Origin of the sequence: Asanoa sp. NPDC049573 (assembly GCF_040676615.1) — a bacterium.
GTDB lineage: Bacteria > Actinomycetota > Actinomycetes > Mycobacteriales > Micromonosporaceae > Asanoa.
Genome location: NZ_JBFAPI010000029.1, coordinates 1 through 57,460, shown reverse-complemented (window position 1 = coordinate 57,460; position 57,460 = coordinate 1). Strand labels below are relative to the sequence as shown.

Below are 57,460 nucleotides of genomic sequence, written 5' to 3'. Positions count from 1 at the left end.
CGCGACCACGTCGCCGACCGGGCCGGGAAAGATCCGGAGCCCGTCGGCGCGCTCCGGGCCGCAGACGTAGCAGGTCGGGAACGGGTGGTCGGTGAAACCGGCGTAGCCCTGTGCGGCCTCGACGGCCGACGTGAACGCGACCGGCGGTGCGCCGACCTCGAACGGGTCGACCGGGCGGACCGTCGCGACGACGGCGCCGGCCGGGTCGAGCACCCGGTCGCCGTCGGCGGCCAGCGGCACGTCGAGCGGCGGCGGCTTGACCAGCGTGACCTCCGGGACGCCGCGGTCGACCAGTGACGCGAAGGTGCCGGCCGAATACCCGCCGTTGCCCGTGCCGGGCGGGCCGTTGAAGCGACCCGCGATCATCATCGAAAGCCCGTCCACGCTGCACACCCTTCCACATGGGGGCCCCGCGTCCGGCGTTCACGCAATCGACATCCCTGCACCTGTTGTGCGACACGCGTGTGGTAGCCGGCACACTTACACAGAACGCATGGACCTCCTGACCAGGACCGGCGGCTACACCCTGCTGATCGCAGACGACGCGCAGCAGGTCGCCGCCGCACAACGGCTGCGCTACCAGGTGTTCGCCGGGGAGCTGGGTGCGACCCTGCACACGACCGTGCCGGGCCACGACGTCGACGAGTTCGACGAGTTCTGTGACCACCTGATCGTCCGCGACGACAAGTCCGGCGAGATCGTCGGCACCTACCGGATGCTGCTGCCCGGGCGCGCACCACGTCGCTACGCCGAGACCGAGTTCGACCTCACCGCGCTGGACCCGCTGCGGGACCTGCTGGTGGAGACCGGCCGCTCGTGCGTCGCGCCCGAGCACCGCTCCGGCGCCGTGATCAACCTGATGTGGGCCGGCATCGCCCGCTACCTGCATCTGCACAACAAGCGCTGGCTCGGCGGCTGCGCCTCGATCGAGCTGGAAGACGGCGGCAAGACCGCCGCCGCGGTCTGGGAACGGGCCCGGGAGAAGCATCTCTCGCCGCCCCGGATGCGGGTCCGTCCGCTGCACCCGTGGCAGCTCCAGCCGGCTGAGCCGTCGACCACGTCGGCCCTGCCTCCGCTGCTCCGCGGCTACCTGCGGCTCGGCGCCTGGGTCTGCGGCCCGCCGGCCTACGACCCGGACTTCGACGTCGCCGACCTCTACGTGCTGCTCTCGACGGACCGGATCGACCCGCGCTATCGCCGGCACTTCCTCGGCGAGGACCAGTGAGCCTGTGGCGGCCGCAGAACGACTGCGGCACCGACTGCCTGCTCACCGGTGCCGAGCCCACCGAGGCGCCGAAGGCGGTGCAGGTCCTCCGGTTCGTGCGGCTGATGGGCGCGCTGCTCGTCGGCGGGCTGCTCGTGCCGGTCCTGCCGCTGCTGGGCGCCCGCGGCCGGGACCGGGCCGGGCGGGCCTGGGCCCGGCTGACCCTGGCCGCGCTCGGCGTGCGGGTGCGGCTGCGCGGCCGGCCCCCGAAGAGCCGCGCGCTGGTCGTGGCCAACCACGTCTCCTGGCTCGATATCGTCGCGCTGCAGGCGGTGGCGCCGGGCCCGATGCTGGCCAAGGTCGAGGTGCGCCGCTGGCCGCTGTTCGGCGCGCTGGCGGCGTCCGGTGGGACGATCTTCGTCGACCGGTCCCGCCCGAAGACGCTGCCCGGCACGGTGGCCGACGTGGCCGACGCGCTGCGTTCCGGCGCCGTGGTCACGGTCTTCCCCGAGGGCACGACCGGCTGCGGCTCGTCGGTCGGCACGTTCCGCCCGGCGATGTTCCAGTCGGCGATCGACGCGGGTGCCCGGGTCGTGCCGGTGGTGCTCAACTACGGCGGCCCGGCGGCCTCGTTCGTCGGCGACGAGACACTCTGGAACTCCGTACGCCGGGTGCTCGCCATGCCCCGCCTGGTCGCGTCGGTGACGGTCGCGCCGGCGCTGCACCCGGAGCCCGGAGCCTCCCGCCGGGCGCTGGCCCGGGTCGCGCAGGCCGCGGTCGGCATGCCCGTGTTGACGCCGGTGACGCCGCTCGCCCAGGCCGAGCCCCAGCCGGTGCCGCTGGCCCTCGCGGCCTAGCCACGATCCCGAGGGCGCTGGCATATCGCGATGTATCGCGTTATGCTCAAGCGGCTTCGGGAGGTGAGCCGTGTCCAATCGCTGGACTGTCGAGGAGCCGCGTCAGATCGTGCTCGACGCGCCCATCGATCGGGTCGACGTCAACCTCGTCTCCGGCCGGGTCAACCTGGTCGGCGGTGACGACGGTCCGGCCCGGGTCGACATCAACCGCGCCGGGCGCACCCCGGTGATCGTCGAGGTCGTCGACCGTACCCTCGTGATCCGGCACAACCGGCTACCCAGGTTCCCCGGCGTGCTCTGGTGGCTCGGTCAGCTCCGTCGCCGGTTCCGGGTCGACGTCTCGATCGGCGTGCCCCGCTCGACCGCCGCCTACCTGCGGCTGGTCGACGGCGCCGTGGTCGCCGCCGGCCTGCGCGCCGACACCGAGGTCGACCTGACCTCCGGCCGGATCACCCTGATGGGCCTCGGCGGGCGCACCCGCGCCAAGGTCGTCTCCGGGCCGGTCGAGGCGCTCGGCGTCGACGGTGACCTGAGCCTCAAGACCGTCTCCGGCGAGCTGGTCCTGGCCGACAGCGCCGCCGACCGGGTCGAGATGACCACCGTCTCCGGCTCGGTCACGTGTGATCTTGACAATGCCCATCACCGCGAGCTGCGGCTGCACACCACCTCCGGCAGCGTCACGGTGCGGGTCCGGCAGGACGCCGACCTGGCCGTCGACCTGCACACCCAGTCGGGGCAGATCACCACCGCCTTCCACGGGCTCGGCGCGGAGAAGCACGGCGCTTCGCAGCACCGGCGCGGGGTTCTCGGGCTGGGAACCGGCAAACTCTGGGCGACGACCGTTTCCGGCAGCATCGCCCTGCTGGCCCGGCCGGTCGACGACGACGAGGAGACGCCGGAATGACGGCCGTGTTCAGCCACGGGCGGTTGCGCCTTTACCTGCTCAAGCTGCTCGACGACGGGCCGAAACACGGCTACGAGCTGATCCGGCTGCTGGCCGACCGGTTCCACGGCACCTACTCGCCGAGCGCCGGCACGATCTATCCGCGGCTGGCCCGGATGGAGACCGAGGGCCTGGTCACGCACACCGCGGCGGGTGGCCGGAAGACCTACTCGATCACCGACGACGGGCGGGCCGAGCTGCGGCAGCGGGCCGGCGAGCTGGCCGAGCTCGAACACGACATCAACGCCTCGGTCGCCGACCTCGCCGACGAGATCCAGGCGGAGGTACGCGGTGCCACCCGCGACCTCAAGCGCGAGCTGCGCGAGGCCGCCCGGCAGACCCGGCGGGGAAGCTGGCTGGTCGACGTCCAGCTCGGTCGGCCGGCCGCCGCCGACCCGGCCGACGACTTCGACCGGCGGCTGGTGGCGTTCGCCGACGAGGTGCGTGCGATCGTCCGCCGTGGGCGGTTCAGCGACGACCAGCTGCGCACCGCGTCGCGCCTGCTCGACGGGGTGCTCGACGGGCTGCGCCGGATGCAGCGCTGACTTCGCACATCGCGCACAGCCGACTTTCAGCTTCAGTCCAGCGGCGACACAGCGTACGGGTAAATGATGGGTGTCATGGCCGCTCCACAGACCGAAGCGAGACTGCTCGTCGTCGAAGACGACCCCAACATCCTCGAGCTGCTCTCCGCCAGCTTGAAGTTCGCGGGCTTCGACGTGAGCACTGCGACCAGTGGCAGCTCCGCGGTCAGCGCGGCCAAGGACCGCCGGCCCGATCTGGTCGTGCTCGACGTGATGCTGCCCGACCTCGACGGCTTCGAGGTGATAAGGCTGATGCGCGAGGGCGGCACCCGCACGCCCGTGGTGTTCCTGACCGCCCGCGACGCCACCGACGACAAGATCCGGGGTCTGACCCTCGGCGGCGACGACTACGTCACCAAGCCGTTCAGCCTCGAAGAGCTGACCGCCCGCATCCGGGCCGTGCTGCGCCGCACCACGGCCGGCGACCAGAGCGCCTCCCGGCTCACCTTCGCCGACCTCGAGCTCGACGAGGAGACCCACGAGGTCTACCGCGCCGGCCAGCGGGTCCAGCTTTCCCCCACCGAGTTCAAGCTGCTGCGCTACCTGATGCTCAACGCCAATCGGGTGCTGTCCAAGGCGCAGATCCTCGACCACGTGTGGAACTACGACTTCCGCGGCGACGACAACATCGTGGAGAGCTACATCTCCTACCTGCGTCGCAAGATCGATAACGGACAGCCGCGGCTGATCCACACCCTGCGTGGCGTCGGATACGTGCTCCGCAAGCCAACGGGTTCCTAGGAGCGCAGCCGTTCATGCTGGCTCCCCTGCGCGGCACTCCGCTGCGCGTCAAGCTCGTCGCCGCCGTGCTGGCGCTGGTGACGGCCGCCCTGCTCGTCATCGGCGCGGCCAGCACCTTCTTCCTGCGCAACTATCTGCTCGACCAGGTCGACGGCAACCTGCGCAGCCTCAACAACAACGTGCAGGCGCTGCTGCGCGACAACATCCAGTTCGCCGTCGGCGACAACGCCTTCGCGGTCGCGTCGACCCCGGCCCAGCCCACCCTCAACGACCTGAGCAGCCGGCCGACCAGCCAGCTCTTCACGCCGGACGGGCCCGACCTGCCGCAGAACTACACGGGCCTGCAGCAGCAGTTGCAGAAGCACCACAACGACCCCTACACGATCAAGGCGATCGGCAGCCAGACCCGCTGGCGGGTGCTGATGGTGCAGCCGCAGGACAGCAACGCGATCGTCGCCGTCGGCTTCAACCTCTCCGACGTCGACCACACCGTCAAACAGCTGCTCTGGATCGACGGCCTGGCCGGCGGCACGGTGCTGATCGTGCTCGCGACGCTGGGCGCCGCGATAGTCCGCAGCAACCTGAAACCGCTGCGCCAGATCGAGCGCACCACGGTGGCGATCGCGGCGGGTGACCTGAGCCAGCGCGTGCCCGACCCGGAGCCGGGCGTCGACGAGCCGAAGACCGAACTCGGCCGCCTCTCCCGGGCGCTCAACGCGATGCTCACCCAGATCGAGACCGCCTTCGCCGCCCGGGCCGAGTCCGAGACGGCGGCCCGCGACGCGGCCTTCGCCGCACAGGCGTCGGAGGCCCGGGCCCTGCGGTCCGAGGAGCGGATGCGGCAGTTCGTCGCCGACGCCTCGCACGAGTTGCGTACGCCGTTGACCACCATCCGCGGCTTCGCCGAGCTCTACCGGCAGGGCGCCGCCGGCCCGCCGGAAGACACCGCACGCTTGGTCCGTCGGATCGAAGACGAGGCCGCCAGGATGGGCCTCCTGGTGGAGGACCTGTTGCTGCTCGCCCGCCTCGACCGGGAGCGACCACTGTCGCTGTCCCCGGTCGAGCTGCGGGTGCTGGCCAGCGAGGCGGTGCAGGCGGCCGGCGCGATGGCGCCGCAGCGGCAGATCGGGATCGACGTGGCACCCCGGGCCGGTGCGCTGGTGGTGCGGGGCGACGACGCCCGGCTCCGCCAGGTGCTCGGCAACCTGCTGACCAACGCGATCATCCATACGCCGCCCGACGCCGAGATCAGCGTCCGGCTCCGGTCCGACGGCAGCTACGCGATCGTCGAGGTGGTCGACACCGGCCAGGGCCTCTCGCCGGACCAGGCCGAACGCGTCTTCGAACGGTTCTACCGGGCCGACGCGGCGCGCCGCCGAGACCGGGAGGCCACCAGCACCGGGCTCGGGCTCGCGATCGTCGCGGCCCTGGTCCGCGCGCACGGCGGCAACGTCGAGGTCGACAGCGTGCCCGGGCAGGGCTCGACCTTCCGGGTACGGCTACCGCTGGCCACCGGCGACGACGACCACGACGAACACGGCGGTCCCGAGGACCAGGGTGGCCCCGACGGCGCCGATCACCACGGTGGTCCCGAGAGCCACAACGGCAACGGCGCGGATCCGGGCCGGCACTCTCAGACAACACTCAGCCCGGCCCCAGGCCCGTCGCAGAGCGGTGGGGAAAGGTAAATGTCATGACCGAGCACGAAAGCGACCCCCGGCGATCCGACCCCGAGTGGAGCGCCGAGCCGGCAGCCGAGTCCGACGCGACCGCGCCGGCGCGTCCGGAGGGCGCCGAGCAGCCGACCGCGTACCAGCCGGCGGCGGAGCGGCCACCGGCGTATCAGCCGGCGGCGGAGCGGCCACCGGCGTACCAGCCGGCCGGGGAGCCCACGGCGTATCAGCCGGCCGCCGAGCGGCCGACCGAGCAGCAGCCCACCGTCCCCCAGCCGGTCAGCGGCACGCCCGTCACCGGCCAGCCGCACAGCCCGTGGCAGCCGCCGGCGCCGCACTACCCGCAGCCTGGCCAGGGCTACCCGCAGGCGGGATACCCCAACTACAGCTACCCCGCGGGCCAGCAGCCGGGCTACGGCCAGGCCGGCTACCCGGCGGCGCACGGGTCCCAGCAGCCGCACGGCACACCGATCCCGTGGGTCGGCCCCGGCGGTCCCGCCGGCCCGGGCGGCCCGCCGCCCGGCCAGCCCTGGCAGCAGGCGCCCGGCCCGCACCGGCCCAACCGGGTCGGCCGCTGGATCGCGGCGGTCGCCGTGGCGCTCGTGCTGCTGCTCGGCGCCGGCCTGGTCGGCGGCGTCATCGGCGCCGCCATCAACGGCAACGACACCGACAACTCCGCGGCCCGCGCGGCGGCGGCTCCGGTGATCAACCGGTCGTCGCTCGCCGAGATCGCGCAGAAGGTCGAGCCGAGCGTCGTCTCCATCACCACCAGCAGCGGCGAGGGCTCCGGTGTAGTGCTCACCAGCGACGGCTACGTGCTGACCAACAACCACGTCGTGGCCAGCGCCACCGGCGACACCGTCACCGTCGTCTTCGACAACGGCAAGCGGACCACCGCCAACATCGTCGGCACCGACCCGAAGACCGACCTGGCCGTGGTCAAGGCCAGCGGCGTCTCCGGCCTGCCCACGGTCAAGTTCGGTGACAGCGCGGCGGTGCAGGTCGGCGACACCGTGCTCGCTCTGGGCAGCCCGCTGGGCCTGCAGGGCTCGGTGACCGCCGGCATCATCAGCGCGAAGGACCGCACGATCCGCACCCAGTCCGAAGACGAGCAGCAGAGCCCGTTCCCGAGCCAGCAGCAACAGCAGACGGTCAACTCGCTGTCCGGCCTGCTGCAGACCGACGCGCCGATCAACCCCGGCAACTCGGGCGGCGCGCTGGTCAACACCAACGGCGAGGTGATCGGCATCAACACCGCGATCGCCACCTCGGGCCAGGGCAACGGCAGCATCGGCGTCGGCTTCGCGATCCCGAGCGCCAAGGCCGAGCAGGTCTCCCAGGCGCTCCGCAACGGCGACAAGATCTCGCACCCGGCGCTCGGCGTCTCGGTGACCGAGAACGAGAACGGCGGCGGTGCCCTGGTCAGCGGCGTGACCGCCAACAGCCCGGCCGCCAAGGCGGGCCTACAGCAGGGCGACATCGTCACCAACTTCGGCGGCGAGGCGATCAACAGCTCCGACGATCTGGTGTCGGCCGTGCAGTCGCACAAGGTCGGTGACCAGGTGCAGTTGACCTACACCCGGAACGGCGCGGAAAAGACCGCAACCGTGACGCTCGCTGAAGCGTCTTAACTCCTAGATACGCGCACACCAAGGACTCGCGAGCCGCGTGACCCGCGGAGACGGTCCTCCTCCCAAATGGTGGCGGGTGGCACGGCCCTCGGGGGTTGGTCGTGCTGCCCGCCACCGCCCATGTCCGCCCTCGGTGACCGGCTGGTGACCGCGGGCGGACGTTCCCTGTGCGTCGCTGTCGGGTTACGGACGCGAGGTCGATTCCGATCTATGACCGGCCTACTGTGCTCCCTCGGTGGTTAAGGGGGAGGGTGGCGGGGTTGTGACGGTCGTCGAGACCCGGGTGAGTGTGTGGGAGGCGCTGGCCGGGCGGGCGCCCGGGCAGCCGGTCGGTCCCCACGACCCCGGCATGTGGGCGGCCGTCGTCGAGCGGCTCAACCCGGCGCGGGCCCGGCCCGTGCTGCGCGCCGGCATCGAGCAGGCCGAGTTGGTCTCGGTGCGCGGTGTGCCCTACGTGATGCTCCGCTCGCCCGACGACCGCGGCGCCGCCTGCTACCTGCGGCTCACGCCGGAAGAGTGGCAGCTCGCGACCCTGATGGACGGCACGCGCACGGTGGCCCGCCTGGTCGCCGAGTTCGCCCGCATCGGCGGCCGGCTGGCACCCGACCAGGTCACCCGGGTCGTCGCCGACCTGGCCGCCAACCGGATGCTCGCCGAGTTGCCGGTCGACGCGTTCCGCCCGCTGGCCAAGGTGCACCGCCGGCCGTGGCCGGTGCGGCTGGGCCGGTCGCTGCTGGCGTTCGCCCAGGGCCGGCGCACGGTGGTCGCCGACATCGACCCGCTGGTCGGCTTCCTCTACCGGGCCGGTGGCCGGTTGTTCTTCCACCCGGTGGCCGTGGCGCTGCTGGCCACCGTGGCGCTGGTCGGCCTGGGCGCCTTCGGCTGGACCTGGTGGCACGGCGAAGAGTCGATCTTCCTGACCGGCGGTTCCTACGCGACCGGCGCGGCTGTCCTGCTCGGGCTCAACGTGCTGGCGCTGGCCTGTCACGAGTTCGGCCACGCCCTGGCCACCAAGCACGCCGGCCGGCGGGTGCCGGCGGCCGGCTTCCTCGTCTACTTCGGCATCCCGTCGGTCTTCGTCGACACCACCGACGTCTGGATGGCCGGCCGCCGCGCGCGGATGACCACCACCGCCGCCGGCCCGGCCACCGGGCTCGTGCTGGCCGGCACCGCCTCGCTGGTCGGGCTGCTGGTGCCGGAGGCCGCGCCGTGGATGTTCAAGCTGGCCTTCGCCTGGTACCTGAACGCGCTGTTCAACCTCAACCCGTTCCTCGCGCTCGACGGCTACTACCTGCTGATGGACTGGCTGGAGATCCCCAACCTGCGCGCCCGGGGTCTCACGTTCGTGGTCAGCCGGTTGCGCCGCCGACCCCCGCGCTGGTCGGAACTCGACCGGGAGGGGCGCCTGGTCGCGCTCTACGGCACGGTCGCGGTGCTCTGGCTGGCGATCGCGGTCAACCTGGGCTGGCGGATCTGGACCGACCGGGTCGCCGGGCTGACGATCGGCCTGTGGCGGTCCGGCTGGCCCGCCCGGATCCTGCTGTTCGTGGTCGTCTGCGCGCTCGCCGCGCCGCTGGTCTACCTCGCGTTCGGCTTCGCCGCCGGCCGCATCCGGGCGCTGCAGCGCCGGATCGAGTCGCGCCGCCGCGACCTCGACGCACCGCGGCGGCTCGACGCACTGCGGTCCTCGGCGCTCGGCCGGCTGCCCGGTGCGGCGCTGGCCGACCTGGCCGCCGTCGCCACCTGGGTCCGGCCGCGCACCGGCCAGCAACTCGTCTTCGCCGGCGCCGCACAGCGCGCGGTCTACGTCGTGGTCGACGGTGCGGTCGAGGCCCGCCGCCCCGACGACCCGTCCGGCCTGGTCCGCCAGCGTCTCGGCGCCGGTGGCGTGGTCGGGCTGGCCAGCGCGCTGAGCGGGGCACCGGCCGCGCTGGGCTGGCACACCGCCGGCACCACGCTGCTGTCCATCCCGCCGTCGGCCGTCTCCCGGGCGATCGGCCCGATCCCCGGCCCGCCGCCGGGCGAGTGGGACGAGGCCGACCGGCTCTTCGGCGAGGCGCCCGCGCTGCAGGCCCTCAGCCCCGAAGACCGGATGGGCCTGGTCTCCGCCGCCCGCCCCGCCCTGCTCGCACCCGGCGACCCGGTCACCCTCAGCGGCCCCACCGACGCGGTCGTCATCGAGGCCGGCACCGTGACGTTGCCCGACGGCACGGAGTTGCGCCGCGGCACGCTGATCGGCCCGATCGGCGACGGGCCCGGCGGCACCGTGGCGGTCGCCCGCACACCCACCCGGCTCTGGTCGGTGCCGGCGTTGCCGGGCACGCCGCTGCTGCTCGGCGCCGATCCCGCCGCGCTGGCGCGGGCCTCCGCGGCCGGCGCCGGCCCGCGGATCGGCGTGCACCCGGTGACCGGCTATCCGCCGCTGGCCGCGCCGCCCGGGCCGCCGCCGGTGATCGACGAAAACGTCGACGGCCGGTTCGAGCGCCGGCTCTGGTGGCTGGTCTCGCTGCTCCTGCTGCTGGCGCTGCTGCTCACCGCCACCAACTTCATCCCCGGGCCGGCGTGGGCGGAGATGCCCGCCGACCGGGCGCTGCTCGCGACCACCCGCGGCACCGCCGACGTCGACGTCAACGGGCGACCGCTGAAGCTCACCTCGGGTGGCAAGGTCTACGTGACCGAGGGCGACCGGGTGCGGTTGCGCGACCGGTCGCGGGCGACGCTGACCTTCCGGGGCGGCGCGGTCACCGTGCTCTGCGCCGGCAGCGGGCTCGACGTCGGTCCGCTGTGGAGCGAGGGCGACCGGCGCACGGTGCCACACGGCGAGCTGCGGCTCTCCACCGGGCGCGTGCTGGTCGACACCGCGAGCACCCGGAGCACCTTCCGGCCGCTGGCCCTGCTGCTCGACGCGAGCGGCGCGAAGCTGACCAACGACGGCGCGGCCTGGTACCAGGCCAGCACCGGCGGCGGCAGCACCGTCTCCACCGGTCGGGTGCGGGTCGACGACCAGCTACAGCCGGCCACCGACGCGGCGCTCGACTGCGGCGACGGTCGCGAGGTGCCGCGCCCGGCCGGGCCGACCGAGGAGCCGACGCCGAGCGACGAGCCGACCCCGTCGGAACTGCCGTCACCGACCGCGACGCCGACGCCGAGCCCCACGCCGCCGGTCGACGACAACGGCGGTGACAACGGTGGCGGCAACGGCAACGGCGGCAACCCGCCGCCGGGTGGGAACCCGCCGGGCGGCAACCCGCCCCCGGCCACCCGGCCGCCGGTGACCCGGCCGCCGACGACGAGCCCGCCCACGTCACCGCCGCCCGACCCGAACGACCCGCCGGCGGTGACCGGACTGTCCGCGGACCCTGACTCGATCACCCGGCAGTGCCGGTCGAGCGGCAGCACCAACATCAGCTTCCAGGTCGTCGACGACGATCTGGCTTCGGTGAACGCCTCATGGAATATCCCGAAGCTCGGCGAGAGCGGCGGTGTTGACCTTGGCAACGAAGGGTCGTTCTACGGCGGCCAAGTGACCGTTCCCTACACCGGCGACAACGCGCAGGGTGGCGTCGAGGTCGTGATCACTGTGCAGGCTGTCGATGAGATCAAGCAGGCCACCACGCGATCGATCTCGGTTCCGCTCGAACCCTGCACGCAAATTATCGGCTAAGGAGATTTGGTGCTCTGCTGGTTTTGTCAGAAGTCGGCGCGGGGGTCGTGCCGGTTCTGTGGGCGCGGGGTGTGCGAAGACCACGCCCGGTTCGGCCCGTTCCTGCTGGAGGTGCACCGCTCGGAGACGCGCGGCCGTGCCGAGGGCCTGGTCGTGGAGGACGCGGTGCAATGTGGCACCTGCCGGCCACGCCCACAGCCGGTGCCGATGCCGGAGCTCGACTGACGGGGCTACGGTAGGAGCGCGTCGATGGGAGGCCGGGCGATGAGTGACTTCGACGAGGTGCTGGAACGACTGGTCGTCGACCCTGGGTTCGCCAGCGCCCTCGCGTCCGACCCGCGGCTCGCCCTGGCCAGCTATTCGTTGAGCGACGACGAGCTCTCCATCCTGCACACCCAGGTCGGCGGCGCCGGTTCGACCGAGCACGGCGTCGAGACGCGGGCCAACCAGTCGAGCACGTTCGGCCTGCTGGGCTCGTTCGGCGGGCTGCTCGCCGACGGCATCGGCGGCTCGTCGGGCATCGGGCACGCGGCGACCAGCGGGCTCGGCGCCGCCGGCCACGGCGGCCTCGGCTCGGCCGGGCACGACGCGGCCAGCTTCGGGCCCTACGCGCAGGCCGAGGGCACCCACGGCGGGATGGGCGGGCTGGCCGGCTTCGGCGACGAGATCGGGCAGGGGCTCTCCGACACGGCGCCGGCCGGCACCGCGGGCATGGGCCACGCGCCGATCGCGGTCGACGGCTTCGGCGCGGCGCCCGGTGGCCACGCGGGCCTCGGCGCGGCGCCAGCCGACCACACGGCGCTGGGCGGCCACGCGGGCCTCGGCGCAGCGCCTGCCGACCACACGGCGCTGGGCGGCCACGCGGGCCTCGGCGCGGCGCCCGGCGACCATGTTGGCCTCGGCGCGGCACCGCCCGAGGCGGTCAGCTCCGGGCCGCCGGAGGGCTATCACACCCGGGTCGACGTCGACGGCGACGGCGACTGGGACAAGCACGTGCTGCTCGGCCGCGACGACGGTGGCGTCGACATCCTGGTCGACAACAACCACGACGGCCGGATCGACTTCGTCGGCCACGACACCGACGCCGACGGCCTGGTCGACTCGGCCGACTACGACAAGAACAACGACGGCTTCTTCGAGAAGACGATGTATGACGACAACGGTGACGGCTGGATGGACCGCACCGTGCCGCATCACCCCTGAGCGGCCCCGCTGCGCAGGTAGGTGAGCACCGCGACGACCCGGCGGTTGCGGTCGTCGTCGGGCGGCAGGTGGAGCTTGGCCAGGATGTTGCCGACGTGCTTGCCGACCGCGGCCTCGGAGACCACCAGCAGGCGGGCGATGGCCGCGTTGGAGTGGCCCTCGGCGACCAGCTGCAACACCTCCCGCTCCCGGTTGGACAGCTGGGCCAGCGGGTCGCGCCGGCGGCGTACGAGTTGGGCGACGACCTGTGGGTCGACCACCGTGCCACCCGCGGCGACCTGGCGCAGCGCGGCCACGAAGTCTTCGATGTCGACCACCCGGTCCTTGAGCAGATAGCCGACGCCCCGGCCGGCACCCGAGTCGAGCAACTCGGCGGCATAGCTCTGCTGGACATACTGGCTGAGCGCCACCACGGCGAGCCCGGGATGGCGGCGCCGCAGCTCGACCGCCGCCCGCAGCCCCTCGTCGGTGAACCCGGGCGGCATCCGGATGTCGGTGACCACCAGGTCGGGCACGTCGGCGTCGACGGCGGCGACCAGCGCCGGCGCGTCGCCGACGGCGGCCGTCACGGTGAAGTCGAAGCGGTTGAGGATGCTGGTCAGGCCCTCGCGCAGCAGGGTGCCGTCTTCGGCCAGCACGACCCGGGTCACCGCCACGGCAACTCCGCCCGCAGCAGCGTCGGCCCGCCGGCCGGGCTGGACAGCCGGGTCGTGCCGCCGACCGCCGCGACCCGGTCGGCGAGGCCGGTCAACCCGCTGCCCCGAGCGGGGTCGGCGCCGCCCCGGCCGTTGTCGGCGACCTCGACGACCAGCGTGCGGCCGGCGCGCTCGGCGGACACCTGTACCGCGGTCGCGTCGCTGTGTTTGCCCACATTGCCCAGAGCCTCCGCGACGACGAAGTAGGCCGTCGACTCGACATGCTCCGGCGGCCGCTCCGGCAGATCGATCGCCACGGTCACCGGCACCGTCGACCGGTCGGCCAGTTCGCCCACCGCCGCGGCCAGTCCACTGTCGGTGAGCACCTGCGGATGGATGCCGCGGATCAGCTCGCGCAGTTCTCCCATGAGCTGCTTGGCCTGGTCGTGCGCGACCGCGACGTTCCGCGCGGCGGGGCTGTCGGCCGGCAGGTCGAGCTGGGCGACACCGAGCTGCAGGGTCAGGCTGACCAACCGCTGCTGCGCGCCGTCGTGCAGGTCGCGCTCGATCCGGCGGCGCTCGGCACTGAACCCGTCGACCAGCCGGGCCCGCGAGCTGACCACCTCGGCGAGCCGGCTGCGGGCCTGCTCGTCGGCGTCGCCGAGCAGCGCCCGGGCCAGCGCACCGTGCGCGCCGGCGACCGCGGCCAGCAGATAGGGCACGGCCGGGAGCAGGACCAGACCGAGCAGCGCGTACGGCAGTGCCTCGCTCGGCGTGTCGATCGGGGCCCGGCCCATCGTGATCGGGTCGCCGGCGCGCACCACGAACGGGCTGGAGACCAGCGCGACGATGATCAGCAGTGCGACGGCGGTGCCGAAGTAGACCAGCGGGACCAGCGAACTGAGGGCGAAACCGTAGACCACGGCACGCCAGGTGGCGGCGTCGGTGTAGCGGTCGACCAGCCAGCGCCACCACATTCCGGGCACGGGCGGCGGCAGCCCGGGCAGCGGCCGGTCGTCGACCAGGCGGAGCCGGAACCGTTCGACGGCGGCCAGGACGACGGCGCTGACCGGCGCCACCGTGGCCAGCAGGAAGGTGCCGGCGCAGACCAGCACCGCGAACTGCGCCCCGGACTGGTCGAAGCCATGCCGGACCAGCCGGTCCCCGGCGACCACCCAGGGCAGGGCGACGGTGCCGAAGACCATCGTCGCGACGAAACCGATCGGAGCGGTGGTCAGCAGGTAGCCCAGTGCTCTCCAGGGCCACGCCGTACGCAGGAAAGTGGGTCTGGCCAGGGCACGCAACGCGTTCATGGCGACGACGCTAGTGACCGGCGGGTGCCCGTCCCATACCGCTGCGGATAGTCCTTGGGTATTGCTGGGCATACCCGACCGACTTTGCTCTGGCGTCGATGGTCATCGACGTTCCACCATTGCGGGCAAGGGAGGTGTTCGCGGTGGTGGCCATCGCCACGGATTCGCTGACCAAGGTGTTCGACGACGGCACCGTGGCGGTCGACCAGGTCAGTTTGGCGGCCGGCGCGGGGGAGTTCCTCGTGCTGCTCGGGCCGACCGGCTGCGGCAAGTCGACGATCCTGCGGCTGGTCGCGGGCCTGGAGGCGCCGACGTCCGGGCACGTGCTGATCGACGGCCAGGTGGTCGACCACCTGCCCTCCCGCGAGCGGCGGCTGGCGATGGTCTTCCAGGACTACGCGCTCTATCCACACCTGACGGTCGCGCAGAACATCGGCTTCCCGCTGCGGGTGCGGCACGAGACGGCGACCGACGTGTCGGCCCGGGTCAACGAGGTCGCCGACCAGCTCGGCATCACCCCGCTGCTGCGCAAGCTGCCGGGCGCGCTGTCGGGCGGCGAGCGCCAACGGGTGGCGATGGCGCGGGCGATCGTACGCCAGCCGCTCGGGTTCCTCCTCGACGAGCCGCTGTCCAACCTGGACGCTGGTCTGCGCGCCGAGCTGCGCTCCGACGTCGCCGCGCTGGCCCGCCGGCTCGGGGTGACCACCCTCTACGTCACACACGACCAGTCCGAGGCGATGACCATGGCCGACCGGGTCGCCGTGCTCCGCCGCGGCGTGCTGCAGCAGGTCGGGCCGCCGGAGCAGGTCTACAACGACCCGGCCACGCTGTTCGTCGCCGCGTTCCTCGGCACGCCACGGACCAGCCTGCTGGAGGGCGCCGTCTACGCCGACGGCGACCGGGTGGTGATCGACCTCGGTTCGCAGGTGATCGAGCTGCCGGGCGACCATCCGGTGCGGGCCCGGCACACCGACCGGGTCAGCCTCGCGCTGCGCGCCGACGCGCTCACGCCGGCGCCGCCCGGGCACACCGGCCCGGCCCTGTCCGGCGTCGTGCGGCTGGTCGAGCACCTCGGGCACGAGGCGCTGGTGCACGTCGACACCGGTGCGCTGCCCACCTCGACCGAGCGGTCCCGCCTGGAGGTGCCCGACGCGCCGACGCTGGCGCGGATGCGGCCGGCCGCACGACCGCCGACGGCCCGCACCGAATACGGCTTCTATCCGGTGTACGACCCGGAGCTGCCCGGCGAGCCCCCGGCGGTGGGCGAGGTGGTGGTGCGGGTGCCGGCGGTCGGGCTGCCCGCGCGGGATTCGACGCTCACGCTGGCCGTCGACGTCGAGCGGCTGCTGCTCTTCGATCGCACGGGTGCGCGGATCCGGCTGTCAGCCGGGTAGGCCGGCCAGGGCCAGATCGAGGCGTTCGGCGTACGGGCGGCTGATCGCGCCCTCGCCCGCGCGCACGGCGACCTTCTCGCGCAGCATCGCGACCTGGTCTTCGCGGGCCTGGGTCCGGTGCAGCTCGCGGACCAGGTTGCGCAGGTCGACCGCGGTGTCGCGGCGGATGGCACCGGCCTGCTGGCCCTCGTCGATGACGCCTTCGAGGTGGCTCATCGCCTCGCCCAACGACCCGGCGGGGGTGGTCGGCTCTGCTCGTGGCTCTTGCTGCGGCGCGGTCGGCGCGGTCGGCGCGGTCGACGCGGTCGGCGCGGTCGGCCCGGTTGGCGCGGCGGTGGTCGGTGCGGGCTGGGCGGTGCTGCGCGGTTTGTCGTCGCGAAGCAGCGGGACCAGTGCCGCCGTGCCGAGAGTGAGCAACGCGGCGATCGCGGCGGCGATCAGGATCGCCTGCCGTCCGGCGCGGCGCCGCGCCGGCGACGGTTCGGCTGCCGCCGCATGTCCGGCTGCCGCCGCATGTCCGGCTGCCGCCGCATGTCCGGCTGCCGCCGCATGTCCGGCTGCCGCCGCATGTCCGGCTGCCGCCGTAGGCCCGGCTGCCGCCGTAGGCCCGGCCGCCGCCGCAGGCTCGGCTGGCGGCGCTGGCCCGGCTGACGGCGCTGGCTCGGCCTGGGGCCCGGGTTGGGCGAGCGGCCCCGATTGGACCCGGGGCGCGGGTTCGGCGGGCGGCGCGGGTTGGGCCGGTGGCGCAGGTTGGGTTGGGGGCGTGGGTTGGGCTGGGGGCGTGGGTTGGGCCGGTGGCGCAGGTTGGGTTGGGGGCGTGGGTTGGGCTGGGGGCGTGGGTTGAGCTGGTTGCGGGGGTGTCTCGGTCGCGGCGCGCAGGGTTGCCGCCGCGGCGTATGCGGTTGGTCGGGCGGCCGGGTCGCGGGCCAGGCAGCGCAGGCAGAGGTCGGCCACGGCGGGCGGCAGGCCCGGCACCTCGGGCGGCGCCGGCACGACGCCGGCCCGCAGCGCCCGGGTCAGGTCTTCCCAGGTGTCGGCGGGCACCGGGACGCGCCCGGTCAGCGTCTCGTGCAGCAGCACGCCGAGCGCGTAGCTGTCGGTCGCGGGCTGCGCGGGCGTGCCGTCGAGCCGCTCCGGCGCTACGTAGGCCGGCGTGCCGAACGTCTCCCCGTCGGCGTCTTCGTCGGGCGCGCCGATCCGGGTCGCGATGCCAAAGTCGAGCACCTTCGCGCCGGTCGCGGTCATCATGATGTTGGCCGGCGTCACGTCGCGGTGCACGATGCCGAGCCGGTGCGCGGCGGCCAGCGCCTCGGCGACCTGGGCACACACCTCGACGGCGGTGCGCCAGGGCAGCGGGCCCTCGGTCAGCCGGGCCTCCAGCTCCTCCCCGGTGAGCAGTTCCATCACCACGAACGCGGTGACCGTCCCGTCCGGCGCGACCGTCTCGGCGTAGTCGTGCACCGTCGCCACGTGGGGGTGGACCAGTTGCGCGGCCGCCCGGGCCTCGTCGCGGACCATGTCGCGGAACCGGGGGTCGGCGGCCAGCGAGGCGGCGAGCACCTTCACGGCGACGGTGCGGTCGAGCACCTCGTCGCGGGCCCGCCAGATGACCGACATGCCGCCGGCCCCGACCCGGTCGATCAGCCGGTAGCGGCGGGCGAGGAGGGCGCCCGGAGTGAGCGTGGACATGGGTGCACCTGCCGGCGGTGGGGGATCGATTCAATCTCGGCGATGCCTGTGAGCTTGTCAACCGGGAGCGCCACCGGTCGCCATGCCAGGATGGACCCCGTGGGTGGCGGTCGGGTGGCGTTCGTGCTGGGTGGCGGCGGTGTGCTGGGCGCCGTCGAGGTCGGCATGCTGCGCGCGCTGTTCCGCGCCGACATCAAGCCCGACCTCGTGATCGGCACCTCGATCGGCGCAGTCAACGGCGCGCTGGTCGCGGCCGACCCGACCGAGGCGGTGACCGACCGGCTGGTCCGGCTGTGGGCCAGCCCGGAGGCGAGCGAGGTCTACGGCGACTCGGTCGCCCGGCAGTTGCGGCGCTTCGCGGCCCGCACCCACCTGCACTCGCCCCGCCCGCTGCGCCGGCTGCTGGAGCGCGAACTGGGTGAGAACACCACGTTCGAGGAGCTGAAGATCCCGTTCCGGTGCTGTGCGGCGAGCATCGAGCGGGCCGCCGAGCACTGGTTCTCCACCGGGCCGGTGGTCGACGCCGTGCTGGCCAGCGCTAGCGTGCCGGGCCTGCTGCCGCCGGCGGAGATCGGCGAGGAGCACTACGTCGACGGCGGGATCGTGAACTCGATCCCGATCGGCGAGGCGGTCAGCAGTGGCGCACGGCACATCTTCGTGCTCCAGGTCGGCCGGATCGAGCGCCCGCTGACACCGCCGCGCCGGCCGTGGGAGGTCGCCCAGGTCGCATTCGAGATCGCCCGCCGGCACCGCTTCGCGCGCGAACTGGCGGCGCTGCCCGACGATGTAACCGTGCACGTGCTGCCCACCGGGGGCCTGGAGCCCCGCGACGACACACCCTGGGCCTACCGCGACATGGCCGCGGTCGGCCGCCGGATCAGCCGCGCCTACACGGCCTCGCGGCGCTATCTCGCTCAGCACCCCCGCGCCGGCCGGGACGGCGACTGATGGGCCCGCCGCCCCGCTGGCTCCGGCGGATCGTGCTGGCGCCCCTGGTCATCGCGTTGGCGCTGGTGCTGCTGACCACGCTGCCGGTCTGGCTGTTGCTCGCCGCCGCCGCGTCGCCGCTGGTCCCGGGCCGGTTGCGGCCGCTGCGGGTGATCTGGCTCGGCACCGTCTACGTGGTCTGGGACGCGGTCGCCCTGGTCACCATGTTCGCGCTGTGGGTCGCGTCCGGCTTCGGATGGAAGGTGCGGGCGCCGGCGTTCCAGCGGGCCCACTACGTGCTGACCGGCGCGTTCCTGCGATTCCTGTTCGCGCAGGCCCGGTGGACGTTGAAGCTGCGGCTCGACATCTCCGGCAGCGACCCCGACACCGCGCTGCCCGGCCGGCCCGAGTTGGTGGTCTGCCGGCACGCCGGGCCGGGTGACTCGTTCGTGCTCGTACACGCGCTGGTCAATTGGTTTGATCGGGAGCCGCGGATCGTCCTCAAAGACACGTTGCAGTGGGACCCGGCGGTCGACGTGATGCTCAACCGGCTGCCCAACCGGTTCATCGCACCGCAGCGCGACCCGGAGGGCCTGGAGAAACTGGTCGGCAACCTGGCGATCGGCCTCGACGAGAACGACGCGTTCGTGATCTTCCCGGAGGGCGGCAACTTCACGCCGCGCCGCCGGCTGCGGGCGATCGAGTTGCTCCGCGCCCGTGGCCTGCACCGGATGGCGGCCAAGGCGGAGAAGATGCGCAACGTGCTGGCGCCACGGCCCGGCGGGCTGCTGGCCGCGCTCGACGCCGCACCCGACGCCGGAGTGATCTTCGTGGCGCACACCGGGCTCGACCGCATGCTCACCGTGGGCGACGTCTGGCGCGAGTTGCCGATGGACAAGCGGATCACCATGCGGTTCTGGTCGGTGCCGCCGGAAGAGGTGCCGCTCGGGCGCGAGCAGCGGATCGAGTGGCTCTACGACTGGTGGGCCAGGATCGACGCGTGGATCGAGGAGAACCGGCCGCTGATCGTCGCGCCTGAACACCACCTGACCGCTTCCTGAGTACGCGGACTCTATCGCGCCCGCCGGAACCCGGCCAGGATTCCGAGCGTGAGCTATCCCTGCCCGTTCTGCCAGGCGCCCGCGTCGCTGGAAACCGGCTGTCCCACCTGTGGCCGGGCACCCGACCCCGACGCCGACGAGGTGGTTCGCCTCAATGCCGAGATCGCCGAACTGTCGGTGTCGGCGGAGCGGGCCCGCCAGGTGTACGCCGACCTGTCGGCTCAGTTGGCCGCCGCGCACCGGCGACGCGAGGAGGCCGCCGCCCGGGTCCGGGCGACGGCGTTCCTGGGTTTGCGCCCGGCCCCGGTTCCCGTCGTGGCGGCCCCCGCCGTTCCCGCGCCGATCGGGGAGACCACACCGCGTACTGCCCAGAACGTGCTGTTCGTCCTGGGTGGACTGCTGGTCGGCGCGGCCGCGATCGTGTTCACCGGGGTGGCGTGGGCGACCTACGGCGTGGCCGCGCGGGCGGTGATCCTCGCGGTGGTCACCGCGCTGGTGCTCGCCGTGCCGCCGGTGACCGCGCGGCGCGGGCTGCGCTCGACCGCGGAGACGTTCGCGGCCATCGGCATGCTGCTGGTGGTGCTCGACGGCTATGCGGCCTGGTACGCGAACCTGTTCGGCATCGGTGCCATCGACGGCGCCGGTTACGCGGCGCTGGTCTGCGCGTTCACGGCGGCGGTCGGCGCTGCGTACGGGCGGCTGACCCGGCTCGGTGCGCCGGCGCTGGCCGCGCTGGTGGCGGCTCAACCCGTCCTACCCCTGATCGCGCAGTGGCTCGACGCGTCGGCGTTCGGCTGGTCGGCGGCGTTCGCCGGCACCGCGGCGGCCAACCTGGCGGTCGTGCGGTTCTTCGCCGGCCCGGCCCGGGTGATCGGCTGGATCGGTTTCGGGTGCGCGTTGATCGCGTCGGGCGTTTTCGCGCTCGCCGTGCTGGTCTTCGACACGGACACGCCGACGCTGCTGACCGGCGTACCGGTGTTGCTGGTGGCCGTGCTCCTGGCGGCGGCCGGCCCGCTCGGCCGGGTGGGCTGGCTACGCGCTGTCGGTGCGGCCACCGTGCCACCGGCGCTGGCGATCGTGATCCTGCGCCCGGTGGCGCAGTCGCACGGGTCCGTCCTGCTGATCGTTGCTGCCGCGACGGTGCTGGTGATCGCGCTGGCCGCGCTGCGCCTGCCGGTGGGCCGCCCTGGCGCGTTGCTGACGGCCGCGGTCTTCGTGTTGCTGTCCGGGGTGGCGGCGCTGACGGTCGCCGCCTCCACGATGGTCGACTCGATGCCGCCGTTCACTGCCAGCACCGAGCCGGCGGCGCTGCCCTCGGATTGGCAGCTTCCCGCCGCATTGGTGCTGGGCACGGCGGCGCTCGCGTCGCTGGTCCCGCGGGGGTTGCGAAACCCGGTGCTTACCGCCGGCGCCGCGCTGGTGGTACTGGCCCTGCCGACCTGGCTGCCACTGCCGTGGTGGGCGGTGTCCACGATGGACCTGGTGGCGGCGGCCGTCGTGCTGCTGGCGCTGCGCCCCGCCGCGGAGATCCACGTCGTGGCCGGGGTGCTGACCGCGCACGCCGTCGTGGTCGGCCTGGCCCGCCCATGGTCGACGGCCATGGTGTTCGGCGCGGTGAGCGTGCTCGGTTTGGCTGCGGCGGTCCGGTCGCGGCGCGGTGCGGCCCAGTGGTGCGCGCTCGGCCTGGCGGCGTTCCCGGCGGCGATGGCGGCGACCGTCTACGCGGCCGGCGCCGGTGGGCCCTGGCCCGCCCGTGCGGCCCTCGCGGCCGTCGCGGTGCCGCTGGGCGCGATCTTCCTGTTCGGCCGGCTGGCGCGTTTCGCCGGCTACGCGTCGGCAGCGGCGTTCGCGCTCGCGCTGTCGGCGCTGGTGGCGGGCGCCTGGCCAGACCTGGCCGACCTGGGCGAGCCGGCCGGCGTCTACGCCTCGGCGGCGCTGCTCGTCGTCGCGGTTGCAGCGCTCGGCGTGCGCGGCCCCGCGCGGGTGGCCACCCGGATCGCGGCCTGGCCGCTCATCGGCATCGCGGTGGTCGCGACGGCGCCGACCCTGGTGTCGCTCCTGTCCAAGCCCTACGCGTGGTGGGGACACGGCTGGTCGGGCGCGCCGTCCGGGGTCGGCCTGACCCCGTCGGGCCCCCTCGACCTGACCGCCGGCCCAGCGGCGACCCTCCTGATCCTGGCGGCGGTGAGCGCCACCTTCGTCGTGCGCACCGCACCGCTGGTGGGCGCGCCGATCCCGACCGACGGCGCGACCAACCCTGACCCGGGCGCGGGGCCGGTTGTCGGACCGGCATCCGACGGCGGCCCTGCGCCCGTCGAACCCCCGACCGCCCCCGCCGGCCCGGCGCCCGCCGGTGGTGCGGCGCCCGCTGGTGGTGCGGCCTCTGCCGGTGGTCCGGCGCGTGACGGTGGCTTTGCGCCAATCGACGGCCAGGGGGCCGGGCCCGGCGCCGGCGACGCCCCGGAGACCGCGGGCGCCGACGAACCGGAGCAAGCGGCGAGCGATCAGGCCACGCCGCCAGCGGGAGCCGCAGGCCGGCCGCTCGCCCTCGTGCTGCGGGATCCGGTGGCGCGCGGCATGGCGCTGGTCGTGGCCGGATTCCTGGCCGTCTGCGGTGTCCTGGCCGCCCTCGCGGTCGCCGGCGCTCGCTGGCCCACGGTCCCGGCGGCGGCACTCGCCGCGGGCATCGCGTTCGGCATCGCCGCCGCGGTCCGCCCGGCGCGCGCCGGCGCGGTCCTTCCCGCCCTCCTCTTGGCCGGCTCGGGCCTGTCCGGCCTGCTGCCCACCGAACCCGCCACCCTCGCGGCCTTCGGCGCCCTGATCGCGGCCGGCGCGGCAGCCGGCGCCGCCGGAACGACGACGGCAGCCCGCGTCACCGGCTGGCTGACGACGATCGGTGCCGGCGCCGGGTTCGCCGTCGCGGCGGTCGCCGCCGCCGACCTGCCACTGCGCCGCGCCGCCTTCCCGGTGCTCGCGGTCGGCGTGCTGGCCCTGGCCCTCGGCTACCTGTTGCGCCGACGCCGCCCGGGCCTGGAGGCGCAGGCCGTGGACGCCGTCGGCCACGTCGCGGTGCTCCCGGCCCTGCTGCTGGCCTGGAACGGCGACCTGCGGACGGCGGCCGCGGTCGCCACCGTCTGGGGCGCGGTGCTGGCCGTCCGCGCCGTGCTGCCGGGCGAGGCGGCTCGGCGGCCGTTGGCCCTGGCCGCGGCGGCCAGCGAACTGCTGGCCTGGTGGCTGCTGCTCGCCGCGAACGACGTCGCCCTCCGGGAGGCCTACACCCTCCCGGCGGCGGCGCTGGCCATCGTCGCCGGCTACGTCGCCCTGCACCGCAACGCCCGCCTCGGCAGTTGGGTCGCCCTCGGCCCCGGCCTGGCCGCGGCCCTGCTGCCCAGCCTCGCCTCGATCCTGGTCGAGGGCGGCCAACCCGTCCGCCGGCTGCTGCTCGGCGCCGCCGCGGTCGCGATCGTGCTGGTCGGCACCCACCGCCGGTGGCGCGCGCCGGTCGTCGCCGGCGGGACCACCCTGATCCTGCTGATCATCCACGAGCTGGCGGTGTGGGACCTGCTGCCGCGGTGGGCCTATCTCGCCGCGGGCGGGCTCGCGTTGATCGCGGTCGCGATCACCTACGAAAGGCGGCTGCGCGATCTGCGTCGCGTTCGCGGCGCGTTGGCCCGGATGACCTGATCGGGCCGAGGGGGGTAGGGCTGGCACCACCATGGGTTCGGGGGACCATGGGCTTCTGGCCGGGTCGCCGGGCCGGAACGCTGGTGTCATGACAGTGATCGCCCAGGAACGGGCCCAGGAACGCCGCGGGAGCGACTTCGCCCAGCTCGCCCGCGAGATCGCCGCAGCGGGCCTGATGCGGCGGCGACCCGGCCGGTACGTGCTGACCGTGGGCCTTGTCGGCCTGTTCTTCGCCGCCACCTGGGCCGCCTTCGTCGTCGTCGGCAACTCGTGGTGGACGCTCGCCGTGGCGGCCGTGCTGGCCGTGGCGACCACCCAGGTGGCCTTCCTGGGGCACGACGCCGGTCACCGGCAGATGTTCCGCAGCCGCCGGCCCAGCGACATCGCCGGCCTGACCTTCGGCAACCTGGCCACCGGGCTCAGCTTCGGCTGGTGGATCGACAAGCACGCCCGGCACCACGCCAACCCCAACCACGAAGACCACGACCCCGACATCGGCGAGGGCGCGCTGGTCTGGACCGAGAAGCAGGCCGCGAAGCGTACCGGCTTCGGTCGCTGGGCCGCCCGGCACCAGGCCTGGCTGTTCTTCCCGCTGCTCACCCTCGAGGGCCTCAACCTGCACGTGGCGAGCTTCCGGGCGCTGTTCAGCGTGCCGATGCGGCACCGCCGGGCCGAGGCCGCACTGATGCTGCTGCACACGGCCGGCTATCTCGCCCTGGTCTTCTCCGTGCTCCCGGTGGGCAAGGCGTTCGCTTTCATGGCCATCCACCAGGCGCTCTGGGGCGTCTACATGGGCCTCTCGTTCGCGCCCAACCACAAGGGCATGCCGATCCTGACCGCGGAAGACGAACTCGACTTCCTGCGCAAGCAGGTGCTCACCTCGCGTGACGTGCTCGGCGGCCGCTGGGTCGACGTCGCGCTCGGCGGGCTCAACTTCCAGGTCGAGCACCACCTGTTCCCGAGCATGCCGCGACACAACCTGCGCCAGGCCGCGCCGATCGTCCGCGCCTACTGCGCCGAGCAGGGCGTGCCCTACGTGTGGACCGGGCTGGTCGACTCCTACCGGCAGGCGCTGCGCCACATGGACAGCGTCGCCGACTGACCGGAACAGCCCGTATCCCCGCCGGAGCGGGGGCGCCGACGGGGGTACGGGAGGGGGAGAGCAATGCCTACTTGGCGCCGAGGGCCTGGAGCAGCGACTCCGGGGCCTCGACCACGTCGGCGGCCGGCGGTGTGTCGACCGCTACCGTGGCGCCGAAGTCCGAGTAGGTGGTTTTCATCGTGCCGAGCTGGGGGTCGATCGAGCTGAGGTCGATCGCCAGCTCGGTCAGCCGGCCCTGGTCGTCGACCGCGGCGGTGAACGGGACCTTGTTGCCCTTGCCGCCCAGCACGTCGACCGAGACGCCACTGCCGGCGACCTTGGTCAGGTCGATCGTCCCCTTGTAGGTGCCGTTGCCGGCGTCGGTGACGTCGGCCATCCGCTCGACGAACTTGCCGGCACCGGCCGCGTCGCCGTCGGGCAGCGCGTCGAACGTGGTGCCGGCCAGCCGCGCACCGTCGATGTGCAGCCACTTGCCCGCCTCGACACCGGGGACGCCGGTTGCCTGCAGCCAGGCGTCCTCGCCGATCGATCGCAGGTCGACGGTCGACGAGGTGCCGATCTTCACGCTCATGGTGGCCTTGTCGGCCCGCGGGTCGAGGTTGCCGGTGCTGCGCACCGTCGCCGACTCCAGCGTGACCTTCACCGTGTCGTCGTTGAGCTTCTGCGCGGCGGCGGTCAGCTTCGCCGTGGCCGCGCTGGGAGGCGAGGCGTCGGAGGCGCCCGCCGATGGGGTGGATGACACGATCGGCGCGGCGGTGTTGCCGCAACCGGCGAGTCCGATGCAGAGCGCGGCGAACACGCCGAGCCCGGTGGTCGCTAGTCGTATCCGCATGCGGGCAAAGGTGCCCGGTCCACCCCAACGGCAAACGTCGATCAGCCGCCGGTGAGCAACTTGACCACGTCGTCGGGTGCGGGGACCGTGTCGCCGGCCGGCGGCGGCTCGACCGTGACGGCCGTGCCGAAGTCGGAGTAGGTGGCCGTGGTCTTGCCCGCGCTCGGCTCGGCCGGGCTGACGTCGATCGTCGTGCTGGTCAGCCGGCCCTGGTCGTCGACCGTCGCGGTGAACGGCAGCGCCTTGAACTTCTCACCGAGCGAGGCCGCGGCCGCCTTGTTGGTGCTGGTCTTGGTCAGGTCGATGGTGCCGCTGAACTTGCCCGGACCGTCCTTCTTGATGTCGGAGATCGCGTCGAGGATCCGCTGCGTGCCGGCCGGGTCGCTCTCCGGGAACACGTCGAACGAGGAACCGGCGAGCCGGTCACCAGCGATCTTGAGCCACTTGCCGGCCTCGACGCCCGGCATGCCGTCGGCCTGCAGGTAGACGTCGGTGCCGATGGTGCGAACCTGGATCTTCAGCTCGCGCCCGGCGGCGGCCACTGTCATCGTCATCTCGCCGAGCTTGCGCTGCGGGTCGAGGCTGCCGGTGCTGTGGCTGCCGGCCGACTCCAGCTTCATCTTCATCGTCGTGTCGTTGAGCTTGCGCGCCGCGGCGGCCAACTCGTCGGTGGGGTCGGCCGGAGCGGCCGAGGTGGCGGCCGGGGCGCTGCCCGTCGAACCGCTCGGAGAGTCGCCGTCGGCACCGCACCCGGCGACGGTCAGTGACAGGGCGGACAGCACAGCAAGCCCCGTGAACAATTGTCGTATCCGCATGCGTAACAGTTAACCGGCGCAGTCAAATTGGCGGCGGACGCGCGGTGAGACCTCGCGTCACCACCCTCGGTGACCTGCCAACAACCGCCGTTGCGCGGGTGCGGGCGGAGGGTAGGGTCTCTGGCGTGGCAGAGGTGTTGGGCGCCGATGACCTGCAGGCGGCGCTGGCCGGGCTCGACGGCTGGGCGGGTGACCCGTCGGGGATCAGCCGCGGCGCCGAGCTGGCCAGCTTCCCGGGCGCGATCGCGGTGGTCGACCGCGTCGCGGAGGTGGCCGAGGAACTCGACCACCATCCCGACATCGACATCCGCTGGCGGCGCCTGCGGTTCACGCTGAGCACGCATTCCGCCGGCGGCGTCACGGCCAAAGACCTCGAGCTGGCCCGCCGCATCGACACGATCGTGCGGGAGGCGGCATGAGGTTCGAGATCAGCCGCGTACTCGATGCGATCGAAAGCCGGCTCTGCCTCGACCCGGCGCTGGCCCGGGCGGTCATCGACCTGGGCGAGGTGAGCCGCTTCGTCGACCTCGACGGCGGCCGCCCGGCGACCCTGCTGCGCCTCGGCATCGCGGTCGACGCCCTCGGCCGCCAGGTCGAAGAGGAGAACGTCCCGGTCTACGTGATCGCGCCGCGCGCGCTGATCTCCGACGCCGACCTGACCTCCAACGAACGCATGGTGGTGCGCCGCTGGGCCGACGACGGCCGCATCGAGGTGCTCCGCGAGCCCGGCGACCGCATCCTGGAGGTCGCCGAGCTGCTCGGCCTGCCGGTGCTGAGCCGCAACCGCTTCGACGGCGCCCGGCAACGCTACGGCTGGCTGGCCCAGCCCGGCCGGCTGCTCGCCCCGGTCACCGGCCCCGGCGGCCCGACGCTGATCGCCCGCGTCGGCGGCGGCGCCCACCCCGACACCGGCGACCCGTCACCGGCCGGCATGAAGCTGCTGTCCCGGCTGTGGCGCTGCCCCGAGCCGGGCTGCTCGTCCTACGGCGCCAAGCCGGCCGGTCGCCCCGGCGGCCAGCCGCCACCGACCCTGCGCACCGGCGCACCCACCTGCCCCCGCCACGAGCAGCGTCTGGGCGACGGCGGCCCCCGCCCACGGGTCGAGGTCCTCTCGGCGCGCGTCGGCGGCGTGGTGCGGCAACGCTTCGTGGTCGCCGCCGACCACCCGGTCACCGTTGGCCGGGCACCCGACCGTGGCGTGATGCTCGGCCAGTGGCTGACTGACGAGGCCCGCCGTTGGATCAGCCGCAACCACGTCCGCTTCGAGCTGCGTGGCCCCGACCTGATCGTGCAGGACCTCAGCACCAACGGCACCGGCCTGCGGCCCGGCGGCTCGATCGACGAGGAAAACCGCATGACACTCAAATCGACCAGCCGTTCGCTGCAACTGGGCGACGTGGTCGAGCTCTACCCGGGCGTCCAGGTCGCTCGCTCGCGCACCTGGACCACCGGCGGCGTCACCAACCCGGGCTCGGTCATGGCCGAAGCCCCGACGATGTCGATGCGAGCCCTCGACAGATAAGAGCCCATGCGGTCCCGGGTCCGCCGGGGGCGCGACCGTCGCTCCCGCCGGAGACCGGGCCGGGCCCCAGGGGGCCCGGCCCTGCCAGATCCGCGGTCCACAAGCCAAGCCCGCCCGCGCCACCCGGCCGACCACGCCGCTTCGCTCCTTGCTTCGCACCCTTACGGGAAGCGCCCCCGCGCGGGCGGCGCTTCCTACAGGGGTGCAGAGCAAAGGGCCGCCCGGTGCGGGGCCGGGACCTGGTCCGCTACTTGAGGATGGCCTTCAGGGCGGCGACCGCGACGTCGATGTCGTCCTTGTCGATGATCAGCGGTGGCGCCAGGCGCAAGGTCGAGCCGTGGGTGTCCTTGGCCAGTATTCCGCGCTCCGCCAGGCGTTCGCAGGCCTCGCGACCCGTCATCAGCGCCGGGTCGACGTCGATCCCCGCCCACAGGCCGCGGCCACGGACGGCCAGCAGGCCCTGCCCGACCAGGTTCTGCAGCCCGGCGTGCAGGTAGGCGCCCTGCTCCTTCGCCGCCGCCTGGTAGGTGCCGGTCTTCAGGAGCTTGACCACCTCGATGGCCACGGCGCAGGCGAGCGGGTTGCCGCCGAACGTCGAGCCGTGCTGGCCAGGCTTGATCACGCCGAGCACGTCGCTGTCGGCCGCGATCGCCGAGACCGGGACGATGCCGCCGCCCAGGGCCTTGCCCAGGATGTAGACGTCGGGCACGACCGACTCGTGGTCGCAGGCGAACGTGTCGCCGGTGCGGCCCAGGCCGGACTGGATCTCGTCGGCGACGAACAGCACGTCGCGCTCGGTGCACAGGGCCCGCACGCCCGGCAGGTAGCCGTCCGGCGGGACCACGACGCCCTGCTCGCCCTGGATCGGCTCGATCATCACCGCGACGGTCGTCTCGTCGATCGCGGCGGCCATCGCGGCCAGGTCGCCGTAAGGGACGATGCGGAAACCGGGTGTGTAGGGACCGAAGTCGTCGTGCGCGTCCGGGTCGGTGGAGAACGAGATGATCGTCGTCGTACGCCCGTGGAAGTTGCCGTCGGCGACCACGATCGTGGCCTGGTCGGCCGGCACGCCCTTGACCCGGTAGCCCCACTTGCGCGAGATCTTGATGGCGGTCTCGACCGCCTCCGCGCCGGTGTTCATCGGCAGGACCTGGTCCTTGCCGCACAGGTCGGCCAGGCTTGAGCAGAACTCGGCGAACTGGTCGTGCACGAAGGCCCGGCTGGTCAGCGTGACCCGGTCGAGCTGGGCGTGCGCGGCCGCGGTCAGCGCCGGGTGCCGGTGCCCGAAGTTGAGCGCCGAGTAGCCGGCCAGGAAGTCAAGGTAGCGGCGACCGTCGATGTCGGTGACCCAGGAACCCTCGCCGGTCGCGATCACGACCGGGATCGGGTGGTAGTTGTGTGCCGTGTGGCGTTCCGCGTCGCGGATCGCGGCGGGCGTGCGCAGCACGTCGTCGAGAATCATGAGTCGGCTCCTCCGCCCGGGCGCAGTTCGAGCGTGCAGCACTTGGGCCCGCCGCCCGCCTTGCGTAGTTCAGACATGTCTACACCGATTGTGCGATAACCCCGCTCGCGCAGCGCCGCACCGAGACCGGCGGCCTGCGTCGGCAGCACCACGGTCGTGCCGTCGCTGACCGCGTTGAGCCCGAGCACCTCGGCGTCGGCGATGGTCGCCAGCACCGCGTCGGGGAACAGCCGGCGCAGCACCGCCTGCGAGCCCGGCGAGAACGCCTCGGGCAGGTAGGCCACCTTGGCCGGGCCGACGCCGTCCGAACCCGACAGCACGCACAGCGCGGTGTCGAGGTGGTAGAACCGCGGGTCGACCAGTTGCAGCGTGATCACCGGCCGGCCGAGCACCTCCTGGGCCCGGGCGTGCGCGGCGTGCGTGGTGCGGAACCCGGTGCCGGCGAGCACGACGTCGCCGGCGAGCATCAGGTCGCCCTCGCCCTCGTTGACGAACTTCGCCTCGTGTACGGCGTAGCCGGCGCGCTCGAACCAGGACCGGTAGGCCGGACCCTCGTCGGCCCGCTCGGGGTCACGGAACTGGACGGCGAGCACGGTGCCGTCGACCACGGTCGCGCCGTTGGCGGCGAACACCATGTCGGGCAAACCGGGCAACGGGTCGATTTCCTCGACAGTGTGGCCGAGGTCGGTGAAGACCTGCCGCAACCGGGTCCACTGCTCGATCGCCAGCGCCGTGTCGTACGGCGCGGTCGGGTCCATCCAGGGGTTGATCTTGTAGTTCACGGCGAAGTACGTCGGCCGACACATGAGGTATCGCCGCCCGCCGACCGAGTCCATCGTCATGCGGCAACGCTATGTGCGCAGGTCGGACCCGGGCCATGGGAAACGATTGCGTCCTGCGGAAGATCGTTGCGTCATTGCTGTGCGGCACCGTTGATTCGTTGCGCGGCCCAGACAGCTGTATGGGGGGCAGCCACACCGCTGCCCCCCATAAGAACCACGGGGTCTGTGAACCACTTCGCCCAGGTTGTGCTGGAGCGGTTGTCCGTGCCGCTCCGGCACCAGTGATTCCCGCTAGAACCAACCGTCAAACTGTGAGTCAAGCCACCCGCGGAGCCGCTCCACCCAGTCACCGTCGGTGGTCGGCCAGCCGAAGGCGCCGGAGAAGGCCAGGATGCCGATCACCACGGCGGCTCCGCCGATCAGCAGGCCGAGCATGGCGTCGAGCTTGCCGGCCACGTGCCGCTTACGGGTCGCGCTGAACGCGAACATGGCCAGCAGCACGCCGATCGCGCCGGCCGCGATGCCATAGCCGGCGAGCGCCCCGCTGAGCACGAGGAACGCGCCGCTGATGCCGAACACCAGGCTCAACGTGGCCAGGGCGCTGGTCCGGGGCCGGGGACCGGCCGGCACGACCGGGGTCGGCTCGGGCCGGGTTTCGGCGTCGGGGTCGAGCGGCCGGTCGTCGGTCCGGCGAAGCTCGGCTCCCCGCGCGTCGGTCAGGTCGGTATCGGTCCGCCGGGCGTCGGCCAGCCGGGCGTCGGTCAGGTCGGTATCGGTCCGCCGGGCCTCGGTCAGGTCGGCGTCGGCCAACCGGGTGTCGGCACGCCGGGTGTCCGCCCGCCGGGCGTCGGTCACGTCGGTGTCGGCCCGACGCGCGTCGGCGAGATCGGTGTCGGCGAGGCGCCGTTCGGCCGCTGTCGGCGCGTTGGGGCCGGCCGGGGAAGTCGGCCGGACCGGTGCGGTCGCGACCGGCGCACCGGTCGCGGGATCGGTGACCCGGGTGCGGTCGCGGTCGGCCCAGCGGCCCCACAGGGTGGGGCGCTCAGCGGGCCGGTCGGTGACGACGGCCGGATCGCTCGCGGTGCGGTTCTCGTCCGCGTCGGCGCTTTCGTCGCGCCGGGCGAACGAAGGAATCTTGACCACAGCACACCTCCATCAAGGGCTACCCGGAGGCCGTTACCCATCGTGGCCGAAATTCATGCCTGGCTATGCGCCGGTCCCGCGTCAGAGCACGCCCAACGCCTCGACCGTCTTGCGGGCCGCGATCAAGACCGGATCCCAGACCGGGGCGTACGGCGGTGCGTACCCGAGGTCGAGCCCGACCATCTCCTCGACGGTCATGTTGTTCCACAGTGCCACCGCGAGCGGGTCGATCCGCTTCGCCGCCTCGGACCGCCCGACGATCTGGGCGCCGAGCAGTCGCCCGGTGCCCCGCTCCGCGAGCAGCTTGATGGTCATCGGGTCGGCGCCGGGGAAGTAGCCGGCCCGGTTGGTCGACTCGACCGTCGCGGTGACGAACGCGTAGCCGGCCGCGTCGGCCTCGCGGGACAGCAGGCCGGTGCGGGCCACCTCGAGGCCGCAGACCCGGGTCACCGCGGTGCCGATCACGCCGGGGAAGGTCGCGTAGCCGCCGCCGATGTTGATGCCGGCGACCCGGCCCTGCTTGTTGGCGTGCGTGCCCAGCGGGATGTGCACCGGCCGGCCGGTGACCCGGTGCACCGACTCGACACAGTCGCCGGTCGCCCAGACACCGTCCTTGCCGACCACCCGCATCCGCAGGTCGACCCGGACGCCGCCGGTGGGACCCAGCGGCAGCCCGGCCGTCGCGGCCAGTGCGGTGTTGGGTCGGATGCCCAGGCCCAGCACGACGATGTCGGCCGGGATCGGGCCCTCCTCGGTGCGTACGGCGGTGACCACGTCGTCGCGGTGGTCCAGACCTGTGACGGCGAGCCCGGTGCGCACGTCGACGCCGAGCGTGCGCAGCGTGTCGGTGACCAGCGCACCCATGTCGGGGTCGACCGTCGACATCGGCTGCTGGCCGCGCTCGACCAGGGTCACCGAGAGCCCGCGGTTGATCATCGCCTCGGCCATCTCGACGCCGATGTAGCCGCCGCCGACGACCACGGCGTGCTTGGGCTTCGGGTCGCGCAGGAGCCAGGCGTGCAGGGCGTCGCCGTCGTCGAGGGTCTGCACGCCGAAGACGCCGCGGATTCCCTCCACCGCCCACGGCGGATGCACGGGCAGCGCGCCGGTGGCGTACACCAGTTGGTCGAAAGGTTCGCGCACTTCCCGCCGGCCCTCGTCGAGGGCCACCGCCGTCACCTCGCGCCGGTCGAGGTCGATGTCGACCACCTCGTGCCGGGTGCGCACGTCGATGTCGAAGTCGTCGCGGAACACCGCGGGCTGGCGGGCGATCAACTCGGTGCGGTCGTCGACCAGGCCGCCGACCCAGTAGGGGATGCCGCAGGCCGAGTAGGACGTGTAGCGGCCCTTCTCGAAGCCCACGATGGACAGATCGGAGGCCGGTCGGCGCTTGCGGGCCTGCGACGCGGCGGACATGCCGGCCGCGTCGCCGCCGACGACCACGAGGCGCTCAGCCACGGGTCTGCGTCGCGAGGTAGTCGATCACCTGGCTCATCTCTCCGGTGCGGGTGAAGACCGAGCGCTGGCGGGCGGCGCCGGTGCCGTGGGTGTGCAGGCGACCAAGAAGATACGTCACCGTCTCCAGGTCGCCGTGCCGTTCCAGGTGCGGGCCGACCCGGTCGAACAGCCGTCGCATCAGCTGCCAGGCCGGGTGGGTACCGCCCTCGAAGAGGTCGACGGCGAGGCCTTCGAGACCGTCGTGCGCGGCCCGCCAGTGCGCGGCGACGAGCATGTGGTGGTCGATCGGCAAGGCCGGGCGGCCGGCCTCGATGTCGTCGAGCGCGGCCGAGACCAGACCGCGGATCAGCGCCGCGACCAGGATCGTGTCGTCGATGCTGAGGCAGACGTCGCCGATCCGGATCTCCACGGTCGGCAGGTGCGAGGAGAGCCGGGCATACCAGTAGAGCATCCCCTCGTCGAGCAGCATGCCCGAGTCGATCAGCTCCTGGACCAGCGCGAGGTAGTGGGCGTGCGACTCGAGCCACGGCGTCGGGCCGACCGGGGGCCAGCGGTTCCAGAGCACCGAGCGCCAACTGGCGTAGCCGGTGTCGCGGCCGTTGTAGAACGGCGAGTTGGTGGTCGCCGCGTGCAGCACGGGCAGCCAGGGGCGCAGGTGATTGAGCACCTCGACGCCGATCTCCGGACCCGGGATGCCGACGTGCACGTGCATGCCGTTGTAGCCGGGGCCGGGGGAGACCATGCCGTAGCGCTCGATCATCCGGTGGAACCGCGGGTCGTCGAAGATCGGAGGGCTGTTCTCGTCGGGCGGCCCGGCCGGCCCGGTGCCCACGGCGAGCATCTGGAATCCGGCCCGCTCGGCCGCCTCCGACAGGCCCGCGCGCAGGAAACCCAGCGAGCGGGAGAGCGCGTCGAGTTGCAGGCCCGGCGGGCTGCCGATCTCGATCTGGCTGGTCAGGAACTCGTGCTGCACCTGCCCGCGCAGGTCGGGCGGCACCTCGGCGAGGACGGCCTCGGCCGCCTCGGCGGCCGCACCGGTCGCCGGGTCGACCAGGAGGAACTCCTCCTCGACGCCGACGGTCAGCAACGCTCGGTCGGCATCCCGCTCGGCGGCCTCGTGCACCAATTCCGACATGCAACCATCGTTACCCAGCCTTCCGATTCACGAAGCGTAAGCGTCATCCCTCGGATGACGTCGGATCCCGAGCGTCATCCCTCGGATGACGTCGGATCCCGAGCGTCATCCCTCGGATGACGTCGGATCCCGAGCGTCATCCCTCCGAGGAGGGCAGGTCCGGCCGGCCGGCGATCATGTTCTGCAGCCAGTCCTTACCGGCGATCATCGGTGTCCGGATCCGCCGCTCCCGGGTTATCGCGCGGGCCATCTTGCGCTTGGACCGCGGGGTGTCGCGCTGGTAGCGCCAGCGGGCCCAGGGCGAGTGCGGCCGGGCCAGCCGGATCGCGCCGACCAGGATCAGGATCGGGATGAACAGCCCGATCAGGCCGGTCCAGATCTTGCCCTTTATCAGGGTGACGCCGGCGAACAGGAAGTTGGCCACCAGCACGACCGATCCGACGAGCCAGGTGCTGACCGTGGACCCGTCGGAGCCCTGCGTGAAGTTCTCGACGCCGATCGGTCGCACGCCGACCAGCAGCAGGCCGGTGAAGGCGACCGCGATGAAGACGGCGTCGACCGAGGTGCGCCCCTTCTCCGACCAGTAGACGTCGTCGAGGTGCAGGATCAGCGAGAACTCGTCGAGGACCAGCGCCGCGCCGAGGCCGAAGATGCCGGCGAACACCGCGTTGGCGGCCCCGTTGTCGGTGTTGAGCGCGAAGCCGGTGACGCCGGCGATGATCATGAAGATCACTCCGAACACCACGTGGTGGATGTGGGTGCCGCCGGGGCTGACGTTGCCCGGCCACCACTTCACGTTGGCCCGGATCATCCGGACGGAGAACCGGATGAAGGCGAACGTGACGATGAACCCCGCGAAGAAGCAGAACAACGGCAGGCGCCCCGTATCGACGATCGTGCGGGTAAACCAACCTCCCATCGGCGTACCCACCTCCTGCCGTCTTTTAAGTCCGTTTTATGAGAATCATTCTAGGTAGCTGCCTATGGTCGGAGTTGGGTTCTGCCGACACCCGGGAGGTCGCCGCCGTGACCATGACAGTCGAGGAGGCCGCCGAGTCCAGCGGCGCGTTGCCGATAGCCCGCCCGCGCGGCCTGGCGTGGGGTCGTTACGTACCCCGCATCTTCGGCATGATCATGTGGATCGTCGCGATCATCTCCGGCATCGCGGCGTTCGGCCATATCTTCCGCACCGGTGTGCAGCCCGTCCGGGAGACGATCGACGCCCTGATCATCCCGGCGCCGGCCAACATCGCCTACGCCGTGTTCCTGGCCGCGCTGGCCACCGCGACCCTGCGCCGCAAACGGGTGGCCTGGTGGCTGCTGACCATCTACTTCAGCCTGAGCGTCCTGATCAACACGATCATCGGCATCATCGTCACGCTGGTGCCGGACGGCGAGTTGATCGACGACGCCGGCAACCGGCTGTTCGACACCACCGGCGAACTCGTGCTGCTCTGGTGTGGCCTGGGCGTCGCCGTCGTCGCGCTGGCCGCCCTGATCCTGTTCCGCGGCGAGTTCTACGCGCACGTGGCGAAGGGCAGCGTATGGCGGGCGCTGGTGGTCTTCGTCGGCCTGCTGGTCGTCGGCGTCGGACTCGGCCTGAGCCTGGTCACCGCGTTCCCCGGCAGCCTCTCGGGGACCGGCGACCAACTCGCGTACGCGACGGAGCGGGTGCTCGGTGGTGGCTTCAGCTTCGACATCACCCGGGTCGGCGAGGCGCCGGGCTGGGTCAGTTTCGTGCTCGGCCTGTTCGGCGCCGTGGCGGTCTTCGCGGCGCTGGCCACCCTGCTGCGCTCGCAACGCCGCAACGCCGAGTTGCACGCGACCGACGAGTCGCGAATCCGCATGCTGCTGGCCAGGTACGGCGACCGGGACTCGCTGGGCTACTTCGCCACCCGGCGCGACAAGTCGGCCATCTTCTCGTCGACGGGCAAGTCGGCGATCACCTACCGGGTGGTCAACGGAGTGAGCCTGGCCAGTGGCGACCCCGTCGGCGACCCGGAGGCGTGGGGACCGGCGATCGACGCGTGGCTGGCCCAGTCGCGCTACTACGCGTGGACACCCGCGGTGATGGGCGCCAGCGAGGAGGGCGCCATCGCGTACGCCCGGACCGGCCTCAAGGTGATCCACCTCGGCGACGAGGCGATCCTGTTCACCCGCGACTTCACGCTCGACGGCCGGGAGATGCGCCCGGTGCGGCAAGCGGTCAACCGGGTCGAGCGGGCCGGCTACACGGCGGCCGTGCGGCGGCACTCCGACGTCCCCGAGGTGGAGATGAAGGAACTGTCGGCGCTCGCGACCAGGTGGCGTGACACGGAGAGCGAGCGCGGCTTCTCGATGGCGCTCGGCCGGCTCGGCGACCCCGCCGACGGCCGTTGCGTGCTGGTCGAGGCGATCGACAAGGACAACCACGTCAAGGCGATCATCTCGTTGAGCCCGTGGGGCAGCCGCGGGCTGTCCCTCGACCTGATGCGCCGCGCGCACGACGCCGAGAACGGCGCGATGGAGTTCATGGTCGCCGAGTTGATGGAGGCGGCGCCGCGGCTCGGCGTCGACAAGGTCTCCCTGAACTTCGCGGTCTTCCGCGCGGTCTTCGAGGAGGGTGCCCGGATCGGCGCGGGCCCGATCCTGCGGCTGTGGCGCAAGCTGCTGCTGTTCTTCTCCCGCTGGTGGCAACTCGAGTCGCTCTACCGGTCCAACGCCAAGTACCACCCGACCTGGCAGCCGCGGTTCCTCTGCTTCGGCGAGCGCCGCGAGCTGGCCCGGGTCGGCATCGCCTCGGCCATCGCCGAGGGCTTCATCGCGATCCCCGGCAGTACCGGCTCGCAGCTCGACGTCCTCCCGCCTGACTATGCCGAGCGGGCCGCCTCCGCCGAGGAGATCGACGCCGCCGCCGCACCGCCGCCGCCGGGCGCGATCGACCACAAGGCACCGGAACAGATGCGGGTACGGCTGGCCAAGCGCCAGCGGCTGGTCGACTCGGGCATCGACCCGTACCCGGTGAACTATCCGCGCACCGACACCTGCGCCGAGGTGGCCGCCGCGCACCGCGACCTGGAGCCCGACCGCCGCAGCGGTGACAAGGTCGGCGTCGCCGGCCGGGTCGTGCTGATGCGCGACCACGGCGGCATCCTGTTCGCGACCATCCGCGACTGGAGCGGCGACCTCCAGGTGATGCTGTTCGGCCATACCGCCGTCGACAGGTGGGACAACACCATCGACATCGGCGACCACGTCGGCGTCACCGGCGAGGTGATCACCACCCGCACCGGCGAACTGACCGTCGAGGCGACCTCGTGGCAGCTCAACGCCAAGTGCCTGCGCCCGTTGCCGGACAAGCACCGCGGCCTGGCCGACCCGGAGGCCCGGGTCCGGCAGCGCTATCTCGACCTGGTCACCAACAAGCGGGCGCGGGACATCCTGCGGGCGCGCAGCGACGCCATCTTCGCGCTGCGCGAGTCGCTGGTCGGCCGCCGCTACCTCGAGGTGGAAACGCCGATCCTGCAACGGATTCACGGCGGTGCCAACGCCAAACCTTTCGTCACCCACATCAACGCGTACGACCTGAAGCTCTATCTGCGGATCGCACCGGAGCTGTATCTCAAGCGCCTGGCCGTCGGCGGGGTGGAACGGGTCTTCGAGCTGGGCCGGACGTTCCGCAACGAGGGCGCCGACTACAGCCACAACCCGGAGTTCACCGTGCTGGAGGCCTACCAGGCCTACGCCGACTACGACACGATGCTGCGGCTGACCCGGGAGCTGATCCAGGAGGCGGCGATCGCCGCTTACGGACGGGCGGTGGCGCGGCGGCCGGGCACCGACGAGGAGGTCGACATCTCCGGCGAGTGGCCGGTGCGGACGGTCAACGAGGCCATCTCGACCGCGCTCGGCGAGGTCGTCGACGCCGACACGGACGTGGCCACGCTGCGCCGCTTCTGCGACAAGGCGGAGATCGCGTACGACCCGAAGTGGGGTCGCGGCGCCGTGCTGCTGGAGCTCTACGAGCACCTGTGCGAGTCGAAGACCGACCTGCCCACGTTCTACAAGGACTTCCCGACCGAGGTGTCGCCGCTGACCCGGCAGCACCGGCACGACCCGCGGCTGGCCGAGCGCTGGGACCTGGTCGGCTTCGGCTTCGAGCTGGGCACCGCGTACTCGGAGCTGATCGACCCGGTCGAGCAGCGCCGCCGGTTGACCGAGCAATCGCTGCTGGCCGCGGGCGGCGACCCGGAAGCGATGGAACTCGACGAAGACTTCCTGCAGGCGCTGGAGTACGCGATGCCGCCGACGGGTGGCCTCGGCATCGGCGTCGACCGGGTGGTCATGCTGCTCACCGGCCGCTCGATCCGCGAGACACTGCCGTTTCCCCTTGTCCGCGCGGCGTCGTGACCGAGGCCCGCTGGCCCGCAGTCGCGTTCGGCGCCGCGTCGGCGCTCTACAGCTCGTGGCTGCTCGGGCCGTGGCTGAACCCACGGCTCGGCCTGACCACCGGCCTGGCCAGCGACCTGGCCGCCACCGACCAGCCGTGGCACGGCTTGTTTCGCGCGGCCGACCTCGCGTCGGGGTCGCTGGCACTGCTGGGCTCGGCCCGGATGCTGGCCGGCGGCCGCCGGGATCGCCGGCTGCGCTGGCACCGCCTTGGCACGGCCGAACGCTCAGCGTGGCTGTTCGCGGCGGCGTTCGGCGTGGCAACGGTGTTCGACGCGAGCCTGACGGCCTTGTCCTGTGCGCCGTCGATCGACCCGGACTGCCCGGAGCTGTCGGGGTCGCTGGCCGACGTCGCGGTCGACCCGCACACGCTGACCTCGGTGTTCGCGTCGCTGGGCGGGATCGGCTCGATCGTTTCTTTCTGGGTGGCGGCGCGGCCGGACAGTGCGGATCGGGTCTGGGCGGGCGGGCTGGCGGTGGGTAGCGTCGTGGTCAACGCGGGGCTGCTGGTCGAGCTGATTCGCGAGGGGACGCACGAGGGCCTCTGGCAGCGGGTCGAGCTGGCCAATGTGGCGGCGTGGCTGATCTATGCGGCGGTGCGCAGTCAGCAAACGCCGCGCCGGCGGGCTTGATCTGCCGCCTCTTGCTCTGCACCCATATAGGCAGCGGGAGCGCTGCCTATTCGGCAGCAGAGCAAAGCCTGGCGAACAGCCCCCGCGGCGGGAGGCGACATGCGTAAAATGTTCGGGTTCGGAGGTGTGCGCGATGACCATCAGCGCGACGACCGTCCAAGGCGGTCTGGCGACCCTGACCGACGAGATCATCAGTGAGCTGCGCGACCGGGTGGGGTGCCCGGTGCTGGCGCCCGAAGATGCCGGGTTCGAGGCGGTCCGCGAGGTCTACAACGCGATGCACCCCGGTAGCCCGGCTCTCGTGGTGAGCTGCGCCGGCACCGCCGACGTGATCGACGCGGTTTCCTTCGCCCGCGACAACGGCCTGGTCGTCGCGGTCCGCGGCGGCGGCCACTCGATCGCCGGACTGTCCGCATCGGACGACACGCTGCTGATCGACCTCGCGCCCATGCATGCCGTGCAGGTCGACCCGGCCGCCCGGATCGCCCGGGTGCAGGGCGGTGCCGTCTGGGCCGACGTCGACCGGGAGACGCAGGCGTTCGGGCTCGCCACGCCCGGCGGGGTGGTCTCCGACACCGGGGTCGCCGGGCTCACCCTCGGCGGTGGCTACGGGTGGCTGCGCCGGCAACACGGGCTGGCCTGCGACCACCTGGTCTCGGCCGAGGTGGTCGGCGCCGACGGCCAGGTGCGGGTGGCGTCCGAGACCGAGAATGCCGACCTGCTCTGGGCGTTGCGCGGCGGTGGCGGCAACTTCGGCGTCGTCACCTGGTTCACCTTCGCGCTGGAGAAGATCGGCCCGACCGTCGCTTTCGCCGGCACGTTCTACCCGGTCGAGGAAGCGGCGCAGGTGTGGCGGGGCTGGCGCAACTACGTCGAGATCGCGCCGCCGGAGATCACCTCCAACACGATGAGCGTGACCATGCCGGCCGACCCGGCCCTTCCCGAGGCGGTGCACAACCGCGGGTGCCTGGTCGTCGCCGCGGTCTACGCCGGCGAGACCGAGCGGGGGATGGACGTCCTGCAACCGCTGCGCGAACTGGGCACGCCGCTGATGGACCTGTCTCAACCGACTCCGTTCACCGCCGTCCAGCAGGGGTTCGACGCCTTCTTCCCGCGCAACACCATGCAGGCCTACTGGAAGTCGCGCTACCTGTCGGAGTTCAGTGACGCGGCTATCGACTTCTGCGCGGCCAAGGCGGCCGCGCGGCCCAGCCCGATGACGCTGGTCAACGTGTTCCACATGGGCGGTGCGATCGCCGACGTGCCGCCCGGCGCGACCGCGTTCGCCCAGCGTTCGTCGCCCTACCTGCTGTCGATCGACGGCAACTGGGTCGACCCCGCCGACAACGAGGCCAACATCGCGTGGGTACGCGAGACGTTCGACGAATCGGCCCGGTTCGGCAACGACGGTGTCTACCTCAACTTCACGGGCAGCGAGAAGGAGCCGGCCGACGGGGGTGTCGACCGCGCTTTCGGCGAAAACCTGCGCCGGCTGGCCGAGGTCAAGGCAAAGTACGACCCGACCAACATGTTCCGCGTCAACAACAACATCAGGCCCGCGTCCGGCTGATCATCAGCATGTTTTCAGGTACCTCGGGTAGGAATCACGGCACCGCAGACCTGAGGAGATGAGGCATGACGCTGGCCGCTGAAGGCGACCCCCGCGATCTTGGTGGACTCACCGGCTGGGTGGCGGGGGTGCTCGACTCCCTCGGCGCGGCCGGCGTCGGGCTGCTGGTCGCGTTGGAGAACCTGGTGCCGCCGATCCCGAGCGAGATCGTGCTGGCGCTGGGCGGGTTCCTGGCCAGCGAGGGGCGGATGAGCCTGCCGATCGTGATCGTCGCCGCGACGGCCGGGTCGGTGGTGGGGGCGCTGGTGCTCTACTGGCTCGGCCGCAGCCTCGGCGAAGACCGGCTCAAGCGCTGGCTCGACCACATTCCGCTGGTCGACGCCGACGACCTCGACAAGGCCGACAAGTGGTTCGAGCGGCACGCCGGCACGGCCGTCCTGCTGGGGCGGTGCGTGCCGGTCGTACGCAGCCTGATCTCGATCCCGGCCGGCGCCAACCACATGCCGCTGCCGCGCTTCGTCGCGTTCACCACGCTCGGCAGCGCGGTGTGGAACGCGCTGTTCGTCGGCGCCGGGTTCGCGTTGGGCGCGCGCTGGGAGCAGGTCGACCAGTACTCCCGCTGGTTCGACTACGCGATCCTGGCGCTCGTGGTGGTCAGCGCCGGTCTCTGGGTCAACAAGAAGATCCGCAAGAAGCGGGCGGTGCACCGCTGATGACGGTGTCCGACGCCGGCCCCACGTCGCTGCGGCTGGTCGGGAAGCAGACAAGCCGCGCCGCCGCCACGCCCTGAGGCAGTGGCGGCGGCGGGTCGTCGATCAGCCGAACTGGGCCGTGATCCGGGTGAACTCCCAGTCGGGCTGGGCGATGCTGGAGCAGTCGGAGCTGAGCGGGCCGCCGGCGCAACCGCGGTCGCGGTTGACCGACCAGAACGCCAGCCGGGCCAGGCCGTGTGACTCGGCCCAGTCGCGCACCGAGGCCCACTGGGCGGTCGTGGTGATCTCCCCCTGGTCGGAGCGGCCGTTCATGCCGGAGATGCCCATATGGGCGTACGCGGTCGCGTCGGACCAGCCGTTCGCCGTCTTGAGGGCATTCTTCAGGCCCTCCGACGCGCTGACGGTCGAGGCGTACATGTCGGCACCGCCGCCGAAGTTGAACGGCATGATGGTCCAGACGTCCACATTGGCCTGCAGCGCGGCGCCCTGGTTGATCAGGCGGGTGCCCCAGTAGGTCGGGCCGGTGGTCGCGGTCGGGATCGTCACGATGGTCTTCAGGTTCGGATTGTTCTGCTTGAGAATCTTCAGCGCGCCGAGGATCCGGTCCTGCACGACCTCGCTCTCGAACTCGTCGGTGTTCTCCACGTCCATGTCGATCGCCTTGAGTCCGTAGGCGTTGATGACCGATTGCAGCGCCCCCGCCAGGGCCGAGGCCGAGGCGCAGTTGGGGCCGAGCTTGTTGCCGCTCCAGCCGCCGACCGACGGGATGACGTCGCCGCCCGCGGCCCGGATCGCCGCGATCTGCTGTGCGTCACCGGCGCTGTTGATCGGCCGGTTGCCGTCCCACGCCGGGGTGCAGCCGCCGCCGGAGAGCACGAACGCCTTGGTGAACCACTTGATGCCGGTCGCCGACATCACCGTGGTCACGTTGGGCACGTTGCCCCACGAGTAGATGTAGGGCGCCGCGCCCATCGCGCCGCTCCCGCCGCCGGTGCAGCCGGTCGTCGTGCCGGACACCGCGCCCGACTTCGCCGACTCGCCCTGCGCGTTGTAGGCCGTGACGGTGTAGGAGCGCGAGGTGCACGCGGCCAGCCCGCCGATCGTCGCGCTGGTGCCGGTGACGGTCGCGCGGACCGTCGTACCCTCGTAGACCCGGTAGCCGGTGACCGTGCCGGACGAGGCGTTCCAGGCGACCGTGATCGAGTTGGCGGTCGTGCCGGTGACCCGCACGTTGCCCGGTGTCGGTGGGGCGCCCGGATTGGTCGGCGGGCCGCCCGCACAGGAGGAGCCGTTGACCGTGCAACTCGTCGGGTCACCGCTGCCGGCGGCCACGAAGCCGAAGCTGGCCGTGCCGTTGGGGCCGAGCGTGCCGTTCCAGCCCTTGTTGGTGAACGTGAAGTGCTGGCCGCTGCGCACCATGTCGGCGTCCCAGAAGCTGCCGACCGAGGTGCCGCTGGGCAGGTCGAACTGGACGTTCCAGGACGTGATCGTCGACGACGTGTTGTTGGTGACGGTGAACTTGGCCTCGTAGCCCGAGCCCCAACTCGAGGTGCGGACGAAGGCGGCGGTGGCGGCGGATGCCGCCGGGGCGACGGCCACGCTGAGGGTCATGGCCGCGACGGCCAGGCCGGCGATGACGACGACCTTTCTGCGAAGTTTCACGAATGCTCCTCAGGGGAGGGTGGCGAGGTGGGGGTCGACGGTGTTGGCGAACTGGTTGCCGTTGCTGACGTCCCAGTTCATCGACCAGGTCATCGCGCCGCGGATGCCCGGGTAGGTGCGCGGCGGGCGGAAGCTGCCGCAGTTGGTGCCCCGGGCCAGGCAGTCCAGCGCCTGGTTGACCAGGCTCGGCGAGACCACGCCGCCACCGGCCGCACCGGGCCCGGCGGGCAGGCCGAGGGAGACCTGGTCGGGCCGAAGCCCGTTCTCGAGCTGGATGCAGGCCAGCGCGGTGATGAAGTTGACCGTGCCCTGCGAGTACGCGAACGACTGGTCGCAGCCGAGCATCGAGCCGGAGTTGTAGAACTGTGTGTGTACGACGGTGAGGATGTCGCGGATGTCCAGGGCCAGCTTGAAGTAGGAGACCGCCGGGTTCTGCATGTCGATCGTCTGCGGCGCCATCGTGATGATCAGGTTGGCGCCGACCCGGCTGCGCAGGTTGCGCAACGCCTGGCCCATGAACGTGGGGTCGAGGCCGTTCTCGAGGTCGATGTCGACGCCGTCGAAGCCGTACGACGAGATGAGGTTGACCATCGAGTTGCTGAAGTTGGTCGCGCTGGTCGCGTCGTTGACGGAGACCCGGCCCGCCTCGCCACCGACCGAGAGGATCACCTTCTTGCCGCGGGAGTGCAGGGTGGCGATGTCGGCGCGGAAGTCGGCGTCTGAATAGCCACCGAGAGCGGCCGACAGTCCGGCGTCGACGGCGAAGGTGACCGCGCCGGGTGTGGCGGTCGACTCGGCGAAGGCGACGGCGATCAGGTCGTACGCCGCCGGCGTGTCCCGCAGCCGCAACTCGACGGCCGGGTTGACGAAGTTGTGCCAGTAGCCGGTCAGGAAGTGCGCCGGCAGCGGGCCGGTCGAGCAGCCGGTGGTGGTGCCGCTGACGGCCGCGCTGCGGGCCGACTCACCGGCGGTGTTGTAGGCGGCGACCGCGTAGCTGTGGTTCTGGCAGGCGCCGAGGCCGCCGACGGTCGCAGTCGTGCCGGTGACCGTCGCGCGCAGGGTGCTGCCCTCGTAGACGCGGTAGCCGGTGACCGTGCCGGTGGACGCGTTCCAGGCCAGCGAGATCGACGTGCCGGTGCTCCCGGTGACCCGCACGTTGCCCGGCGTGCCGGGTGCCTGCGGGCCGGTGGAGCCGCTGGTCGTGCCGGTGACGGCGGCACTGCGGGCGGACTCGCCGGCGCTGTTGTAGGCGGCGACGGTGTAGGTGTGCGTCGTGTTGGCCGTCAGCCCGCTGATCGTCGCGCTCGTGCCGGTGACCGTCGCGCGCAGCGTGCTGCCCTCGTAGACGCGGTAGCCGGTGACGGTGCCGGTGCTGGCGCCCCAGGCCAGCGAGATGCTGGTCTGGGTGACGCCGGTGACGCTCGGCGTGCCGGGTGCACCGGGCACCTGCGTGCCCGGGTCGGTGCCGCCGCCGCACGAGGCGCCGTTGAGCGTGCAGTTGGCCGGTGCACCCGCGCCGGCGCCGATCAGCCCGAACGAGGCGGTGCCGCCCGGCGCGAGGGTGCCGTTCCAGGACTTGTTGATGAAGCTGAAGCGCTGGCCGGAGCGGGTCATGTCGGCGTCCCAGAAGCTGCTCACCGAGCTTCCCGCCGGCAGGTCGAAGGCGACCGTCCACCCGTTGATCGTGGTCGTGCCGCCGTTGCTGATCGTGTATCTGCCCTCCCAACCGGAACCCCAGTCGGAGGTCTTGACGAAGGTCGCGGTCGGTCCGGCGGCCATGGCGGGTGTCGCCACCGCCACGGCGGCCACCCCACCGAGCAGGGTGACCGCCGCGGTGACCATCGCTGTCCGCAAGCGCATGAAGTTCCTCCCCAGGCCCGCGCTTACATTGATGAGATGGCCAATTATTAAGACTGTTTACAGATACTTGTCAATACCTAGGGCCCAGCCAACTCAGTTTCGGAACTGGAACCAGTTGACGTTGACGAAGTCGTTCAGCTGGCCGCTGGTGAAGGTCAGGAACACCGTGTGGGTGCCGGTGGTCGCGGTGATGTTGCCGGGCACGGACCGCCAGCTCTGCCAGCCGCCCGTGTTGGCCAGGGCGAAGCTGCCGATCGGGGCGTTGCTCCGGCTGTCGAGGCGCACCTCGACCAGGCCGCTGACCCCGCCGCCGGCGCCCGACGCCACCCGGGCGACGAAGTCGTGCGCCGGTGTCGAGCCGAAGTTGATGTTGTTGAACTGGACCCAGTCGCCGGACTTGACGGCGCCGATGTTCTGGCCGCCCTCGCTGCACGCCTCGACGATCACGCCGCTCTGCGCGTTGAACGACTCGGCCTGGATCTGGTTGTAGGCGCTGCCGCCGCCACCCGGGTTGGTGGGCGGCGGGTCGGTCGGCGTCGTGCCGCCACCGCCGCGGGTCCACACCGCGACGTAGTCGACCAGCATCGGCCGGCCGGACACGGTGGACGCGGTCGGTGTGCCGGAGCCGGCGACGCCGTTGGGGAACGCGCCGCCCATCGCGACGTTGAGCAGGATGAAGTAGCCGGCGTGGTTGGTCATGTTGGTCCAGTGCGGCTCGCCGACCTGCGACTGGGTGACGGTGTGGAAGAGGGTGCCGTCGACGTACCAGCGCAGCTGTTGCGGGCTCACGCTCGCGTCCCACTCGAACCGGTAGGTGTGGAACGCCGACTGGCACGACGAGCCGGGACAGGCCCGCGACGTGCCGAGACCGTTGAACTCATTGCACGGCCCGCCCGGCGCGACTCCACAGTGGAGGACGCCCCAGACGGAGTTGATCCCGTTGACGTTCTCCATGATGTCGAACTCGCCGATGCCGGGCCAGTTCCAGTAGTTGCCCCGGAACGGCGCGCCGAGCGCCCAGAACGCGGGCCAGTAGCCGGCCGCCTGCGCGCCGGTCACGTTGGGCATCTGGACGCGACCCTCGATCCGCAGCACGCCACCGGACGGCGGCTTGAAGTTGCTGCGGGTGGTCTCGATCCGGGCCGAGGTCCACTGCCCGGATCCGTTGCGGATCGGCGTGATCCGCAGGTTGCCGGAGCCGTCCAGGCTCACGTTGGAGGCGCTGTTGGTGTAGGTCTGGATCTCGCCGGTGCCCCATTGGGCGGGGCCGCCCGGATAGGCGGTGCCGGTGTCGATGATCCAGTTGGCCGACGAGGGCAGGCTGTTGGCCGATCCGGTGAAGTCGTCGCTCCAGGCCAGGCTCCAGCCCGACGGCGTGGCCGGCACGGAGGCGTTGGCCGTGACCGCCGTGGCGACGGCCGCGACGCTGATCGTGACAGTGGCGATCGATAGCAGGACGCGTCTGTTCATCTAAGCCTCTCTCCTGCGGGGGGACGGTGCCGTGAGAGCGCTCTCAGAGGGGTTGTATCGGACATACTCACGAATGTCAATGGGTTGGGCGGCGCAGCACGAGATGCTCCAGCGCCGTCCACGAGGTCGTCGTGACCAGGTACAACGTGGCCGCGAGGGGCAGCACCAGCGCGGTCGGGATGGTGAGAAAGGACATGAAGGGCATCAGCTTGGCCAACCCGGTGGCCTGCGGGCCGAGTTGCCGCCGGGATCGGCGGGAGAAGAACACCGCGAGCAGGACCAGGAGCAGCAGGAGTACGCCGAACAGGGGCAGGACCGCACCGCCGACGCCCTGTGCGAGGTGATGGCCGAGCGGCACGCCCCACAGCTCGCCGGCCGGCGGCGCGATCGTGAAGGTGCGGTACATGACCAGGAAGAACGGTGCCTGCACCAGGGCCGGCAGGCAGCCGGCGAGCGGCGAGGTGCCCTCCTCGCGGTAGAGGGTGGCGAGCTCGGTGCGCATGCGGTCGGGCTGCTTGGCGTACCGCTGCTGCAGTTCCTGGATCTTCGGCATGAGTGCGGTGCGGCGGCGCTCGCCGCGGACGGCGGCGAGGCTGAGCGGGGAGACCGCGAGCCGCACGGCCACGGTGAACACGACGACGGCGAGAGCCATCGCCGCGGGGCCGGCAACGGGAGCGATGAAGGCGGCGATTCCGGACAGGACGGACGTGGCGGCGCCCACGGCGCCGTCGAGTGGTGCGAAGGCAAGCATGGTCGTTTCCTCGACTGATGATGTCCGCGCGGGGCGCGGCGAAGCGGAACGGGTGACGGGAATCAGGCGAGGCGGAACGCGGGTGCGCGCGGACGGGGACGACCGGCCCCGTCGGGATCGAGCGCGCGTGGCGTGCGGCGGGACTGGGCCCGCGACCGGGTGCCGTGTGCGGCGCTGCCGGACCGGTCGTGCCGACCGACCACCAGGCCGCCGAGCGCGGCCGCGACCAGCAGGGCGGCGGCGAACGCGGCGAGGAACGCCAGCGGCGACGTCGGGCCGGACGCGTCGACCAGGGCGAAGAGCATCGCCCCGGTGAACACCCCGATGACCAGCCGCACGACGACCAGTCAACCACTCCACCGCAAGCGGTCAAGGTTCTTTAGGGACGGCTTAACAAACAGCGGCTCACGTTGAGAGAACCGCACCCGTCCATCTATGGTCCGGCCTGAAGTGGCCGAACGGTGAGGTGGGGGGCAATGGCGCAACCGCGTGGCGCGTCGCGGCATCGGGCCCCGGACCCGCTGGCGCCCAAGGTCGCCCGGCTGGCCCGGGCCGGCGAGCCCACGCTGCTCAAGCTCGTCCGCAACCGGCGCCAGGTGCTGATGGGCGCGGGCGCGGCGGTCGTCGCCACCGGCGCCGTCGGCTCGGCCGCCATCGTCATGGGTGGCGGTGACGGCCTCTCGGCCGCGCTCGGCGACGCGGCCACCTCGACCAGGTCGCCGCGCGACGCCGGCGCGTTCGCCGACCGCGACGCGAGCTACACGCAGTCGCTCGGCGACTCGATCAACCTCGGCGCCGCGGGCCTCGAAGACACCTTCAGCGCCGCCGCCGCGGCCGCCGCAAAGGCCACGCCGACCAGCCCCAACCTGCTCAGCCGCGACCCGATCCTGCACATGTTGCGGCGGGCCACGTTCGGGCCGACCCGCGGGCTGGTCGACGCCGCCACCAAGCTCGGCGTCGACGAGTGGCTGGAGCGGCAGCTCAACCCGGAGAAGATCGACGACCCGGTGTCGGCCAAGGCGCTGAGCGCGTTCCCGACCGTGTCGATGAGCACCGCGCAGATCCGTCGCACCGTCAAGGAAGGCGATTTCCAGGCGCAGTTCGAGTTGGGGCAGGCGACCATCGCGCGGCAGTTCTGGAGCGAGCGCCAGCTCTTCGAGGTGATGGTCGACTTCTGGGCCAACCACCTCAACGTGACCAACCCGTTCGACGGCGGGTGGGACGTGCGGACGTCGTACGACAATGACGTGATCCGCAAGCACGCGCTCGGCAGGTTCGTCGACATGCTCAAGGCCAGTGCCCGGCACCCGGCCATGCTGCGCTATCTCGACAATGCCGACTCCGACCGGCGCTCGGTCAACGAGAACTACGGTCGCGAGTTGCTCGAGTTGCACACGGTCGGCATCGACGGCGGCTACAACGAGAAAGACGTGCGCAACAGCGCCTACATCCTGACCGGCCGCACGGTGACCAACGAAGGCGAGTTCCGCTACGAGTCCGGCCGGCACTGGATCGACCCGGTCAGGGTGCTCGGCTTCAAGGACAAGAACTCGTCGCGCTCCAAGGGCCTCGCCGTCGGCGAGAAGTACCTGACCTATCTGGCCACCCACCCGGCGACGGCGAAGAACATCGCGCGCAAGCTGGCGGTCCGGTTCGTCTGCGACACCCCGCCCAACGGCCTGGTGCAACGGCTCGCCGACACCTACCTGGAGAACGGCACCGCGATCGCGCCGGTCATGCGGGTGCTGTTCCGCTCGCGCGAGTTCTGGATCGCGACCGGTCTCAAGACCCGCCGGCCGCTGGAGAACTTCGTGGCCACCGCCCGGGCGATCGGCATCGCGCCCGGCTCCGACACCCGTGCCGGCATCGAGGGTCTCTACTACATGACACAGCGGTTCGGGAACGCGCCGCTGGCCTGGGTGCCGCCGAACGGTTATCCGGACGTCGCGGCGGCCTGGCGGTCGGCACACGCCACGCTCGCGCTGTGGAACGCGCACCGGTCGCTGATCGAGGGCTGGGAACGCGGTCTGTCCTACCCGAAGGCCGAAGGGCTGGTCGGCAAGCGACCGGCCACCACCGGGCCCTACCTCGACAACCTGGCCGCCCGCCTGGTGTTCCAGAAGGTCGCGCCGGCACACCGCAAGGCGCTGCTCACCTTCCTGAGCGCCAAGGAGGGCACCGCCGTGCGCAACGCCAGCCTCGGCGGCAAGGTCGAGAGCCTGGCCCCGCTGTTGCTCGACTCCATCTACCACGCACTGCGGTGAGGCCATGACTGTCGACAATGGACTTTCGCGGGCCGAGCTGGCCCGGTTCGGCCCGAACCTGCCGGAGGCGGCGATCCGGGTGCAGGCCGAGGCCGTCGCCGCCGACCTCCAGGCGCAGCGCGACCAGTGGCGCAAGGGCTTCACCCGGCGGCGGATGCTGGCCGGCGCGGGCGCGGTCGGAGTGGCCAGCCTGGCCAACCAGATCGCCACCACCCGGGTCGCCTTCGGCGCGCCGTCGACCACCACCCGCACGCTGGTCGTGGTCTTCCTGCGCGGTGGCATGGACGGCCTGTCGGTGATCGTGCCGCGCGGCGATCGCAACTATCTCAACGCCCGCCGCAACATCGCGGTGCAGCCCGGCGCGCTGCTCGCCGGCGACGACCGATTCGGGCTGCACCCGGGGCTCGCGCCGCTGGCGCCGTTCTGGAAGTCCGGCAAGATGGCCGCGGTGCACGCCGTCGCGTCGCCGGACGCCAGCCGGTCGCACTTCCAGGCGCAGGACTGCCTCGAGCGGGGCGCGGCGTCGACGGCGGTGCACACCGGCTTCCTCGACCGGGTGCTCGAGCAGTTGGGCCCGGGCACCACGTTCCGCGCGGTCGCCGAGGGCGCGGCGCTGCCCCGGTCGCTGGTCGGCGGCCAGAGCAAGCTGGTGCTGCAGGGCATCCGCGAGTTCGACCTCAACGCCGGCGGCGGCATGCGGGACAAGACGCTGACCGCGCTCAAGGCGCTCTACACCGGCGTCGGCGACCACCCGCTGGGCTCCCAGGCGGCCGAGACGCTCAAGTCCATCTCGACCGCCCGGAAGATCGCCCAGAGTGAATACCAGACCACCGCGCAGTGGCCCGGAGGTGGCTTCGCCGACCAACTCAAAGACGTCGCCCGGCTGATCAAGGCCAAGGTCGGCCTGCGGGTCGCCGCCGTCGACATCGGCGGCTGGGACATGCACACCAACATCGGCGGCCCCGACGGCGGCGACATGCGCAACCGCCTCAACGAACTCGCCGGCGCGCTCGGCGCGTTCGCGACCGACCTGGGACCGGCGCTCGACAACACCTCGATCGTGACCATGAGCGAGTTCGGCCGCCGCGTCGAGGCCAACGGCAATTCCGGCACCGACCACGGGCACGGTGGCGTGATGCTGCTGCTCGGCGGCGGCATGAACGGCGGCAAGGTGCACGGCAGATGGCCGGGCCTGTCCGCCGGCTCGCTCGACCAGGGCGACCTGGCCGGTGCCAACGACTACCGTGACGTGGTCAGCGAGTTGCTGGGCGCCCGGATGGGCGTCAAGGACGCGAAGAAGATCTTCCCCGGGTACGTGCCGAAGAAGCTCGGGATCTTCAGGACCTGAGGAAGTCGAGCAGGTCGGCCTGGAACTTGGCCTGCTCGGTCTCGAAGAGCCCGTGCGGCGCGCCCGGGTAGACCTTGAGTTCGGCGTCCTTGACGATCTTCGACGCCTTCTTGGAGGCGTCGGCGAACGGCACGATCTGGTCGTCGTCACCGTGGATGAACAGCGTCGGCACGTCGATCGCCTTGAGGTCGTCGGTCAGGTCGGTCTCGGAGAACGCCTCGATGCAGTCGTAGGCCCCCTTGATGCCGACCGTCATGCACTGCTCCCAGAAGTCGTCGAGGATGCCCTGCGAGACGTCGGACCCATCGCGGTTGGCACCGAAGAACTGCGGAGCAAGATCCTTGTAGAACTGCGAGCGATCGTCTTTGACGCCTTCCCGGAGCTGGTCGAACACCTCGATGGGAGTGCCCTCGGGGTTCTGGTCGGTCTTCACCATCAGCGGCGGGATCGCGCCGACGAGCAGCATCTTCGCCACCCGGTCGGTGCCGTGCCGGCCGACGTAGCGGGTGATCTCGCCACCGCCGGTGGAGTGCCCGACGAGCACCACGTCGTGCAGGTCGTTGGCCTCGATCACGGTCGCCAGGTCGTCGGCGTAGGTGTCCAGGTCGTTGCCCTCCCAGGGCTGGCTCGACCGGCCGCCACCGCGCCGGTCGTGCGCGATGCCGCGGAAGCCGTTGTCGGCCACGAACATCATGGTGTCGTCCCACGCGTCCGCGGTGAGCGGCCAGCCGTGGCTGAAGACGACGGGCTGCCCGCTACCCCAGTCCTTGAAGAAGATCTCGTTGTTGTCCTTGGTCGAGACATGTCCGGTGGTCATGAATTTCCCCCCGTGGGAACGTCGGTCACAACTGCTTCCGACGTTACGGGTGCCCCGGTGCCAGTTCCGGCGTTCGGCGGATCCTGCCGCGCCGCTGTGGTAGGTGATGCGTCAGTGACCGCCGAGCCGCTCGACCAGCGCCTCGCCGTCGGGCCAGGGCCCGAACCCGGTGGCGCCGTCGAGGTGCCCGACGTCGCCGGCGTCGAAGAACTCCGCGCCCCAGTCGGCGGCGTAGGCCCGGGCCTGCGCCGGCGTGCAGTGCGGGTCGGTGCGGCTGGCGGCCAGGATCGACCGGAACGGCAACGCCTGTCGCGGCACATCCATCCACTCCGGAGGGATGAAGGGCGGCGTGGCGAGCAGGGCGGCCAGCACCGGGCCCTCGTGGCGAGCGGCCCACCCGGCGACGGTCAGGCAGCCCGCGCTGTGTGCGACGAGGATCGCGGGGGTGTCGTCGGCGTCGATCGTGACCCGCAACGCCTCGACCCGCTCGGCCAGGTCGTAGGGCGGCCCGGGTGGCTCCGGTGCCCAGATGTAGCCGGATCGCCTGGCCCAGTCGTGCATCCAGTGTGTCTGCGACGGAATGCCGCGACCGGGCACGAGCAGGCGGCGCACGGGCCGGGTCCGGCGACCGTCGTCAGTGGACACCGGCCGCGTCCAGGAGGGCGGCGGCGGTGGTCACGCTCAAGCCGTCGAGGTCGCTACCGTAGACCACGACGCGGGACGCCGAGCCGTCGAAGACCACGGTGAGCTGCCGGGCCAGCAGGTCGGGGTCGGCGGCGCCACCGGCGCGGGCCTCGGCCGCGAACCAGTCGACCAGTTGCTGCTTGAACTCCCGGGCCACGACGGCCGCCGGGTGCGTCCGGTCACGCAGGTCGGAGGCGATGTTGATGAACTGGCAGCCGGCGAACTCCGTGCGCTCGGCGGTCTCTTCGAGCACCCGGAAGATGTGCAGGATGCGTTCGCGGGGGCGGACCTCGGCGTCGTCGGGCAGGAACGCGGCGTTCGTCGCCGGCCCGGTCGCGGCCAGGGCCTCGGCGACCAGCGCGTCCTTGGTCGGGAAGAGCTGATACATCGTCCGCTTCGAGACGCCCGCCACCGAGCAGAGCCGCTCGACGCCGGTCGCGGTGACCCCCTCGCGGTAGAAGAGATCGGCCGCCGCCGTGAGCAGGCGATCACGTGGTGTAGTTGTCCCCGTTGCCATGACCACAGCGTAGCTCCAATTCTTGCGATGGGAAACCGATCGGTTTACGGTGTTGGAAACCGATCGGTTTCACGCTTCCTGGAGGAACAGATATGCAGATCAACGGCGCCACGGTCCTGGTAACGGGCGGCAACCGAGGGCTCGGCAAGGCCTTCGTCGAAGAGTTCCTCGAGCGCGGGGCGAAGAAGGTCTACGCGGCGGCGCGCGACCCACGCAGCGTGACCAACCTGGGCGCCGTCCCGATCGCCCTGGACGTGACCGATGCGGCGTCGATCGCGCGCGCGGCGGCCGAAGCCGGCGATGTCACCCTGATCGTCAACAACGCCGGCGTCTCCACCGCCGGCCCCACCTTCATCGAGGCCGACCCGGCGGACATCCGGCGGGCGTTCGAGACCAACGTGTTCGGGCCGCTCGATGTGACCAGGGCGTTCGTCCCGGCGCTGGTCGCCAACGGCGGCGGGCACGTGCTCAACGTCGCATCCGTGCTGTCCTGGCTGCCCAGCGGCGGATACGGCGCCACCAAGGCGGCGCTCTGGTCTGCGACCAACGCGTTGCGCGCCGAGCTCAAGCCGCGCGGCATCGGGGTGACCGGGCTCTACATGGGTTATGTCGACACCGACATGGCCGCGCACATCACGCTGCCCAAGAGCGAGCCGCGGACGATCACCCGGGCCGCCGCCGACGGCATCGAGGCCGGCGCCGACGAGGTGCTGGCCGACGAGGTCACCCGGGCCGTCCGGGCCGCGCTGAGCGGTGATCCGGCGGCGGTGATCAGCTGAGTGACATGCGCACCATGTGAGCCCCGCGGGGCGGTCCGGTTTGGCGGGGCCGCCCCGGGGTTAACTTTCGAGCACATGAGTGACCGGTGGTATCAGAAGGCGGTCGTCTACTGCCTCGACGTCGACACGTTCCAGGACTCCGACGGCGACGGCGTCGGCGATCTACGCGGGCTGATCGGGCGCCTCGACTACCTGGCCCGGCTGGGCGTGACCTGCCTGTGGCTGAACCCGATCCATCCCACGCCCGGCCGCGACGACGGCTACGACGCGACCGACTTCTACGGCGTCGACCCCCGGCTCGGCTCCCTCGGCGACTTCGCCGAACTGCTGCACCAGGCGGCCAACCGGGGCATCAAGGTGATCATCGATCTGGTCGTCAACCACACCTCCGACCAGCACCCCTGGTTCCAGTCCGCCCGGTCGTCGCCGGACTCGCCGTTCCGTGACTGGTATGTCTGGAGCGACACCGAACCGAGCGACCGCAACCAGGGCATGGTCTTCCCGGGCGAGCAGGACGAGACCTGGTCCTACGACCGCACCGCGAAGGCCTGGTTCTACCACCGGTTCTACAAGTTCCAACCCGACCTCAACTTCGCCAATCCCCAGGTACGCGACGAGATCAAGCGGGTGATCGCGTTCTGGCTGCAGCTCGGCGTCGCCGGGTTCCGGATCGACGCGCTGCCCTTCATCATCGAGCTGACCGAGCCCGGCAACCCGGACTCGCCGAAGGATTTCGACTTCCTGACCGAGTTGCGCGAGCACGCGCAGTGGCGGCGGGGCGACGCGGTGCTGCTGGCCGAGGCCAACGTCGAGCCGGCGAAGCTGGTCGACTACTTCGGCACGGGTCCCCGGGCCAACGACCGGGTGCACATGCTCTTCGACTTCATGCTTAACGGGCGGCTGGTGCTCGCCCTCGCCCGCGAAGACCCGGAGCAGTTGATCGACGCGCTGCGGGACACCCCCACGCTGCCGCCGGGCGGCCAGTGGGCCACGTTCCTGCGCAACCACGACGAGATCGACCTTTCCCGGCTCACCGCCGAGCAACGCGCCGAGGTGTACGAGGCATTCGGCCCCGACGAGGACATGCGCATCTACGACCGGGGCATCCGCCGCCGGCTCGCGCCGATGCTCGGCAACGATCGGCGCCGGTTGGAACTGGCCTACGCGCTGCAGTTCTCGCTGCGCGGCACGCCGGTGCTCCGCTACGGCGATGAGATCGGCATGGGCGAGGACCTGGCGCTGACGGGGCGCCAGGCGATCCGTACCCCGATGCAATGGTCTGTCCTGCCCAACGGCGGATTCTCCAGCGCGGCGACGGACGACCTGGTCCGGCCGGTCGTGACCGGCGGCGAGTTCGGCTACGAGCAGGTCAACGTCACCGCGCAGCGGCACGACCCGAACTCGTTGCTCTCCTGGTTCGAGCGGATGATCCGCACCTTGCGCGAGGCGCCCGAGGTCGGTGCCGGCTCGTGTGCGCACGTCGACGTCGCGGTGCCCGCCGGCGTGCTGGCGCACCGGGCCGACGGCCCGGCCGGCTGCATGCTCTTCCTGCACAACCTGGGCCGCCGCGCGGCGACCGTCGACCTGAGCAAGCTGGCGGAAAGCGCCGACAACCCCAACGACGTGCTCGCCGACCAGGAGTACCCGCCGGTCGGCGACCTGTCCGAGCTGAAGCTCGCGGGCTACGGCTACCGCTGGATCCGCCTCCATCGCAACCCTGCCGGTTGAGCGCGGCGTCCGCTACTGTGCGGTAACCAAAGGGGAGGCGGAGACATGGTGCAACGAGTGGCGCTCGTCACCGGGGCGGCGCGCGGGATCGGCGCGGCGACGGCACAGCGGCTGGCCGCGGACGGCCTCGCGGTGGCGGTGCTCGACCTCGACGAGGCCGCGACCAAGTCCACTGTGGAAGCGATCATCGCGGCCGGCGGCCGGGCGGTCGGCATCGGTGCCGACGTGGCCGACCGCGAGCAGGTCGAGAACGCGGTCGCCCGGGTCGTGGCCGAGCTGGGGCCGCCGACCGTGCTGGTGAACAACGCCGGCGTGCTGCGTGACAACCTGATCTTCAAGATGACCGACGACGACTGGGACACGGTGCTCTCGGTGCACCTGCGCGGAGCGTTCCTGGTCACCCGCGCGGTGCAGGGGCACATGGTCGAGGCCAAGTGGGGCCGGATCGTCAACCTGTCGAGCACCTCGGCGCTGGGCAACCGGGGCCAGGTCAACTACGCGGCGGCCAAGGCCGGCATGCAGGGGTTCACCAAGACCCTGGCGATCGAGCTGGGGCGCTACGGGGTGACGGCCAACGCGGTCGCGCCCGGCTTCATCGAGACGGCGATGACCGCGGCCACCGCGGCCCGGATGGGCATCGACTTCGAGACGCTCAAGAAGGGCGGCGCCGAGCAGACCGCGGTCAAGCGGATCGGCCAGCCCGAAGACGTGGCCCACACGATCTCGTTCCTGGCCAGCGAGGGCGCGGGCTTCGTGAGCGGCCAGGTGATCTACGTGTCCGGCGGCCCGCAGTTGGGGGTTCTCTTCTAGGCGGCGCGGCGCTTGCCGGCGTGGCGGAGCCAGAGCAGACCGATGACGGGGAGCACCAGGGGCACGTAGCCGTAGCCGCGGCCGAAGTCGGTCCAGACCGTGTCGTCGGGGAAGGCCGCCGCGTCGAAGACGGTCAGCAGGCCGACCGCGACCACACCGGCCAGCTCGATCGAGCAGCTCGCCAGCGCCACCCGGCGCCAGGTCTCGCCGCCCTTGGCCAGGGCCACCGTCGCCACGATGTAGACCACCGCGGCGAACGCCGACAGCAGGTAGGCCAGCGGCGCGTCGGAGAACTTCGTCGCGATCTGCACGACGGCCCGGCCGCTGGCCGAGAGCGCGAAGATGCCGTATACGGCGATCAGCACCCGGCCGGGGCCGGTGCCCAGCGTCGTGCGCGGCGCGGTCGTCTCAGCCACTGGTCACCACCTGCCACGTCTGGTGCAAACGCAACACCAGCACCGGAACTGTCAGGCAGACCACGAGGATGATCACCGAGCCCCAGCGGGTCGGCTCCAGCTTGGCCAGCACGTAGGCCAGCGGCGGGAGACAGATGATCGTGATGACGTAGCCCAGGAATGTCGCCGCGCTGGCCGGCCGGTCGCCGCCCGCGACCGCCACCGCCGCCGAGATCAGCAGCGCGATCAGCGCGACCTCGACCAGAGCCAACCCGACCAGGTGACCGCGGCCCGGCGCGCGGTCGCGCAGCGCCTCGACCAGCGCCCACACGCCGACCAGCAGCGACAGGCCGATCACGAGGCCGGAAAGCGTGCCGTTCACGGGCACACCGTACTCGGCGTCAAGGCGTGGCAGCTCATCGGGCAGACTGAGCCCCATGCCTCTCCGGTTCGGTCTGTTCGGCACCGGCCCCTGGGCCACCGCCACCCAAGCGCCCGCGATCGTCGCGCACCCCGACGCGGAACTCGTCGGTGTCTGGGGCCGTGACCCGGCCAAGGCGGCCGCGCTGGCCGGCCAGACCGGCAGCCGGGCCTACGCCGACGTCGACGCGTTGCTCGCCGACGTCGACGCGGTGGCCGTGGCGCTGCCGCCCGACGTGCAGGCCGGCATCGCCGAGCGGGCCGCCAAGGCCGGCCGGCACCTGCTGCTCGACAAGCCGCTGGCGCTGACCGTCGAAGCGGCCGACCGGGTGGTCGCCGCCGCCGACGCGGCCGCGGTGGCCTCGGTGGTCTTCTTCACGGCCCGGTTCGACGACAAGGTGGCCGCGGCGCTGCGCGAGATCGTCGCGACCGGCGGCTGGGAGGGCAGCCGGGTGGCCCACCTGAGTTCGATCTTCCAGCCGGGCAACCCCTACGGCGCGTCGCCGTGGCGGCGGGTGCACGGCGGGCTCTGGGACGTCGGCCCGCACGCGCTGTCCCAGGTGCTGCCGGTGCTCGGCCCGGTCGCCGAGGTGTCGGCCGTCGAAGGCCCGCGGGCCACCACCAACCTGTTGCTGCGGCACACCTCCGGTGCGGTCAGCACGGTGACGCTGACCGTCGACGCGGCGCCGAACGCGGTCATGCGCGACATCACGTTCTACGGCGAGCACGGCATCGCCTCGGTGCCGCGCGGCGAGGGTGACGTGCGTGCCGTCTACGCCACCGCCATCGACCTGCTGATCGCCGAGACCGGCGGCACCAGGCACGACCTCGGTGTCCACTTCGGACGAGACGTGGTCGCGGTGCTCGCGGCAGCCGAACGCTCCCGCGAAGACGGCCGGATCGCGAAGATCTAGGCCGCCAACTCTTTCTGGTGCAGCCAGTGCAGGGCGTCCGGTAGCGGCATCGGCCTGGAAAACAGGAAGCCCTGGCCGTATGGACAGCCGGTGCGGCGCAGCAGGTCGCGTTCCTCGACGGTCTCGATGCCTTCGGCGACCACCTCCAGGCCGAGCGTGTGCGCCAGTCGCACGATGCCGTCGACCAGTGCCCGCTGCTGCGCCGACGTCGCGATCGTGCCGGTGAACAGCCGGTCGATCTTGA

General features: G+C 72.0%; 49 protein-coding genes and 1 pseudogene. 27 read left to right on the top strand and 23 right to left on the bottom strand.

Annotated elements, in window-relative coordinates:
• Positions 1-384 (bottom strand): annotated as a pseudogene (locus tag AB0J74_RS36235) (hypothetical protein); the annotation flags it as partial.
• Positions 385-493: 109 nt separating this feature from the next.
• Here AB0J74_RS36235 and AB0J74_RS36230 point away from each other — a divergent pair.
• The 10 genes from AB0J74_RS36230 (at position 494) to AB0J74_RS36185 (ending at position 12,500) form a co-directional block, all read left to right on the top strand.
• Positions 494-1,225: a GNAT family N-acyltransferase gene (locus tag AB0J74_RS36230; RefSeq protein WP_363456916.1), complete on the top strand. Its 732-nt coding sequence runs from the start codon at positions 494-496 to the stop codon at positions 1,223-1,225.
• Positions 1,222-2,061 (top strand): lysophospholipid acyltransferase family protein, encoded by an 840-nt coding sequence (locus tag AB0J74_RS36225; RefSeq protein ID WP_363456913.1) that lies wholly within the window; start codon positions 1,222-1,224, stop codon positions 2,059-2,061. Before AB0J74_RS36230 ends, AB0J74_RS36225 begins: the two co-directional genes overlap by 4 nt.
• A 70-nt stretch (positions 2,062-2,131) precedes the next feature.
• Positions 2,132-2,965: a DUF4097 family beta strand repeat-containing protein gene (locus AB0J74_RS36220; RefSeq protein ID WP_363456910.1), complete on the top strand. Its 834-nt coding sequence runs from the start codon at positions 2,132-2,134 to the stop codon at positions 2,963-2,965.
• Positions 2,962-3,549: a PadR family transcriptional regulator gene (locus AB0J74_RS36215; RefSeq protein WP_363456907.1), complete on the top strand. Its 588-nt coding sequence runs from the start codon at positions 2,962-2,964 to the stop codon at positions 3,547-3,549. Before AB0J74_RS36220 ends, AB0J74_RS36215 begins: the two co-directional genes overlap by 4 nt.
• A 75-nt stretch (positions 3,550-3,624) precedes the next feature.
• Positions 3,625-4,329, top strand: coding sequence for a response regulator transcription factor (locus AB0J74_RS36210; protein WP_363456904.1), 705 nt, complete (start codon positions 3,625-3,627; stop codon positions 4,327-4,329).
• A 14-nt stretch (positions 4,330-4,343) separates the two neighbouring features.
• Positions 4,344-6,017 (top strand): HAMP domain-containing sensor histidine kinase, encoded by a 1,674-nt coding sequence (locus AB0J74_RS36205; RefSeq protein ID WP_363456901.1) that lies wholly within the window; start codon positions 4,344-4,346, stop codon positions 6,015-6,017.
• A gap of 5 nt (positions 6,018-6,022) precedes the next feature.
• Positions 6,023-7,633: a trypsin-like peptidase domain-containing protein gene (locus AB0J74_RS36200; protein WP_363456898.1), complete on the top strand. Its 1,611-nt coding sequence runs from the start codon at positions 6,023-6,025 to the stop codon at positions 7,631-7,633.
• A gap of 262 nt (positions 7,634-7,895) precedes the next feature.
• Complete coding sequence (locus AB0J74_RS36195) at positions 7,896-11,297, top strand: cyclic nucleotide-binding protein (protein ID WP_363456895.1); 3,402 nt, start codon at positions 7,896-7,898, stop codon at positions 11,295-11,297.
• A gap of 69 nt (positions 11,298-11,366) precedes the next feature.
• Positions 11,367-11,522 carry a hypothetical protein gene (locus AB0J74_RS36190; RefSeq protein ID WP_239090744.1) on the top strand — a complete coding sequence of 52 codons (156 nt, stop codon included), beginning with the start codon at positions 11,367-11,369 and terminating at the stop codon, positions 11,520-11,522.
• 39 nt (positions 11,523-11,561) lie between these two features.
• The gene (locus tag AB0J74_RS36185) at positions 11,562-12,500 is read left to right on the top strand and encodes a hypothetical protein (protein ID WP_363456891.1); all 939 of its coding nucleotides are present in this window, start codon (positions 11,562-11,564) and stop codon (positions 12,498-12,500) included.
• Here AB0J74_RS36185 and AB0J74_RS36180 read toward each other — a convergent pair.
• Together AB0J74_RS36180 and AB0J74_RS36175 are read right to left on the bottom strand one after the other, a co-directional pair.
• Entirely contained in the window at positions 12,491-13,150 is a 660-nt protein-coding gene (locus tag AB0J74_RS36180; protein WP_363456925.1) for a response regulator transcription factor, read from the bottom strand. The two genes, AB0J74_RS36185 and AB0J74_RS36180, sit on opposite strands and share 10 nt — an antisense overlap.
• Positions 13,147-14,448: a sensor domain-containing protein gene (locus tag AB0J74_RS36175; RefSeq protein WP_363456888.1), complete on the bottom strand. Its 1,302-nt coding sequence runs from the start codon at positions 14,446-14,448 to the stop codon at positions 13,147-13,149. Before AB0J74_RS36175 ends, AB0J74_RS36180 begins: the two co-directional genes overlap by 4 nt.
• A 98-nt stretch (positions 14,449-14,546) precedes the next feature.
• Between AB0J74_RS36175 and AB0J74_RS36170 the strand changes: the two genes are divergently transcribed.
• Positions 14,547-15,842, top strand: a complete 1,296-nt coding sequence (locus AB0J74_RS36170; protein WP_363456885.1) for an ABC transporter ATP-binding protein — start codon at positions 14,547-14,549, stop codon at positions 15,840-15,842.
• Here AB0J74_RS36170 and AB0J74_RS36165 read toward each other — a convergent pair.
• Positions 15,831-17,531 carry a serine/threonine-protein kinase gene (locus AB0J74_RS36165; RefSeq protein WP_363456882.1) on the bottom strand — a complete coding sequence of 567 codons (1,701 nt, stop codon included), beginning with the start codon at positions 17,529-17,531 and terminating at the stop codon, positions 15,831-15,833. The two genes, AB0J74_RS36170 and AB0J74_RS36165, sit on opposite strands and share 12 nt — an antisense overlap.
• A 99-nt stretch (positions 17,532-17,630) precedes the next feature.
• Here AB0J74_RS36165 and AB0J74_RS36160 point away from each other — a divergent pair, with 99 nt between their 5' ends.
• The 4 genes from AB0J74_RS36160 to AB0J74_RS36145 all read left to right on the top strand — a co-directional run bounded on the left by AB0J74_RS36160 (position 17,631) and on the right by AB0J74_RS36145 (position 24,305).
• On the top strand, positions 17,631-18,479 hold the full coding sequence (locus tag AB0J74_RS36160; protein WP_363456879.1) for a patatin-like phospholipase family protein: 849 nt from the start codon (positions 17,631-17,633) through the stop codon (positions 18,477-18,479).
• Positions 18,479-19,519, top strand: a complete 1,041-nt coding sequence (locus tag AB0J74_RS36155; protein WP_363456876.1) for a 1-acyl-sn-glycerol-3-phosphate acyltransferase — start codon at positions 18,479-18,481, stop codon at positions 19,517-19,519. Before AB0J74_RS36160 ends, AB0J74_RS36155 begins: the two co-directional genes overlap by 1 nt.
• A 48-nt stretch (positions 19,520-19,567) precedes the next feature.
• Positions 19,568-23,203 carry a hypothetical protein gene (locus tag AB0J74_RS36150; RefSeq protein WP_363456873.1) on the top strand — a complete coding sequence of 1,212 codons (3,636 nt, stop codon included), beginning with the start codon at positions 19,568-19,570 and terminating at the stop codon, positions 23,201-23,203.
• Positions 23,204-23,291: 88 nt separating this feature from the next.
• On the top strand, positions 23,292-24,305 hold the full coding sequence (locus AB0J74_RS36145; RefSeq protein WP_363456871.1) for an acyl-CoA desaturase: 1,014 nt from the start codon (positions 23,292-23,294) through the stop codon (positions 24,303-24,305).
• A gap of 67 nt (positions 24,306-24,372) precedes the next feature.
• Here AB0J74_RS36145 and AB0J74_RS36140 read toward each other — a convergent pair whose 3' ends face one another.
• On the bottom strand, positions 24,373-25,137 hold the full coding sequence (locus AB0J74_RS36140; protein ID WP_363456868.1) for a hypothetical protein: 765 nt from the start codon (positions 25,135-25,137) through the stop codon (positions 24,373-24,375).
• Between the two features lie 41 nt (positions 25,138-25,178).
• Positions 25,179-25,952 carry a hypothetical protein gene (locus AB0J74_RS36135; protein ID WP_363456865.1) on the bottom strand — a complete coding sequence of 258 codons (774 nt, stop codon included), beginning with the start codon at positions 25,950-25,952 and terminating at the stop codon, positions 25,179-25,181.
• A 125-nt stretch (positions 25,953-26,077) separates the two neighbouring features.
• Between AB0J74_RS36135 and AB0J74_RS36130 the strand changes: the two genes are divergently transcribed.
• Positions 26,078-26,371, top strand: a complete 294-nt coding sequence (locus AB0J74_RS36130) for a 4a-hydroxytetrahydrobiopterin dehydratase (protein ID WP_363456862.1) — start codon at positions 26,078-26,080, stop codon at positions 26,369-26,371.
• Positions 26,368-27,474 (top strand): FHA domain-containing protein, encoded by a 1,107-nt coding sequence (locus AB0J74_RS36125; RefSeq protein WP_363456859.1) that lies wholly within the window; start codon positions 26,368-26,370, stop codon positions 27,472-27,474. Before AB0J74_RS36130 ends, AB0J74_RS36125 begins: the two co-directional genes overlap by 4 nt.
• Positions 27,475-27,721: 247 nt before the next feature.
• Here the strand turns inward: AB0J74_RS36125 and rocD are convergent, their stop codons facing one another.
• The 6 genes from rocD to AB0J74_RS36095 all read right to left on the bottom strand — a co-directional run bounded on the left by rocD (position 27,722) and on the right by AB0J74_RS36095 (position 34,373).
• Positions 27,722-28,936 carry an ornithine--oxo-acid transaminase gene (gene rocD / locus AB0J74_RS36120; protein ID WP_363456856.1) on the bottom strand — a complete coding sequence of 405 codons (1,215 nt, stop codon included), beginning with the start codon at positions 28,934-28,936 and terminating at the stop codon, positions 27,722-27,724.
• Entirely contained in the window at positions 28,933-29,772 is an 840-nt protein-coding gene (gene ddaH / locus AB0J74_RS36115) for a dimethylargininase (protein WP_363456922.1), read from the bottom strand. Before ddaH ends, rocD begins: the two co-directional genes overlap by 4 nt.
• Before the next feature lie 237 nt (positions 29,773-30,009).
• Positions 30,010-30,861: a thrombospondin gene (locus AB0J74_RS36110; protein ID WP_363456853.1), complete on the bottom strand. Its 852-nt coding sequence runs from the start codon at positions 30,859-30,861 to the stop codon at positions 30,010-30,012.
• An 81-nt stretch (positions 30,862-30,942) separates the two neighbouring features.
• Positions 30,943-32,319, bottom strand: a complete 1,377-nt coding sequence (locus tag AB0J74_RS36105; protein WP_363456850.1) for an FAD-dependent oxidoreductase — start codon at positions 32,317-32,319, stop codon at positions 30,943-30,945.
• The gene (locus AB0J74_RS36100; RefSeq protein ID WP_363456847.1) at positions 32,312-33,454 is read right to left on the bottom strand and encodes a glutamate--cysteine ligase; all 1,143 of its coding nucleotides are present in this window, start codon (positions 33,452-33,454) and stop codon (positions 32,312-32,314) included. Before AB0J74_RS36100 ends, AB0J74_RS36105 begins: the two co-directional genes overlap by 8 nt.
• A gap of 136 nt (positions 33,455-33,590) precedes the next feature.
• Entirely contained in the window at positions 33,591-34,373 is a 783-nt protein-coding gene (locus AB0J74_RS36095; protein ID WP_363456844.1) for a hypothetical protein, read from the bottom strand.
• 113 nt (positions 34,374-34,486) lie between these two features.
• On the opposite strand from AB0J74_RS36095, the gene lysX reads away from it, so the two are divergent.
• The 4 genes from lysX (at position 34,487) to AB0J74_RS36075 (ending at position 40,797) form a co-directional block, all read left to right on the top strand.
• Positions 34,487-37,843 (top strand): bifunctional lysylphosphatidylglycerol synthetase/lysine--tRNA ligase LysX, encoded by a 3,357-nt coding sequence (gene lysX / locus AB0J74_RS36090; protein ID WP_363456919.1) that lies wholly within the window; start codon positions 34,487-34,489, stop codon positions 37,841-37,843.
• Complete coding sequence (locus AB0J74_RS36085; protein WP_363456841.1) at positions 37,840-38,514, top strand: DUF998 domain-containing protein; 675 nt, start codon at positions 37,840-37,842, stop codon at positions 38,512-38,514. The genes lysX and AB0J74_RS36085 overlap by 4 nt, the downstream gene beginning before the upstream one ends.
• A 133-nt stretch (positions 38,515-38,647) precedes the next feature.
• Complete coding sequence (locus AB0J74_RS36080) at positions 38,648-40,084, top strand: FAD-binding oxidoreductase (RefSeq protein ID WP_363456838.1); 1,437 nt, start codon at positions 38,648-38,650, stop codon at positions 40,082-40,084.
• 65 nt (positions 40,085-40,149) lie between these two features.
• On the top strand, positions 40,150-40,797 hold the full coding sequence (locus AB0J74_RS36075; protein ID WP_363456836.1) for a DedA family protein: 648 nt from the start codon (positions 40,150-40,152) through the stop codon (positions 40,795-40,797).
• A gap of 102 nt (positions 40,798-40,899) precedes the next feature.
• Here the strand turns inward: AB0J74_RS36075 and AB0J74_RS36070 are convergent, their stop codons facing one another.
• From AB0J74_RS36070 to AB0J74_RS36050, 5 genes are all read right to left on the bottom strand, one after another.
• Positions 40,900-42,459, bottom strand: a complete 1,560-nt coding sequence (locus AB0J74_RS36070) for a cellulose binding domain-containing protein (RefSeq protein ID WP_363456833.1) — start codon at positions 42,457-42,459, stop codon at positions 40,900-40,902.
• Positions 42,460-42,468: 9 nt separating this feature from the next.
• Positions 42,469-44,319, bottom strand: coding sequence for a cellulose binding domain-containing protein (locus AB0J74_RS36065; protein ID WP_363456830.1), 1,851 nt, complete (start codon positions 44,317-44,319; stop codon positions 42,469-42,471).
• 93 nt (positions 44,320-44,412) lie between these two features.
• Positions 44,413-45,789, bottom strand: coding sequence for a carbohydrate-binding protein (locus AB0J74_RS36060; protein WP_363456828.1), 1,377 nt, complete (start codon positions 45,787-45,789; stop codon positions 44,413-44,415).
• 76 nt (positions 45,790-45,865) lie between these two features.
• Positions 45,866-46,540, bottom strand: coding sequence for a membrane protein insertase YidC (gene yidC / locus AB0J74_RS36055; protein WP_363456825.1), 675 nt, complete (start codon positions 46,538-46,540; stop codon positions 45,866-45,868).
• Positions 46,541-46,602: 62 nt separating this feature from the next.
• Positions 46,603-46,878, bottom strand: a complete 276-nt coding sequence (locus AB0J74_RS36050; protein ID WP_363456822.1) for a hypothetical protein — start codon at positions 46,876-46,878, stop codon at positions 46,603-46,605.
• Positions 46,879-47,016: 138 nt separating this feature from the next.
• Between AB0J74_RS36050 and AB0J74_RS36045 the strand changes: the two genes are divergently transcribed.
• Together AB0J74_RS36045 and AB0J74_RS36040 are read left to right on the top strand one after the other, a co-directional pair.
• On the top strand, positions 47,017-48,804 hold the full coding sequence (locus tag AB0J74_RS36045; protein WP_363456819.1) for a DUF1800 domain-containing protein: 1,788 nt from the start codon (positions 47,017-47,019) through the stop codon (positions 48,802-48,804).
• Between the two features lie 4 nt (positions 48,805-48,808).
• Complete coding sequence (locus tag AB0J74_RS36040) at positions 48,809-50,152, top strand: DUF1501 domain-containing protein (protein ID WP_363456816.1); 1,344 nt, start codon at positions 48,809-48,811, stop codon at positions 50,150-50,152.
• Here the strand turns inward: AB0J74_RS36040 and AB0J74_RS36035 are convergent.
• The 3 genes from AB0J74_RS36035 to AB0J74_RS36025 all read right to left on the bottom strand — a co-directional run bounded on the left by AB0J74_RS36035 (position 50,142) and on the right by AB0J74_RS36025 (position 52,170).
• Entirely contained in the window at positions 50,142-50,969 is an 828-nt protein-coding gene (locus AB0J74_RS36035) for an alpha/beta hydrolase (RefSeq protein ID WP_363456813.1), read from the bottom strand. The genes AB0J74_RS36040 and AB0J74_RS36035 overlap by 11 nt on opposite strands.
• A 111-nt stretch (positions 50,970-51,080) precedes the next feature.
• Positions 51,081-51,614, bottom strand: coding sequence for an alpha/beta fold hydrolase (locus tag AB0J74_RS36030; protein WP_363456810.1), 534 nt, complete (start codon positions 51,612-51,614; stop codon positions 51,081-51,083).
• Complete coding sequence (locus AB0J74_RS36025) at positions 51,604-52,170, bottom strand: TetR/AcrR family transcriptional regulator (RefSeq protein WP_363456807.1); 567 nt, start codon at positions 52,168-52,170, stop codon at positions 51,604-51,606. Before AB0J74_RS36025 ends, AB0J74_RS36030 begins: the two co-directional genes overlap by 11 nt.
• Positions 52,171-52,262: 92 nt before the next feature.
• Between AB0J74_RS36025 and AB0J74_RS36020 the strand changes: the two genes are divergently transcribed.
• The 3 genes from AB0J74_RS36020 (at position 52,263) to fabG (ending at position 55,487) form a co-directional block, all read left to right on the top strand.
• Positions 52,263-52,949 (top strand): SDR family oxidoreductase, encoded by a 687-nt coding sequence (locus tag AB0J74_RS36020; protein WP_363456804.1) that lies wholly within the window; start codon positions 52,263-52,265, stop codon positions 52,947-52,949.
• 75 nt (positions 52,950-53,024) lie between these two features.
• The gene (locus AB0J74_RS36015) at positions 53,025-54,677 is read left to right on the top strand and encodes an alpha-amylase family protein (protein WP_363456801.1); all 1,653 of its coding nucleotides are present in this window, start codon (positions 53,025-53,027) and stop codon (positions 54,675-54,677) included.
• Positions 54,678-54,722: 45 nt separating this feature from the next.
• On the top strand, positions 54,723-55,487 hold the full coding sequence (fabG, locus tag AB0J74_RS36010; RefSeq protein ID WP_363456798.1) for a 3-oxoacyl-ACP reductase FabG: 765 nt from the start codon (positions 54,723-54,725) through the stop codon (positions 55,485-55,487).
• Here the strand turns inward: fabG and AB0J74_RS36005 are convergent.
• Both AB0J74_RS36005 and AB0J74_RS36000 read right to left on the bottom strand, forming a co-directional pair.
• The gene (locus AB0J74_RS36005) at positions 55,484-55,903 is read right to left on the bottom strand and encodes a hypothetical protein (RefSeq protein WP_363456795.1); all 420 of its coding nucleotides are present in this window, start codon (positions 55,901-55,903) and stop codon (positions 55,484-55,486) included. The genes fabG and AB0J74_RS36005 overlap by 4 nt on opposite strands.
• A complete protein-coding gene (locus tag AB0J74_RS36000; RefSeq protein WP_363456792.1) occupies positions 55,896-56,321 on the bottom strand; it encodes a hypothetical protein in 426 nt (141 codons plus the stop codon). The genes AB0J74_RS36005 and AB0J74_RS36000 overlap by 8 nt, the downstream gene beginning before the upstream one ends.
• Here AB0J74_RS36000 and AB0J74_RS35995 point away from each other — a divergent pair.
• Entirely contained in the window at positions 56,320-57,216 is an 897-nt protein-coding gene (locus AB0J74_RS35995; RefSeq protein WP_363456789.1) for a Gfo/Idh/MocA family oxidoreductase, read from the top strand. The genes AB0J74_RS36000 and AB0J74_RS35995 overlap by 2 nt on opposite strands.
• Here the strand turns inward: AB0J74_RS35995 and AB0J74_RS35990 are convergent.
• Positions 57,213-57,460: EAL domain-containing protein (locus tag AB0J74_RS35990; RefSeq protein ID WP_363456786.1), on the bottom strand; the 248-nt coding region annotated here is incomplete at its 5' end. The genes AB0J74_RS35995 and AB0J74_RS35990 overlap by 4 nt on opposite strands.

Excerpts from the sequence above, each read along its gene's own strand:
- AB0J74_RS36075 (WP_363456836.1), top strand. The coding sequence starts at position 40,150 with ATGACGCTGGCCGCTGAAGGCGACCCCCGCGATCTTGGTGGACTCACC.
- AB0J74_RS35995 (WP_363456789.1), top strand. The coding sequence starts at position 56,320 with ATGCCTCTCCGGTTCGGTCTGTTCGGCACCGGCCCCTGGGCCACCGCC.
- AB0J74_RS36210 (WP_363456904.1), top strand. The coding sequence starts at position 3,625 with ATGGCCGCTCCACAGACCGAAGCGAGACTGCTCGTCGTCGAAGACGAC.
- AB0J74_RS36135 (WP_363456865.1), bottom strand. The coding sequence starts at position 25,952 with ATGCGGATACGACAATTGTTCACGGGGCTTGCTGTGCTGTCCGCCCTG.
- AB0J74_RS36065 (WP_363456830.1), bottom strand. The coding sequence starts at position 44,319 with ATGCGCTTGCGGACAGCGATGGTCACCGCGGCGGTCACCCTGCTCGGT.
- AB0J74_RS36175 (WP_363456888.1), bottom strand. The coding sequence starts at position 14,448 with ATGAACGCGTTGCGTGCCCTGGCCAGACCCACTTTCCTGCGTACGGCG.
- AB0J74_RS36170 (WP_363456885.1), top strand. The coding sequence starts at position 14,547 with ATGGTCATCGACGTTCCACCATTGCGGGCAAGGGAGGTGTTCGCGGTG.
- AB0J74_RS36165 (WP_363456882.1), bottom strand. The coding sequence starts at position 17,531 with ATGTCCACGCTCACTCCGGGCGCCCTCCTCGCCCGCCGCTACCGGCTG.
- AB0J74_RS36040 (WP_363456816.1), top strand. The coding sequence starts at position 48,809 with ATGACTGTCGACAATGGACTTTCGCGGGCCGAGCTGGCCCGGTTCGGC.
- AB0J74_RS36020 (WP_363456804.1), top strand. The coding sequence starts at position 52,263 with ATGCAGATCAACGGCGCCACGGTCCTGGTAACGGGCGGCAACCGAGGG.
- AB0J74_RS36215 (WP_363456907.1), top strand. The coding sequence starts at position 2,962 with ATGACGGCCGTGTTCAGCCACGGGCGGTTGCGCCTTTACCTGCTCAAG.
- AB0J74_RS36015 (WP_363456801.1), top strand. The coding sequence starts at position 53,025 with ATGAGTGACCGGTGGTATCAGAAGGCGGTCGTCTACTGCCTCGACGTC.
- AB0J74_RS36145 (WP_363456871.1), top strand. The coding sequence starts at position 23,292 with ATGACAGTGATCGCCCAGGAACGGGCCCAGGAACGCCGCGGGAGCGAC.
- AB0J74_RS36045 (WP_363456819.1), top strand. The coding sequence starts at position 47,017 with ATGGCGCAACCGCGTGGCGCGTCGCGGCATCGGGCCCCGGACCCGCTG.
- AB0J74_RS36140 (WP_363456868.1), bottom strand. The coding sequence starts at position 25,137 with ATGCGGATACGACTAGCGACCACCGGGCTCGGCGTGTTCGCCGCGCTC.
- AB0J74_RS36100 (WP_363456847.1), bottom strand. The coding sequence starts at position 33,454 with ATGTCGGAATTGGTGCACGAGGCCGCCGAGCGGGATGCCGACCGAGCG.
- AB0J74_RS36080 (WP_363456838.1), top strand. The coding sequence starts at position 38,648 with ATGACCATCAGCGCGACGACCGTCCAAGGCGGTCTGGCGACCCTGACC.
- rocD (WP_363456856.1), bottom strand. The coding sequence starts at position 28,936 with ATGATTCTCGACGACGTGCTGCGCACGCCCGCCGCGATCCGCGACGCG.
- lysX (WP_363456919.1), top strand. The coding sequence starts at position 34,487 with ATGACAGTCGAGGAGGCCGCCGAGTCCAGCGGCGCGTTGCCGATAGCC.
- yidC (WP_363456825.1), bottom strand. The coding sequence starts at position 46,540 with ATGCTTGCCTTCGCACCACTCGACGGCGCCGTGGGCGCCGCCACGTCC.
- AB0J74_RS36000 (WP_363456792.1), bottom strand. The coding sequence starts at position 56,321 with ATGGGGCTCAGTCTGCCCGATGAGCTGCCACGCCTTGACGCCGAGTAC.
- fabG (WP_363456798.1), top strand. The coding sequence starts at position 54,723 with ATGGTGCAACGAGTGGCGCTCGTCACCGGGGCGGCGCGCGGGATCGGC.
- ddaH (WP_363456922.1), bottom strand. The coding sequence starts at position 29,772 with ATGGACTCGGTCGGCGGGCGGCGATACCTCATGTGTCGGCCGACGTAC.
- AB0J74_RS36200 (WP_363456898.1), top strand. The coding sequence starts at position 6,023 with ATGACCGAGCACGAAAGCGACCCCCGGCGATCCGACCCCGAGTGGAGC.
- AB0J74_RS36185 (WP_363456891.1), top strand. The coding sequence starts at position 11,562 with ATGAGTGACTTCGACGAGGTGCTGGAACGACTGGTCGTCGACCCTGGG.
- AB0J74_RS36205 (WP_363456901.1), top strand. The coding sequence starts at position 4,344 with ATGCTGGCTCCCCTGCGCGGCACTCCGCTGCGCGTCAAGCTCGTCGCC.
- AB0J74_RS36060 (WP_363456828.1), bottom strand. The coding sequence starts at position 45,789 with ATGAACAGACGCGTCCTGCTATCGATCGCCACTGTCACGATCAGCGTC.
- AB0J74_RS36155 (WP_363456876.1), top strand. The coding sequence starts at position 18,479 with ATGGGCCCGCCGCCCCGCTGGCTCCGGCGGATCGTGCTGGCGCCCCTG.
- AB0J74_RS36025 (WP_363456807.1), bottom strand. The coding sequence starts at position 52,170 with ATGGCAACGGGGACAACTACACCACGTGATCGCCTGCTCACGGCGGCG.
- AB0J74_RS36230 (WP_363456916.1), top strand. The coding sequence starts at position 494 with ATGGACCTCCTGACCAGGACCGGCGGCTACACCCTGCTGATCGCAGAC.
- AB0J74_RS36125 (WP_363456859.1), top strand. The coding sequence starts at position 26,368 with ATGAGGTTCGAGATCAGCCGCGTACTCGATGCGATCGAAAGCCGGCTC.
- AB0J74_RS36035 (WP_363456813.1), bottom strand. The coding sequence starts at position 50,969 with ATGACCACCGGACATGTCTCGACCAAGGACAACAACGAGATCTTCTTC.
- AB0J74_RS36095 (WP_363456844.1), bottom strand. The coding sequence starts at position 34,373 with ATGGGAGGTTGGTTTACCCGCACGATCGTCGATACGGGGCGCCTGCCG.